This is a genomic window from Burkholderia glumae LMG 2196 = ATCC 33617 (assembly GCF_000960995.1).
GTDB classification, from domain to species: Bacteria; Pseudomonadota; Gammaproteobacteria; order Burkholderiales; family Burkholderiaceae; genus Burkholderia; species Burkholderia glumae.
Window position 1 is genome coordinate 859240 of the sequence record NZ_CP009434.1, and the last position, 55770, is coordinate 915009.

Below are 55770 nucleotides of genomic sequence, written 5' to 3' on the forward strand. Positions count from 1 at the left end.
GCGGTGGTGCATCTGCACACGCGCGATCTCAGCGATCGTCGGCGCATCGAGATTCCGGGCCTGGGCGTGGTGACGGTCGGCTCGCAGCGCAATCAGATCGTGCTCGACGACTACGACGCCATCGTGCCGATGGTGAAGAAGCGCGAGCCGGCCGCGATCCTGAACCTGTCCACCAGCGTGCGCGGCGACCGCCACGGCGCTCGCAGCAAGCTGCGGCGTGCGCATCTGAAGTTCTACGACGACGTGGGCTCGGCGCCCGAGGTCGCCTCGCTGAGCCCGGCCGCGGTGGTGTTCCAGGGCGGCGGCGGCTACGACAACGCGCCGGATTTCCTCGATGCGCAGTTCGACCATTTCGAACGGGTCGGCACGCGTCCCGAGGTGGAAGTGTTCAATCACGCGATCGTCGACAACGCCACCTCGCTCTATCGCGACCGGCTGCTGCGCACCGGCAAGCCGGTGCTGTTCATGCTGGTGGCGGGCGTCGATCAATACCGGCGCGATCCGATCACCGGCGAGGTGGAAGACGACTCGCTGATCGCCCGCGTGGTGCGCGAGGAAATCTCGAGCCTGCTGGCCGACGAGAGCGCGGACTCGCACCGGCGCGCGGTCGAGCTCGCGATCGGGCAGCTGCGCCCGGTGGTCGAGCGGCTGCGGGCCAGCTTCCCGGTGTCGAAGATCTCGATCCTGCTGCCGGGGCCGATGCAGAACCTGCTGGTCGACGTGGCGCTGGGGCTCGGGCTCGACGGCATCCGCGTGGGGCTGGAGGACGGCCTGACCGTCAACGATGCGCGCGTGCCGGGCGGCGTGCGCAAGGCACGCGGTACCTGGGAACAGGTGAGCCTGGTGCGCGAGGAGCTGCTCGGCAGGGGCGCGACGATCCTCACGGCGGCCCAGGTGCGCGACATGTTCGGGCTCGGCATCAAGCCGGCCGCGCGTCGCGAGCGCGACCCCCAGACCGCGGCGGGCTGAGCGGGCCATGGCGATTTATCGACTCGGGGATCGCGTGCCGTCGATCCACCCCGACGCGTTCGTGGCCGATTCGGCGGACGTGATCGGCGACGTGCGGCTCGACGCCGACACCAGCGTCTGGTTCGGTGCCGTGCTGCGCGGCGACACGGAGCCGATCGTGATCGGCGAGGGCACCAACGTGCAGGACGGTGCGGTGCTGCATACCGAACGCGATCGTCCGCTGCATGTGGCCGCTCACGTCACGATCGGGCACCAGGTGGTGCTGCACGGCTGCACGATCGGCGACTACAGCCTGGTCGGCATTCAGGCGGTGGTGCTCGACGGCGCGCAGATCGGCCGCCAGTGCCTGGTGGGCGCGGGCGCGGTCGTCACGGCCGGCACCGTGGTCCCGGATGGCTCGCTGGTGCTCGGCGCGCCGGCCAAGGTGGTGCGGCCCTTGTCGGAGGCTGAACTCGCGCGCCTGCGCGGCAACATCGAGTTCTATGCCGACCAGCGGCGGCCGCAATACCTGCGCGAGCTGGTACGCGTGACGCGGTGAGCCGGCGGGTGTGGCCGCCCCGCGTGGCCACGCCCGCCCGCCGCACCGGGCCGGCGCAGGCCTGCCCGATGCCCGCCGCGCGCCTAGTCCGGCTTGCCGCCGTAGGCGTGTGCCTGCGCCAGCAGCCAGCCGCGAAACGCGTCGAGCGGCCGGCTATGGCTCAGCTCGGTCGGATACACGAGGTAATAGGCCGCGTCGTCGGCGGCGGCCAGCCGTGCGGCCGCCGCCGACGGTGCCACGTAGGGCACCACGATGCCGAGCTGGCGCTCGCGGCCGTCGACGAAGAACTTCGGCACCAGGGCGATGCCGAGCCCCGCTGCCGCGGCGCTGATCAGCATGGTATGCAGCTCGTAGCGGTCGCCCTGCATGGTGCCGGGTTGGTCCACGCCGAGCGAGGCGAACCAGCGTGCCCAGCCGTCGGGACGCGTGGTGGAATGCAGCAGCGGGTAGGCCAGCAGCTCGTGCGGCTTGCGCACGGGCCGCTTCAGCAGCGCCGGCGCGCAGACCGGCACGACTTCCTCGCCGAACAGGTAGTCGGCCGACGCGCCGGGCCAGGTCGGCTTGCCGTAATGGATCGCCGCCTCGAAATGCGATTCCGCGAACGAGAAGATGCCGGTGCGCGCCCCCATGTTCACGCGCACGTCGGGGGTGCCGTCGTAGAAGTCCTTCAGGCGCGGAATCAGCCATTGCGAGGCGAAGGTGGGCAGCACCGCCAGCTCCAGATAGCCGCCGCCGCTGCCGTGCGCGATGATCGAGAGCGTGTCGCGGTCGAGATGCTCGAGCGCGCGCCGCACCTGGGTGCTATACAGGCGCCCCGCGCGCGTGAGCACCACGCGCTGCTTGGCGCGCACGAACAGGCGCACGCCGAGGCCGGCCTCCAGCGTCGCGATCTGCCGCGAGATCGCGCTTTCGGTCAGGAACAGCTCGCGCGCCGCGTAGGTGAAGCTCTCATGGCGCGACGCCGCCTCGAATGCCAGCAGCGCGCCCATGTTCGGTATCTTGAACTTGCGCATGATGATTCCAAAAACGCATCAAGTCCCGATTTTATCTCGCTTTACGCCGGCCCCGATCGTTTCGATAATGCAGCGGGCTCAAGCGAGGCGGCGCCTGCGAATCGGGCGCGTGCCGCGCGCGGCCGGCCCGCCGGCGAGCCCGCCCCTGTTCCGACGAGAGACCCGATGCGCAATCCCAACCTCGACACCCTGCTGTGCGCGCTGCTCGGCCCGGCTACTGCCGATGCGCTGTTCGCGACGCTGGACCTGCCGCCGTGCCTGGCCGATTGCGAGCCCGGCAGCGTCACGCGCGCCGAGCTCGCGCAAGCCATGAACATGGCGCTGTTCGAGGGCCTGCTCGAACGCTCGCCGAACGGCCGCGCCTACACGCGCGAGACGGTCGAGGCGGGCGGCTCGGTGTGCTTCGATCACGGCGCGCTGCGCACCGTGCGCTGGCACGACAACGGCGCGCTGCCGCCCGGCGAGGCCGCCTTCGCACGCATCCTGCGCCCGCTCGGGTTCCGCCCGAACGGCCGCTATCCGCTCGACCGGCTCGGCATGACGGGCCGCGCCTACGCGCACGAGGACGCGCCCGAGCACATCGCCCAGTTCTTCGTCAGCGAGCTGCACCCCGAGCGTTTCTCGGCCGCGTTCCAGCACGCCGTCTCTAACGTGGTGTGCAGCTCGCGCGATCCGCTCACGCCCGAGGCCGCCGCCCTGCTCTGGGAGCTCGAGCGCGACGGCACGCTGCCGCTCGCGGCCGCGCAGCGGCTGCTGCCGGTGCTGGTGGGCGCGTTCGCGCGCCAGCACGACGTGCCGGCCGTGGCGGACTACGAGGTGCTGCTCGCCGAATCGGCCGAGATGGCCTGGATCGCGACCGAGGGCAATGCGTTCAACCACGCCACCGACCGCGTGGCCGACGTGTTCGCGCTGGCCGAGGCCGAGAAGGCCAAGGGCCGGCCGATGAAGCCCGAGGTCGAGCGTTCGCGCTCGGGACGCGTGTTCCAGACCGCCTACCGCGCCGACATCGTCGAGCGCGAGTTCCGGACCGCCGACGGCCGCCTGCTCTCGCGCAGCGTGCCGGGCTCGTTCTACGAATTCATCACGCGCAAGCGCGAGTTCGATCGCGCCACGCAGCGCTGGACGCTCGACCTGCGCTTCGACGCCGGCAACGCGCAGGGCATCTTCCGCATGACCGCGAACGCGGGCGGCTGACGCGGCGCCGGCCCGAGCCTGCAGTCCGGCCGGGCGGCCTCCCGGTGCCGGACTTGATGAGCAAACCGCAAGAGGTGGTGCGCAGATCTCGTTTGATCCGCGCGTATTGGCTGCCGAGAATCACTTGCCGAGCACGAGCCGGCCGCCTGCGGCGGCGTCCCGCGCCGAATCGGCGGGACCGAACCCGCAGCCCCGAGCCCGCAATGCGCATTGCCCGACTCGCGGCGCCGCCGGCCCGTCGCCGCCGTCACGGGATTCGCGAAGCGAATGCCCACCGATAAGGAAGCGCCCGATGAAGATTCGTTCGAGATTCGCCCGCCGCATCGTTGCGCCTGCCGCGCCGGCCCGCGCGCGGTTCGCCCGCGGCGCCGGCCGGATCGTGAGCCGCGCGATGCAGCAGGCCGAGCCGGCGGCGCCCGCCGGCTATGACGCGCCGCTCACGGCGGCGCGCCACGACCGCATCAGCGGCGCCATCGCCTTCCCGGTCACGACGCGGCAGGGCGCTGCATGACGCCGGATGCGCAGGACCCGATACGGCGCATGGCGCGGCTCGGCCCGAAGCGCGCCGTGCGCGGGCGCATCGGCGCATCGCGGACCAGCCCGGCCGGCATCGCGCGCCGGCCGCCCGCGGCCTCGGTGCGGCAGCTTCTTCCTGTTTCCCTTTCCCGACTCTCCATAGGTGGCAACGTGAACGCAACCCGCATCCTTTCCGAACTCGGTATCGAGCGTCTGGCCGACTCGGGCGACCTCATCGTCCATTCGCCGATCGACGGCCAGCCGATCGGCCGCGTGGCGAGCCGCTCGGCGGCCGAAGTCGACGCGGCGCTCGATGCCGCGCAGCGTGCCTTCCTCGCCTGGCGCGAGGTGCCGGCGCCGCGCCGCGGCGAGCTGGTGCGCCTGCTCGGCAACAAGCTGCGCGAGAAGAAGCAGGCGCTCGGCGCGCTGATCACGCTCGAATGCGGCAAGATCCTGCAGGAAGGGCTCGGCGAAGTGCAGGAGATGATCGACATCTGCGATTTCGCGGTGGGCCTGTCGCGCCAGCTGTACGGCCTGACCATCGCCTCCGAGCGCCCCGGCCACCGGATGGCCGAGACCTGGCATCCGCTCGGCGTGTGCACGGTGATCTCGGCGTTCAACTTCCCGGCCGCCGTCTGGGCGTGGAACGCGGCGCTCGCGCTGGTGTGCGGCAACGCGGTGATCTGGAAGCCGTCGGAGAAGACGCCGCTCACCGCGCTGGCGGCCCAGCAGATTCTCGACGACGCGCTGCGCGAATTCGGCGACGCGCCGGCCGGCCTGTCGGCCGTGCTCAACGGCGGGCGCGAGGTGGGCGAGCAACTGGTGGCCGATCCGCGCTCGAGTCTGGTGAGCGCCACCGGCAGCACCGCGATGGGCCGTGCGGTGGGCGTGGAAGTGGCGCGCCGCTTCGGCCGCTCGCTGCTCGAGCTGGGCGGCAACAACGCGGGCATCGTCTCGTCGACGGCGAACATGGAACTCGCGCTGCGCGGCATTCTGTTCTCGGCGGTCGGCACGGCCGGCCAGCGCTGCACCTCGCTGCGGCGCCTGTTCGTGCAGGCCGACGTCTACGCGGCCACCGTCGAGCGGCTCAAGGCGCTCTACGCGAAGGTGACGATCGGCAATCCGCTCGAGGCCGGCACGCTGATGGGGCCGCTCATCGACGGCGCTTCGTTCGCGCGCATGCAGGCCGCGCTCGAGCAGGCCCGCCGCGAGGGCGGCACCGTGTTCGGCGGCGAGCGCCATGCGGTGCCGGGCCACGACGGCGGCTTCTATGTGCGGCCGGCGATCGTCGAGATGCCGGCGCAGACCGAGGTGGTGCTGACCGAGACCTTCGCGCCGATCCTCTACGTGCTGAAGTACGAGCGCTTCGACGAGGCGATCGCCGCCAACAACGCGGCCGCGCACGGCCTGTCGTCGTGCGTGTTTACGACCGATCTGCGCGAGAGCGAGCGCTTCCTGTCGGCGGCCGGCAGCGACTGCGGCATCGCCAACGTCAACATCGGCCCGAGCGGCGCCGAGATCGGCGGCGCGTTCGGCGGCGAGAAGGAGACGGGCGGCGGGCGCGAGTCGGGCTCCGACGCGTGGAAGAACTACATGCGCCGCGCCACCAACACCATCAACTACTCGTCGGCGCTGCCGCTCGCGCAGGGCATCGACTTCAACCTCGGCTGAGCGCGAGGCACGCGCGCCTGGCTGACCCCGGCAATGGAGCCTCCATGAGTTCCCGCATCGTTGTCGTCGGCGGCGGCGTGATCGGCAGCGCGACCGCGTATTTCCTGCGGGCCTCGGACCCGAGCGCGTCGGTCACCGTGATCGAGCGCGACCCGACCTACGCGCGCTCGTCGTCGGCGCTGTCGGCCGCCTCGATCCGGCAGCAGTTCTCCACGCCGCTGTCGATCCGCATGTCGCTGTTCGGCATCACGTTCCTGCGCGAACTCGGCGAACGGCTCGCGGTCGGCGGCGAGCGCCCGTCGATCGGCCTGCACGAGGGCGGCTATCTGTTCCTTGCCACGCCGGCCGGCGAGGCCACGCTGCGCGAGAACCACGCGCTGCAGCTGGCCGAGGGCGCGCAGATCCGGCTCATGGCGCCCGACGCACTGCGCGCGCGATTTCCCTGGCTCAACGTCGACGATCTCGCCGCGGGCGCCTACGGCGAGCGCGGCGAGGGCTGGTTCGACGGCTACGGGCTGGTGCAGGCGCTGCGCAGGAAGGCACAGTCGCTCGGCGCGCGCTACCTGGCCGCCGAGGTGGTGGGGCTGGTGCGCGAGGGGCGCCGCATCACGCAGGTCGTCACGGCCGACGGCGAGCGCCATCCGTGCGATACCGTGGTCAACGCGGCCGGCGCCTGGGCGAAGCGGATCGCGGCGCTGGCCGGCATCGAGCTCCCGGTTCACGCACGGCGCCGCAGCATCTTCAACGTGTCGTCGCCGGCCCGGCTCGGCGCCTGCCCGCTGCTGGTCGATCCGGGCGGCGTGTATTTCCGTCCCGAGGGGCGCACCTACCTTTGCGGCAGCTCGCCGTCGCCCGCGCACGACGCCGACGACCTGCCGCTCGACGAGGTCGATCACGCGCTGTTCGACGAGGTGATCTGGCCGGCGCTCGCGCATCGCGTGCCGGGCTTCGAGGCGCTGCGCGTGGAGCGCAGCTGGTCCGGCTACTACGAGTACAACGTGTTCGATCACAACGCGATCATCGGCTACCACCCCGAACTCGAGAACTGCGTGTTCGCCAATGGCTTCAGCGGGCACGGCCTGCAGCAGGGGCCGGCCACCGGGCGCGGCGTGAGCGAGCTGATCCTGAACGGGCGCTACACCTCGCTCGATCTGTCCGAACTCGACTGGCGGCGCGTGCTGGAGCGGCGCCCGATCGTCGAGAAGAACGTGGTGTAACGGGAGCGCGGGCGATGATGTATGACTTCACCATGCCGTTTCGCGAGCCGGCCGGCTCGCCGATTCGCGAACTGTTCAAGTACCTCGGCCAGCCGGGGATGATCTCGCTGGCGGGCGGCTACCCGGCCGCCGGCCTGTTCGATACCGAGGGCCTGGCGGCCGCGGCCGAGCGCGCCTGGCGCCACCCGGTGCGCTGCCTGCAATACGGGCCGACCGACGGCCTGCCCGAGCTGAAGGCCGCGCTGGCCGCGCGGATGGCCGCGCGCGGCGCGCCCTGCAGGCCCGACGAGCTGGTGGTGACCACCGGCTCGCAGCAGGGGCTCGACCTGCTGCTGCGCGTGCTGGTGGCGCCCGGCGACGTGGTGCTGACCGAGCAGCCGGCCTATCCGGCCACGCTCGCGGCCCTGCGGCTGCAGCAGGCCAGCATCGTCACGCTGCCCACCGACCGCGACGGGCTCGACGTGCACGCGCTCGCCGCGCTGCTCGAATCGGGCCGCTGCGCGCGGCCCAAGCTGCTCTACACGGTGCCGACCTTCGCCAACCCCACCGGCGCCACGCTCACGCGCGAACGGCGCCTCGCGCTGCTCGCGCTCGCGGTGCGCCACGGCTTCGTGATCGTCGAGGACGATCCCTATGCCGAGCTGCGCTTCGCCGGCGCGCCGCTGCCCTCGCTGCTCGCGCTCGCCGCCGAGGTGCCGGGCGCGCGCGCGCACGTCGTGCATTTCGCGAGCCTGTCGAAGATCGTCGCGCCGGGGCTGCGGATCGGCTGGTGCGTCGCGCCCGCCGAGGTCGCGCGGCGCTGCACGGTGGCCAAGCAGACCGTCGATCTGTGCAGTTCGCCGTGGACCCAGGCGATCGCGGCCGAGTATCTGGACGGCGGCGCGCTCGACTCTCATCTGCCGCGCGTGGCGGCGGCCTATCGCGACAAGTGCGATGCGCTCTGCGACGCGCTCGACGCGGCGTTCGACGGTGCCATCACGTTTCACCGTCCCGAGGGCGGGCTGTTCGTCTGGGCGCGTGCCGCCGCGGTGGAGGCGGCGGCCTGGCTCGCGCAGGCGCTCGAGCGCAACGTGATGTTCGTGCCGGGCGGCGCGTTCTTCGCCGATCACGCCGATCCCGCGGCGCTGCGGCTGTCGTTCGCCGCGCCGGCGGCCGACGAGATCCGCGAGGGCGTGCGGCGGCTCAGGCTCGCGTTCGACGCGACGCTCGCGCAGGCGGGCGGCGCCAGCGCCGCGCCGCGCTGAGCGCGGCCGCCGCCGACACGGCTTCATGCCGGCGCGGACGGTGGCCGCCCGTCGCGTTCACGCCGTATAGCGCGAGGCGGCTCCGCGCGTGGACGGCGCCGCGGGGCAGGGCCGCGTCCGCGGCGATTGCGAGGATCGTTGGCCTCATCGAGGGCCGCCCGCAGCTGGCGGCCGGAACGCGGCCACGCCCAGCAGCGCGTCGCGCGAGGCGACGTGCGCCTGGCGGCCGCCGTGCGTGAGGCCGGACGCCTTCGTCCCGGCGGCGATGCCCGCGCCGTGACGGCCGGCGCGGCCCGAGGCCCGGCGCCGATTTCCAGAAGGCCGGCGCGGCAGGCGGCCTCGGGTTCGCCGCGAGCCGATCGTGGGCGCTGGCCGGGGCCAGCCAAATCCCGTGCCGGCCGGCAGCCTCCATTCCGCCACACCGCCACACCACCACACCACCACACCACCACACCACCACACCACCACACCGCCGCGCCGTTTCCCCCGCCCCTCATGCTGGCCCGAAACTTGCCCATTGGTAGCGCCGACCCCGCCGGGAAGCTTGCCGGATGGACCCGGCAGGTGGCTGCACCCACACGGCAGCGCGCCGATTTACCAAAACACCTCACGTCGAATTGTAATTTTTATAAAAAGGATGAATCCAATGAACGAGGTTCAATTCGTCAGACTGATTGCCGCCATGTTGTTCCTGATGGTCTGCTGGTCGGTGGTGGACGCGGTGCGGATCGCCGCGCGCAGTCCGATCGAGGGCGCGGTGCGACGTGCGCAGACCGTGGTCCGGCTGATGCGCGCGGTGGTCTACGCCGCGCTGCTCTACGTGCTCTCGGCGTGGTGCGCCTACGAGGCCTGGCTTGCGCCCGAGCTCGTCTCGTACACGCTCGTCACGCTGCTGGTGACGGGCGCCATGACCGGCTGCTACATCGGCTGGGTGTACCTGACCGTGCGGCCGCCCGTATGAGCGCTTCCCGCCACGCCATGCTTTCGCGCCGGAACGAGACGCCGGCGCGCCATCCCACCTGCAGGACCTGCCGATGATCGCCGCCCAGACCGCACAAGACGTTTTCACGGCGCTCACGCGCGCCGGCTTCGAGATCAGCCTGCCGCTCTCGCTCGCCCCGATGCGCGAGGACCGCGATTACCGTGCGCTGGTGGCGGCCGGCATCATCGGCCTGAACCTGCCCGTCCACGCCTGGGCCGACACCGAGATGTGGGCGGTGGTGGCCGCCTACGTGAACGTTCACGGCCTGGTGCCGATCAGCGAGATTCAGGCCGCGAAGCTGCGCCTGACGCCGTTCGAAACCTCGGCGGCCAATTCGATCATCGCGCTGGCCGCGCAGATCGCGTCGCTGGCGGCCGTCCCCGGCCGACGGGCCGCCTGACGCTGCGCGGCCCGTCATGAAACGACGTCAATTGAACAAGGCCCAGTTGCTGCCGCTCGCGCCCGATTACCAGCGGCGCGTGCAGCTGCGCCACCACCTCGCGCTGGCGGCGCTGCGCGAGGCGCGGGCCACGCCGGAGCAGCTGGCGCTGCTGCTCAGCACGGTGCAGATCGCTTATCTGCTGCGCGCGCCGGCCGTGCGCGACCAGTTGCAAGAGGGTGCCCACGACGGCCTGGACCTCTACCGCCGCGCCGAGCAGGCGCTCGAGCGCTGCTACGCGCGCCTGGGCGGCGGCGCGCCGATCGCGCTGCGCGACGACGAGCGCCGCGATCTCGAACGGCTCGTGACCGCCTACGACGCCAGGCTCGCCGGCCTGCCGTCGCATCGCTACGTCGACGCGCAGGCCGAGTTGCACCACTACGTGTTCACGGGCCGCTCGCCGATTCCGCCCGCCGCCGCCCCTGAGGTGGCCCAGCCATGAGCCCCGGCTTTTGCCGCCGCATTGCAAAAAACGCCGGTCCCGACCCGCGTGTCCGGCCGGTGCGCGCTTCATCCTTCGAGGTTTCCGCATGAGTTTCAGCATGAACGAAAAGCCCATGTCCTGTCCGCGCCCCGACGCGCCGCGCCGTGCCGACGGCATCGTGTTCCACCTGGCGCTCGGCGACAGCTGGATCGAGACGGTCGGCGTGCCGTTCGAATGCCGCGGCCGCGTCTGGGCGGTCCACCGCTCGCCGCTGGTGGCGCCCGACAGCCACCCTCGCTACACCGTGTCCGACGTCGAGACGGGACGCAGCTTCCGCCGCGTGCTCGAGCCCACCATCGAGGCCGCGCGCGCCGCGGCGATCGGCGTGATCGCCACCATGCCGCCGCCCGTGTGGAACAAGATGGTCCGCTCGCGCGACCATGCGCAGGTGGCGGCATGAGCGCGGCCGGCACCGACTATCGCGCCGAGCCGCGCGGCGACGAGGTCTCGCCGCCGGTGCGGGCCTCGATGCGCCTGCCGGCCTCGACGCGCCGCCATGGCCGCCTGGGCGGCGGCGATGCGGCGCAGCGGGCGCGCCGCTTGCTCGCGGAGGTCGAAAGACGAAAGTACCGCAGCGGCGGACGCGCACGTTAGAATCGCGAATCCGAATCCGCCCCCGCTTTCGGGGCACGCCGTGCCTGGTACGCCGGAGCCGGCCCTCGACATCTGAACGACTGAACATGACCCAGGACGACTCCGCGCCCCATGCCCCGGCGCTCTCCGACATCGAGCCACTGGAAAACGTGGCGACGGGCGTGCCGGGCCTCGACGAGATCCTCGGCGGCGGCTTCGTGCGCGGCGGCCTTTATCTGATCGAGGGGATGGCCGGCGCGGGCAAGACCATCCTGTCCAGCCAGATCGGCTTTCATCGCGTGCGCCAGGGCGAGCGCGTGCTCTACATGACGCTGATCGCCGAGTCGCACGACAAACTGCTCGGCCACCTGCGCGAGCTCGACTTCTTCGATCCGGCCGCCGTCGCGCAGAAGATGATGTTCGTGTCGGGCTATCACGAGCTGATCGAGGACGGCCTCGACGGCTTCCTCAGGCTGATCGCCGCGAGCCTGGCGAACTACCGGCCCGGCCTGCTGATCGTGGACGGCTTTCGCAGCGCGCGCGAGTTCAGCGAAACCGAGCTGTCGCTGTCGAAATTCATCCACGAGCTGAACGCGCTGGTGGCCGCGATGGGCTGCACCACGCTGCTGCTCGCGCCGCTGTCGGGCAACGAGCCGCATCCCGAGCACACGCTGGTGGACGGGCTGATCGAGCTGAACCGCTATACCGACGGGATGCGCCGCGCGCGCGAGATCGAGGTTCACAAGATGCGCGCGCGCAACCATCTGCTCGGCCGGCACTTCTTTCGCATCACCTCCAGCGGCCATGCGATGTACCCGCGCCTGGAGGCGCGCTTCGCCAACCTCGAGGACGAGCGCGACCTGCGCCAGCGGCTCGACACCGGCCTGCCGCATCTCGACCAATTGCTCGGCGGCGGCTTCGTGCGCGGCTCGACCACCACGGTGATGGGGCCGTCCGGGGTCGGCAAGACGCTGCTCGCGCTGCAGTTCCTGCAGGCCGGCGTCGCGCGCGGCGAGAAGGCGGTCTACCTGGGCTTCTACGAATCGCCGCAGCGGCTGATCGGCAAGGCCGAGACGGTCGGCATCCGGCTGCGCGAGGCGTTCGCCGACGGCCGCCTGGCGATGCAGTGGCAGCCGGCCGTCGAGCTCGAGGTGGACGAGCTGGCCGCCAACACGCTGGCGCTGATCCAGCGGCTCGGCGCCTCGCGGCTCGTGATCGACGGCATGGAGGGCTTCCGCGATTCGGCCCTGCGCCCCGCGCGCTTCGGCCTGTTCCTGAACGCCTTCAACCACGCGCTGCGCGACGCGGGCATCACCACGCTGCTGACCGAAGAGCTGCCGCTCTATGCGGACCCGTCGCACGGCAAGGGCCTGCGGCTGTCCGCGCTGACCGAAAACCTGGTCCTGCTGCGCTACGCGGAAACCGACGGCCGCCTGCGGCGCATGCTGTCGGTGGTCAAGCAGCGCGAGAGCGCGCACGACACCTCGCTGCGCGAACTGATCATCACGCCGGAGGGGCTCGACGTCACGCCGAACGCGATCGGCGCGGCGGGCCTGCTTTCGACCCAGGGGCTGACCGTGATGCACCGCCCGATAACGGATGGCTAGCCGTAAATGAAAACCATCCTGATCGTGGACGACGAGTTCGACGTGCTGACCGTGTGGCGCCTGCTGCTGGAGCAGTGCGGCTACGCGGTGTTCACGGCGTCCAACGGCGCGCTCGCGCTCGATCGTATCAGGGAGGGCAAGCCGGACCTGATCGTCACCGATTTCATGATGCCGGTGATGTCGGGCGGCGAGCTCTGCGCGGCGCTGGCGAACGAGCCGGACTGGCGCGCGATTCCGATCATTCTGTGCAGCGCGGCGGCGGATATCCCGCCCCAGCCCAATGCGTCGATCCTCTACGCGCGCAAGCCCCTGTCGTTCGACGTGCTGCTCGGGATGGTGCGACGCCAGCTCGGCGAGACGGCCGGCTGAAGGCCCGCCGCGGGCAGCACCGCGCGCGCGGCGCCGCGCCGTGCTGCGGGCCGGCCGGATTCGATCCCGCCCGGCGTTGCGGGACGTGAAAAAGCGTGCGCCGATCCCGCCGTCATGCGATAGTCGCGGTATTGCCCGCAACGAGCGGCTTTTTGTTCGTTGGTCTGGCCCTCTATTTTGTCCGGTTCCGCGCGGCGGAGCCCAACCGAGGAACGCCCACCCGATGCCGGACGAGATCCGACAGGGCGATGCCGCCGCGGCATCGCCGTTCGACGCTGCGATCCCGGCCGTGCTGGTCGCGCTGCGCGCCGCCACCGGCGAGCGGCATGAGCGGCTGCACCAGCTGATGCCGTTGTCGGCCGAAGCGGCCTGCCTGCACGATTACCTCGCTCATCTGCGTATCCTGCGCGCCTGGCTCGCGCCGCTCGAATCCTGGCTCGACGGCGCCGCGTCGTCGCCGCCGTCGCGCGACGGCTCGCTGCAGGCATCGGCCGCCGGTCTGCCGCCGGTGCCGCGCGTGGCGCTGATCGACGCCGATCTCGCCGCCGCACCGGCCGCCGTGCTGGCCGCGCTGCCGCCCGGCCCCGCGCCTGCCGCGCCGTGGTGGCCGGCTGATGCCGATGCCGCTTATCGCTGGGGCGCGCGCTACGTGATCGAAGGCGCCCAGATGGGCGGCGCGGTGCTCTACCACCAGTTGCACGAGCGGCTCGCGCCGCATCCGCTCGGCTTCCTCGCGGCCGGCCGCCACGGGCTGTCGGCGCGCTGGAAGGCGTTCGTGTGCTGCCTGGCGGCCGAGGTCCAGGCGCCCGCCGCGATCGCGGCGGCCTGCCGTGGCGCGACCGACGCGTTCGACCACCTGGTCCGGCTGGCCAGCCTGGCCGACGCCGAGCGCGGCGTGCCTGCCTGATGCGGACTGCCCCGATGCACGACCGTCTCGACGACCCGGACGAACCCGCCGCGCAGCCGGCCCCGCAATTCGCCGCCCCGCCCGGCCCCGGCGCGGCGGCGGCGGCCTTCGACTGCCTGCCGGACGCCTACCTGATCCTCAACGCGCGCCACGAAGTGGTGCTCGCGAACCGCCGCTACCTGAAGCTGGTCGGCGCGGTGCGCGAGGCGATCCTCGGGCGCCGCGTGCAGGACATCAACCAGTTCGGCGCCGATGCACAGCGCGAGGCGCGCCGCGAATGGCTCGACGCCACGCTGGAGCAACTGCCGCGGCGCGAAGCGGTGTGGTCGCCGGTGTTTCGCTACGAGATGCCGGTCGAGCACGAGAGCGGCGAATGGGTGACGGCGCCGCGCTACTGGCGCATCAAGGCGACGCTGCTCGATTCGTCCGAGCCGGGGCTGGCCGGCGCCGTCGCGATTCTCGTCAGCGAGGTGACCGAGCACGTCGCCGAGTACGAACGCGACCAGCGCGAGCGCGCCAAGCTGCGCTCGCAGGCGCAGCTGCGCCAGCTGGTGGCCGAGGAAGCGCGCGCCCAGCTGCGCGAGCACCAGGAGCGCCTGGAGATCGCCATGGCGTTCTCGCAGGTGGGCGCCTGGGAGCTCGAACCGCTCACGGGCGGCATCCAGTGCACCGACCAGTGCCGGACCAATCTCGGGCTGGGCATCGACGACCTGCTCACGCGCGAACGCTGGTTCGACGAGATCGTCCATCCCGACGACCGGGCTCGGCTGCACGAGGCGATGACGCAGGCGCTCGACATCCACGAGCCGTTCGAGGTCGATTTCCGGATCGGCTGGGAGCATGGCCCGGTGCGCTGGATCCTGGTGCGCGGCGTGGGCCGCTATCAAACCAACGGCGCGCTGAGCTCGGTGCACGGCTTCACGCTCGACATCACCGCGCGCAAGCAGGCCGAGCTCGAGACCCAGGCCAGCGCGGCGGCCGACAAGCTCGCCCGCGAGCAGAGCGACCGGCTCGCCACCGCGATGGATCACTTCATCACCACCGTCAGCCATGAGCTGCGCTCGCCGCTCAACGCGATCCTGAGCTGGTGCGAACTGATGCGGCGCTCGCCCGAGCCGTCGCTGGTCACGCGCGCGGGGGAGGTGATCAACCGCAACGGGCGCCAACTCGCGCACATGGTGGACGACCTGCTCGACAGCGGCGCGATCGTGACGGGCAAGCTGTCGGTGATCCCGCGGCCGATCGATCTCGGCGCGCTGGCCGGGATCGTGGTCGAGGACATGCGGATGATCGCCGAGGCCAAGGGGCTCGCGCTGGTCGCCGACCGGCTGATGCCGGCGATGGTGATCGCCGACGAGAACCGCATGAAGCAGATCGTCTGGAACCTGCTGTCGAACGCGGTGAAGTTCTCGCCGCAGGGCAGCCTCATCGAGGTGGCGATCACGCCACTCGGCGAGCGCGTCGAGCTGAGCGTGCGCGATACCGGGCGCGGCATCGATCCTTCGATGCTCGAACGCGTGTTCGAGCGCTTCCAGCAGTCGGCGGCCGACGGCGAGGGGCGCGTGGCCGGCCTCGGGCTCGGCCTCTGGCTGGCGCGCAACCTGATGGAACGGCAGGGGGGGGAGATCGTCGCCGAAAGCGCCGGGCTCGGCCACGGCTCGACCTTCCGCCTGTGGCTGCCGGAGTACCGCTGAGGCCCACGGCGGGCCGGCGGGCCGGGGCCGCCCGGCAATGCGCTTCGGCAGGGGACGGGGCGGCGTCAGCCGCTCGGGATTGCCCCGCGCGGCGTGCCGCGGCTCAGCGCTGGTAAGGCGGCGGCTCGTTCAGCACCGCCCAGAACATGCCGAGATCGTTGATCGCGGCCATGAAATCGTCGAACGCCACCGGCTTCACCACGTAGGCGTTCACGCCGAGGTCGTAGCTGCGCAGCAGGTCCTTCTCCTCGCGCGAGGAGGTCAGCATCACCACCGGGATGTGGCGCAGGCGCTCGTCGCCGCGCACGATCTTCAGCACTTCGTGGCCGTCGAGCTTGGGCAGCTTCTTGTCGAGCAGGATCACCGCCGGGCTTTCGTCGGGGCGCGCGGCCCACTTGCCCTCGCGGCGCAGGAATTGCAGGGCTTCCTCGCCGTCCCTCACCGATACCACCGGATTCGCAAGCCGCGTCTTCTCCAGCGCGATCATCGTCAGTTCGATGTCGTCGGGGTTGTCTTCCACGAGAAGGATCGGTCTTAACACGCTTGCTCCATTGACTTGATTCGCTGCTTCGAGTGTGGCGCTTTTACAAGGGCACCACCGGTTATTGCAGGGTGCGCGCCCGCCTGCCGGCGCGCCGGCAGCCTTACTTCGTCTGCTTCGGCACCGCGCGCGTGCGGCGCGCCGGCGCCAGCGCTTCGAGCCGCGCCACCGCGCTGTTCGAGGTTTCCTCTAGCTCCACCGCCGCGCCGGCAAACACGCGCGGCAGCGTAAACGAGATCGTCGCGCCGCGACCGGGCTCGCCGCGGGCCCAAACCTTGCCTCCGTGCCGCTCGATGATGCGTTTCACGGAAGCAAGTCCTATGCCAGTTCCGTCGAATTCCTCGACGTGGTGCAGCCGCTGGAACACGCCGAACAGCTTGTCCACGTAGCGCATGTCGAAGCCCACCCCGTCGTCCTTCACGAAGAACACGTCGTGGCCGGCCAGTTCGCGTTCGCCCTCGTAACGGCCGATTTCGATGTGGGCCACTTCCTGCGCAGCCGAGAATTTTACCGCGTTCTCGATCAGGTTACGCAGCACCAGATGGATCAGCACCGGATCGGCCGTGACGTGGCCGAGTTCGCCCACGCGCCATTCGATCCGGCGCGGCGCGGCGGCGCTGCCGCGGGCGGCGCCCTGGAGCGCGTCGCGCGTCTCGTCGGCGATCAGCGCGTCGGCCAGCGCGCGCATGTCGATCTTCTGCGGGCGCAGCGCCGAGCGGCCCATGCGCGAGAAGGCCAGCAGGTCGTCGACGAGCTTGCCGCCCAGGCGCGCCGAATTGACGATGCGCTCGACATAGTGGCGGCCGCGTTCGGACAGGTTCGCCATCTCCATCTCGCGCAGCAGGTCGGCATAGCCCACGATGTGGCGAAGCGGCGCGCGCAGGTCATGGGAAACCGTATAGGAGAAGCCTTCCAGCTCCTGGTTGGCGCGCCCCAGTTCGAGCGCGAGGTCGGCCAGCTCCTCGGCGCGGCGCAGCACGATGCCGAGCAGCGCGGCACGGAATTCGAGCGCGATCTCGCGTTCGGCCTGGCGCCACGGCGGCGAGTAGCCGCGCACGATGTCGGTCCAGACGTCGAAGCTCTTGCGCGGCGAGAGCGAATCGGCCATCGGCGCGAGCTTCTCGCGCGGGTCGCCGGCCCACTTGATGGTCTTCACCACCTCGGGCCGGAACCAGACGATGTAGTTGCGGAACAGCCGCGAGATCGAGACCGCGAGCGCGCCCGCGTAGTCCGGGTTGGCCTCGATCACCGGCACGTCGCGTGCGAGGTTGTCGGTCCAGAACACCTCCTCGATCTGCGTGTCGAGCCACTTCACGAGCTGGCCGACCTGCGCCTCCGGCGGCGTCAGGCCGGCCAGCACCACGCGGCCCTCGAACACGATCGCCACGCCCGCCGAGTGGGTGAGCCGCAGCAGGTCGCGCGGGTCCTCGGCGAGCGCGTCGACGAAGCTCTCGGTGTCGGCCATCGAGGCGAGCAGGCGCGCGTGCAGGTGGCGCAGGTCGAGCCGCAACTCGGCCTCGGCGTGCTCCTCCTTCGCCTCGATCTGCAGCGACAGCACCTGCGCGATGTGCTCGCAGGCGGTGCGCACCTCGAACGGCGGCACGCGCGCGGCGTCGTGGTGGCACGAGATCAGGCCCCAGAGCTTGCCGTTCACCACGATCGACATCGACATCGAGGCCAGCGTGCCCATGTTCTTCATGTACTGCACGTGGACCGGCGAGACGCTGCGCAGCGAGGCATAGGTGAGGTCGGTGGGGCGCTGCGTGGCCGGATGCAGCGGCGGCACCAGCCGCGCCGGCTGATAGTCCGCGTCGGCGATCAGGCGGATGCGGTTGCGCACGTAGAGCGCGCGGGCCTGGGCGGGGATGTCGGAGGCGGGGAAGTGCTGATCCGCATACGAGGTGTAGCCGGGCTCGATGCACTCGGCGATCACGTGGCCGTTGCCCTGCTCGTCGAAGTTGTAGACTAGCGTGCGGCCGAAGCCGGTGATGCGCTGCACCTCGGTGGCCGCGAGCCGCGCCAGATCGGCGGTGGTTTCGACGTCCTCGAGCCGGTTGATGAAGGTCCGCACCAGCGGATACATCGACGCGAACACGTCGCTGGTGCCGCGCGCCGGTTCCAGCTCGACGATCGCGACGCGCTCGTGGCGGTGGACCACGATCGCGAACGGCGAGCGGCGGGCGGTGCCGTCGGCGCGCGGATCGTCCATCGAGCCGACGTAGAGCGGCAGGCCGTTCGACTCGTGGCTGCGCAGTGCCTCGCTCACGGTGGCCGCCCAGTGCGCGCCCAGGAAGCGCGCGAGCGGCAGGCCAGGCAGCGCGTCGGGCGTGCCGCCCACCAGCTCGACGGCGTTCTCGCTCGCCTGAATGACGATGCCGGCATCGTCGATCGAAAACAGGAAGCCGTGGGGCTGGATGCCGCCCGGGATATGGATGGGTTCGCGCGCGCAATCGGCGCCGATCGAATCGGAAGCGGGGGGGAGCGGGGCTGCCATGGGCACTCCTGGCTGGGGAGCGGGCATTTTCGCACAGCACCACCGGGGCGCGGGCCGGGCGTGCGGCGCCGGCCCGGCCGGCGGCGGCCGCCGTCCGGTTCGCGCCGGGGCGGAGACGATATTCGGGATGGACCGGAATTCAAGGACAGACAACGACGCGGCGGGTCGTTTTAATAGGCGCATAGAGAGCCGTAACCGATTCGTCCAATTATTCAGCCAGGAGAGCCTGATGTCGAATCCGTCCGACCAGGGCGAAGCCGTGCGTCCGGTGTCGCGCGCCCACCCGCGCCGCGGCCCGTCGCTGCCGTCGCCCGGGCGGACCACGGCCGGGCGCTTGCCCGGCACGGCGGCGCGGCGGAGGGCATGACGATGCGTGCCGATGCCGCGTATCCGGTCGACGACCGGCTCCATCATCCTGGCCCGGCGCCGCTCGAGCCCGGCGCGCTGATCGCCGCGCTCGGCTACTGGCGCGACACGCTAGCCGGCCTGCCGGCCGCGCTCGCACTGCCGGCGGACCGGTGCCGCGAACGGCCCGCCGCACGCGTGGCCGAGCGCATCGACTTCGAGATCGATCCGGCCCGGCATGCCGCGCTACGGCGCCTGGCGGCAACGCACGGTGCAACGATGTTCGAGATCGTTCACGCCGCGCTCGCGATCGTGCTCGGCGGCATCGCGGCCCAGCACGATCTGGCGATCGGCACGCCGGGGCGTGCCGGCGCCGCCGCGAACCGCGTGGTGCTGCGCACCGACCTGTCCGGCAATCCGTCCACCAGCGAACTGCTGCGGCGCGTGCGCACGGCCGATCGCGCCGCGCTCGCGTGCCGGCCGGTGCCGTTCGCGCCGCTCGCCGCGCTGCTCGCGCCCGAGTCCGGCGCCGTCCATCCCTTGTTCCAGGTGATGCTCGCGGTCGGCCATGTCGGCGACGACCTGTCGTGGGCCGCGCAGGCCATCGCCGATGGGGTCGAGCTCGCGGTCGCGCTGCGCGACAGCTACGGCGCGCTGTCCGGCGCCATCGTCTACGCGGAGCAGTGGTACGACCGCGAAACCATCGAGGCGATTCGTGCCCGCCTCTGGCAGGTGCTCGACACCATCGCCGCCGATCCGTCGCGCCGCTTCGGCGACATGCCGTTGCTGATCCGCGACGATTGCGAGCGCCTGCGCGCCTGGATGCAGGCGCCCGGCATGCCGGCCCCGGCGCCCGCCTGCGGGGGGCCCGCTGACAGTGACATGGCCGTGCGTGCGTGCCGCCGCATGGCCAGGAAGGACATACCGGGCGAGCCGATCGCGGCCTGAACGGCCGGTGCGGGCCGCGCCGGCCTCGTCCGGCCAGGCCGCCGTACCGGGTGGGTACGGCGTGCCGATCGCTGCCGGGATCGGCGCGTCGGGGCGTGTCCCGGTTCGGACGGGCCGCCGCACCTGCAGTGCGGCCGGCCGGTTCGGGCCGGTCTTGAGAATTCCAAGCCCGTCGTGCCGGCCGGTAGGCCGGACCCGGCCGCGGGCGATTCCGCTGGATGCCGTCCGCCCGGCGACCGCGTCACACGACGCGGGCCAGGCCGGCATTCGTGTCATCTGGCATTTTGTAGACGAGGTAGTCATGACTGAACCGATACTCGACGATGCGCTGTGGTCATTGATCCAGCCGCTGCTCCCGCCGCCCAAGCCGCGTCGGACCCGCTATCCGGGGCGCAAGCCGCTCGACGACCGGGCGGTGATGGCAGGCATCCTGGTCGTGCTCGAATCGGGCATTCCCTGGGGGCAACTGCCACAGGAGATGGGCTACGGCTCCGGCATGAGCTGCTGGCGCCGCTTGCGCGACTGGCAGCAGGCGGGCGTGTGGGAGCAGATCCACTCCGTGCTGATGGTGGCGCTGCCGTCGGCCGGCAAGATCGACTGGTCGCGCGTGGCGATCGAATCGCCGTCGCCGCGCACGCTCAAGGCCAATCCGGAACGCCTGCCCGTCGCACCGCGCATCCCGCACGAGCCGCAGCCGCGCATGGTGCTGCATGCGCCGATGCTGCCGCAGCCGCAACTGCACGACGTGTCCGAGGTCAGCTGAAGCCAGCCGCCCGACGACGGCGCCGGTAGTCCCGCGCGGCGTCACGACGGTTCTCGACACGTTTTTCACCCGGCCGATCCGGGCTCGCATGCTGTCGCATGCGCGCACCTCGCGCCCGCAGCACCCCGCAAGTCAAGTGCGATCGCAGTGCGATCCGTCCGCCGTGCCCCAGCCTTTGCCGCCTTTCCCCCGCTTTCTCGTCATGCCGCGCGCCAGCTCCGCAAACTCGCGATGGTCGCCGCTGAAGCAGGGCACCCGCCGCTTACGCGCCGGTCCGCCGCCGTCCTAGGGGTAAACGCAAATTCACCTATGAGATATGATTTATACAATTCGTAAAAACTGACGCGCACCCACCCGGCCCGCGCGTCACCCCGACGGAGGTTTCCCGCATGATGGTGTTCGATGACCGGCGGCGTTGCGCCGCCCGGCTGCCCAGCGCCCGGCGCCGCGCCGCGCGCCCGGGCCGCCCGACCGGAGCCGTGGCATGACGCCCGGCCCGATGCACGGCATGAAGTCCGACCTGAAGCCCGGCCTGGCATCCGCCATCGAGGCTGCCGGCCGCGCCGGCTACCAGTGCGGCTTCGCGAACCATTTCGCCACCGAGGCGCTGCCGGGCGCGCTGCCCGAGGGGCGCAACTCGCCGCAGCGCGCGCCCTACGGGCTCTATGCCGAGCAGCTGTCCGGCACCGCCTTCACGGCGCCGCGCGCCCATAACCGCCGCAGCTGGCTGTACCGGATTCGCCCGGCCGCCGTGCACGGGCCGTTCGCGCCGCTTGCGCGGCCGCAGGCCCCGGCCGCGCTGGTGGCGGACTTCGCCGATTCGGCCGAGGTGCCGCCGACGCCGCCCGACCCGTTGCGCTGGGACCCGCTGCCGATGCCGGAGGCGCCGACCGATTTCGTCGACGGCTGGGTGACGATGGCCGGCAACGGCTCGGCGGCCGCCATGAACGGCTGCGCGATTCATCTGTACGCCGCCAACCGGTCGATGCAGGGGCGCTTCTTCTACGACGCCGACGGCGAACTGCTGATCGTGCCGCAGCAGGGGCGCCTCGCGATCGCCACCGAGCTGGGCCGGCTCGAGGTCGAGCCGCAGCAGATCGCCGTGATCCCGCGCGGCGTGCGCTTCAGCGTGACGCTGCCCGACGGCGAGGCGCGCGGCTACCTCTGCGAGAACTTCGGCCAGCCCTTGCAGCTGCCCGATCTCGGGCCGATCGGCTCGAACGGCCTCGCGAACCCGCGCGATTTCGAAACGCCGCACGCGGCCTACGAGGATCGCGAGGGCGAGTTCGAGCTGGTGGCGAAACTCAACGGCCGGCTCTGGCGTGCGCCGATCGGCCATTCGCCGCTCGACGTGGTGGCCTGGCACGGCAACTACGCGCCATACCGCTACGATCTGCGCCGCTTCAACACCATCGGCTCGATCAGCTACGACCATCCCGATCCGTCGATCTTCCTCGTGCTGCAGGCGCCGAGCGACACGCCCGGCGTGGACACGCTCGACTTCGTGATCTTCCCGCCGCGCTGGCTCGCGGCCGAGGCCACGTTCCGCCCGCCCTGGTTCCACCGCAACGTGGCGAGCGAGTTCATGGGGCTCGTCCACGGCGCCTACGACGCGAAGGCGGCCGGCTTCGTGCCGGGCGGCGCGAGCCTGCACAACTGCATGGCCGGGCACGGACCGGACGCCGGCACGTTCGAGAAGGCGTCGGCGGCCGACACCTCGGTGCCGCACAAGCTCGACGACACCATGGCCTTCATGTTCGAGACGCGCGCGCTGCTGCGGCCCACCCGCTTCGCGCTGGGCGGCCCGCAGCGGCAGGCCGATTACGCGCGCTGCTGGCAGGGGCTCGCCAAACATTTCAACCCGGAGCAACGATGACGCCCGTCACCGATCTCGACGCGACGCGCTCGCCCGCGCTGCGCAGCTGGCTGGACAGCGCCAACCACGCGGCCTGCGATTTCCCGATCCAGAACCTGCCGTTCGGCATCTTCGGCACCGCGGGCCGCGCCGCGCCGCGCGCCGGCGTGGCGCTCGGCGAGAGCATCGCCGATCTGGCGGTGCTGGCCGAGGCCGGCTTGCTCGCCGTGCCCGGCGCCGACGCGCGCGAGCTGTTCGCGCAGCCCACCCTGAACGCGTTCATCGCGCTCGGGCGCGAGGCATGGCGCGCGGTGCGCGTGCAGCTGAGCGCGCTGTTCGCGCGTGACAACGCGCGGCTGCGCGACGACGCCGCGCTGCGCGAGGCGGTACTCGTGCCGCAGGCCGGCGCCACGCTGCACCTGCCGGTGGAGATCCCCGGCTACACGGACTTCTATTCGTCGAAGGAGCATGCGACCAACGTCGGCATGATGTTTCGCGATCCGAAGCATGCGCTGCTGCCGAACTGGTCGGAGATGCCGATCGGCTACAACGGGCGCGCCTCGTCGGTGGTGGTGAGCGGCACGCCGGTGCGCCGGCCGCGCGGCCAGCTCAAGCTGCCCGAGCGCGAGCGGCCGGTGTTCGGCGCGAGCCGGCGGCTCGACCTCGAACTCGAGACGGGCTTCATCGTCGGGCGCGGCAACGCGCTGGGCGAGCCGATCGCGTGCGAGGCCGCGGAGGCGCACATCTTCGGCATGGTGCTGCTCAACGACTGGAGCGCACGCGACATCCAGCAATGGGAATACGTGCCGCTCGGGCCGTTCAACGCGAAGGGCTTCGCCACCACCATCTCGCCGTGGATCGTCACGCTCGACGCGCTCGAGCCGTTTCGCGTGGCGCAGCCGAAGCAGGACCCGCTGCCGCTGCCATACCTGCGCCACGCCGGCGCGCACGGCTTCGACATCGAGCTCGAAGCGACACTGCAGCCGCACGGCGCGGCCGAGGCCACCACTCTCACGCGCACCAGCTTCCGGCACATGTACTGGACCATGGCGCAGCAACTCGCGCATCACACCGTGTCGGGCTGCAACACGCGGGTGGGCGACCTGATGGGCTCGGGCACCGTCAGCGGGCCGGGCAAGGGCGCCTGCGGCAGCCTGCTGGAACTGACCTGGGGCGGCAAGGAGCCGATCGCGCTGGCGGGCGGCGGCACGCGCACCTTCATCGAGGACGGCGATACCCTGACGCTGCGCGGCCACTGCCGCGGCGACGGCTATCGCATCGGCTTCGGCAGCTGTGTCGGCACCATCCTGCCGGCACTGGCCGATACCGCGGAAGACGGGGCGCGCGATGACTGAGGCCACGCTCTACGGCTATTTCCGCAGCTCGGCGTCGTACCGCGTGCGCATCGCGCTGAACCTGAAGGGCATCGACTACCGGCAGATTCCCGTGCATCTGCTGCGCGGCGGCGGCGAGCAGCTCGGCGAGGCGTACCGGCAGATCCAGCCCGACGGCGTGGTGCCCGCCTTCGTCGACGGCGACGGGCCGCCGCTCGCGCAGTCGCTCGCGATCGTCGAATACCTCGACGAGTGCTTTCCGCAGCCGCCGCTGCTGCCCTCGGCTCCGGCCGATCGCGCCTACGTGCGCGCGGTCGCGCTGCAGATCGCCTGCGAGATCCATCCGCTCAACAACCTGCGCGTGCTGAGCTACCTGAAGGCCACGCTCGGCGTCAGCGACGCGCAGAAAAGCGCCTGGTACGCGCACTGGATCGGGCTCGGCTTCGCCTCGCTCGAACGCCGGCTCGCCGCCGAGCCGCGCGTGGGCCGCTGCGTGTTCGGCGACACGCCGGGGCTGGCCGATCTCTGCCTGGTGCCGCAGGTGTGGAATGCGAAACGCTTCGCGGTGCCGCTCGATGCCTACCCCACGCTCATGCGCCTGTACGGGCACGCGGCGGCGCTGCCGGCCTTCGCGCGCGCCGAGCCGTCGCTGCAGCCCGACGCGGAGCCGCCGCCCGCCTAGCGCGTCTTGCCGGCAGCCTGCCGGCGCCGCGATTGGCATGATCGCGGTTCGTCCGAGTCGGCCCGGGCCGGCCAGATCCGGTTCGACTCGCCCGCCGGCGGCGCGGCGGCACCCGGCTCCCGCAGCGCGGCCCTCGTCCTCCGAGCCGCGAGGCCGCGCGCGCAGGCGGCTCGCGGCCGGTGCGCCCTGGCACGACAAAATTCGATACTGTCACGAGGTTCGGCTAGAATAGCGCCTGTCCTAGGGGAGTAGTCTGCTTCGCCCCCCACGCGAAGCGCCGTCGTCAACATATTTGGCCGAACCCGGCCATGGCGCCGGCAGCCGTTTCCACGGCCTGACGAGACTTATGACGTTACCCTTCCACCCGGGCCGGGCGGAGGGCAGCGTCATGGTTGCGTCGCCCGGCCCTGGAGATAACAACAGATGTTCCTCACATCCCCATTCCCGGTAGACATCGTCGTGGCGAGGTGCGCGCGATGGTCGTGACTTTCGCCCTGCTGCTGGCGGCGGCCGGCATCATCTATTTTTCCTGCGAAACCTTCGTGAACGGCGTGGAATGGCTCGGCCGCAAGCTGAACCTGACGCAGACGGCCACCGGCACGATCCTCGCCGCGTTCGGCACCGCGCTGCCCGAGAGCGTGGTCACGCTGGTGGCGGTCGCCTTCGGCACCACGCCGGCGCACAAGGAGATCGGCGTGGGCGCCGCGATCGGCGGCCCGCTGGCGTTGAGCACCGTGGCCTACTCGGTGGTGGGCTTCGCGCTGCTGGCCGTCGCGCGCCGCGCGGGCCGCGATGCCAAGGCCGGGGTGGACGCAAACACCGCGCAGCTGCGCCGCGACCAGCTCTGGTTTCTCGCGATCTTCGTCGCCAAGATCGGCCTCGGCCTGGTGGTGTTCCAGTTCAAGCCGCTGCTCGGCATCGCGTTCCTGGCGGCCTATGCGTTCTACTGCTGGCGCGAGCTGACGGCCGACGGCGACGGCGCCGCCCACGACGAACTCGAGCCGCTGATGCTGCGGCCGCGCTCGGACGACCCGGCGCTCGGCTGGGTGATCCTGCAGACGCTGGGCGCGCTGGTGGTGATCTTCGCCGCCTCGCACCTGTTCGTCGGCCAGATCGGCGCGGTGGGGCCGTGGCTCGGCCTGAGCCCGCAGCTGACGGCGCTGCTGTTCAGCCCGATCGCGACCGAGCTGCCCGAGATCATGAACGCGGTGATCTGGGTGCGCCAGCGCAAGGAGCGGCTCGCGCTCGCCAATATCAGCGGCGCGATGATGATCCAGGCGACGATCCCCACCGCGTTCGGCCTGTTCTTCACGCCGTGGCACCTGGCGTCGCCTTCGATCCTCGCGGCGGTGATGACGGCGATCGCGATCGTGTTCCTGCAGTTCGTGTTTCGCGCGCCGCGGGTCAGCAGCGGCCTGCTGGCCTGCGTGGGCGGTCTCTATGCGGTGTTCGCCGCGCTGCTGTTCGTGATCTGAGGTTCGTGATCCGCGGTGCGGGAGCGGGGCGGCCTGGCCCGCGCTCGCACGGCGTGAACCGTACCCGCGTCCCGCGGCCCCGGCCGGCACCTGGAGCGCATCGCGACGCATGCCGGCCGGCGCCGGCCGGGCCGGCACGAAGCGGGAGCGGGAGGCGGTCTCGCCGGCGGCGAACACGGCGTTTTGGCAGGCTGGTAGATGTCGCGCCGCCGCAGGCACGGCGGGCTGGCGAAACGGGGCGCGGTGCAGCCGGCGCCGATGGCTCGATATGCCGGAGCGGCGGGCGCGGCCCGCATGCCGCCGGTGCGCCGGCGGCCGCCGCGGCCTGGCTCAGACGCCTTGCAGGAACGCCGTCAGATGGCGGTTGAAGGCGCTCGGGCGCGCCAGATTCATGCCATGCGAGGCGCCTTCGATCGTGACGCGCGAGGCGTTCGCGATCCAGCCGGTGAGCGCGCTGACGTTCTCGCGGAACATCGCGGGGCTCTTCTCGCCTTCGATCAGCAGCGTCGGGCAGGCGATGCGGCCGGCCAGTTCCGCCGAATAGGCGGGCAGCGGGTCGCGCAGTTGCATCGACAGCGTGCGCGCATTGTCGGTGGCCATGGTGCGAAAGCCCGGCGAACTCTTCTGCCAGGTGCCCGCGCGGCTCACCGAGTCGACGAACAGCTCGAGGCCGGCAGCCACTTCGCCGTTCGCGATCAGCGTGACGGCGCGCGTGCGCAGGCGCTTGGTTTCGAGCGAGGCGGCGGGCGCGGCCGGGTTCGGCACGCCGCTCAAGCCGCCGCCCGGGTCGCAGAGCGTGAGCGAGCGCACCAGTTCCGGAAAGCGCAGCGCCATGTGGAAGGCCACCGAGCCGCCGCGCGAATGCCCGACCAGATGGACCGGGCCGGCGTCCAACTGGCGCACGAACGCGCCGAGCTGGTCCGCGTGCGTGCTCCAGCTGAAGGTGGGCAGATCGTCCGACGGCTCGGCCGGCCAGTAGTGCGTGAGGCTCGGCGCAATGCAGGCGAAATTCGGTGCGAGGCCGTTCAGTTGCGGCTGCCAGAAGCGGAAATCGCAGAGCGAGCCGTGTACGAACACGACGAGCTCGCCTTCGCCCGTCCGGACATAGGGCATCTTGATGACGGGGCCGGTACCGGGCAGGTCCAGCGAGACGGGGGCGGCGAGAGAGGCGACGGGGTTCACGATGGTTGTTTGAGCGGCTACGGGCGCCATGATAATGGATTTCCCTGATATTTCACGTCTGTGCAAAAAAACGACAACGAGCAGGCAACCTTTCTCAATCCTTTCTGTTTGGCGGAAATACTTGCTGGGAAAGGGTTTTCGGTGTTTTTGGCGGACCGCTGGAAGTCCGCGTCGTGACTCGCGATTGTTGTTTGGATTTGCGGTAATCGAAATTGACAAGGGGCGATTCGTCGCGCATAAGTGGGCGCGACCCGGTGGGGCATGGGCGGCGCGCTCGCCGACAGCGAACCGCTCGCTGCACGTCGCGGCGCGGCTGGCCGGACCTGCGCCAGTTCGGCGTGCGGGCGCACGAGACTCTGCAGGCGCCATCCTGCGGCAAGACGGGCGCGCCTTTCCTGGCCGTTGCCTCGGCGCGCGGGCCGGCGTGGCGCGCGGGTGTCCGCCCGAGCCCGAGATTACTAGGCAGCCCGAACGAATCGGCCGAGGCGCTGGGCCTCATGCCCGGCCTGCTCGACGCGCGCCGCTCTGCGGCGCTTCGCACGATCGCCGTGGCGGCGCGTGCCCACGCGAATCACGCGTCGCACGGCCGCCGCCGGCGCCGCGCATGGCGGCGCGTGCCGATTGATGCCCACGCGCCGAACGGCGATACTCGCGGTTCGCCGATGCGTGGGCCAAACGGCTTGCTTGCCGCCTCGCGCCGCGCGATGGCTGCTGTTTCATTTCGTTAGGCCTGCCGCCGCGGTGCACCGGATGCGCCGGCGCGCGCTGCCGCCGGGATCGCGTCCGGCCGGACCACGGACGCAACTGAACAAAGGAACGAAGCATGGACGTACTGGATGTGGTGATCGTCGGGGCGGGGCATGCGGGCGCGAACTGCGCGGCCGAACTGCGCAAGTCCGGCTTCGAGGGCAGCGTCGCGCTGCTGTCGGACGAGACCGAGCCGCCCTACGAGCGGCCGCCGCTGACGAAGGACTATCTGACGGGTGAGCGCGGCACCGAGCAGATCCGCTTCCGCACGCCGGAGGCCTGGCTCGAACGCGCGATCGACGTGCGCCTCGCGCATCGCGTCGAGGCCGTCGATCCGCAGGCGCACCTGCTGCGCCTGGCCGATGGCCGCAGCTTGCGTTACGGCAAGCTGGTATGGGCCGCGGGCGGCACGCCGCGCCGGCTCGCCTGCGAGGGCGCGATGCTCGACGGCGTCCACGTGATCCGCGCCAAGCGCGACATCGATGCGCTGAAGGCGGATCTCGCCGGACGTGAGCAGGTGGTGGTGGTGGGCGGCGGCTACGTGGGGCTCGAGGCGGCCGCGGCGCTGACCAAGCTGGGCGGTGTGCGCGTGACGGTGGTCGAGGCGCAGGCGCGCCTGCTCGCACGCGTGGCCGGCGAGGCGCTGTCGGCATTCGTCGAGGCCGAGCATCGCGGCCGCGGCGTGGAGATCGTGACGGGGGCGCAGGTCGCCGCGCTCGCGGGCCGCGACGGGCGCGTGGCCTCGGTCGAGCTGGCCGACGGCCGCTCGATCGCCGCTGACCTCGTGATCGTCGGCATCGGCATCGTGCCGAACGCACAGCCGCTGCTCGACGCGGGCGCGCGGGGCAGCAACGGCGTGGACGTGGACGAGGCGTGCCTGACCAGCTTGCCCGACGTCTACGCGATCGGCGATTGCGCGTGCCGCGCGCATCCGCTCGTGGCGGGCGGCGCACGGCGCATCGAGAGCGTGCCGAACGCGGTCGAGCAGGCCGGCATCGTGGCCGCGGCGATCACCGGCAAGCCGGCGCCGAAGCCGGGCGTACCGTGGTTCTGGTCGACCCAATACGACCTGCGCATCCAGATGGCCGGGATTGCCGACGGCCATGACGAGGTGGTGGTGCGCGGCGACGTGGCCGCGCGTGCGTTCGTGGTGCTCTATCTGCGCGGCGGCCGCGTGATCGCGCTCGACGCCGTGAACGCGACCAAGGAGTACGTGCAGGGGCGCGCCTTGATCGCGGCCGACGTCGTGCTGACGCGCGAGCAGCTCGAGGACGTGTCGGTGCCGCTGCAGGCGCGCATGCCGGCCGCGAGCGTCTGAGTGCCGGCGGCGGCGTGGCGGGCGCCGGCCGCGTGCGAGGCGGCCGGTGCATGGCGCCGTCTGCCCCGGCCTCGCGGCCGCGCCGTCGCGGGTCGCGCGGCCTGGCCCGCCGGCCGCCGTTGTCGTGGCGCGCGCCGCCCCCGCGACCGGGCGCGAGAGCGCCCGGCGCGTTGGCTGCGCGGTACAGGGCTGCCGCCATGGCCAGCCCGCCGCTGCCCGCCTCGGCATGACCCACCGGCGCCGCCCGCTGGTGTCCTCTCGCCCGTGCGTGCCGGTTGGCCGCCGAGCATGAAAAAAGCGGCTCGGCGTTTGTATTTGCTGCCGCTGCGGCGGCCCGTCGCGGCGTGCCGATGCGGGCGCCGCGGCGAGTCCCGCTGTCCGACGAGGCCGGCGGCCCGCGCGCGGTGACGGGCCGCGCCGTCGCCCGGCGCGGCGATGGGTATGGCGTTTGCTCGAAAGGCTTGCCGCCTGACGGCACTCTTGCTTCCACCCATGAGGAGATACGCCATGAGCACCCACGTTGTGTCGGTTCTGAACGATCTGGTCGAAACGTCGAAGGACGGGCAGCTGGGCTTCGAGAAAGCGGCCGAGGATGCCCACGATCCGCAGCTGAAGACGCTGTTCCAGACGCGTGCCGCCGATTGCGCGCGCAGTGCCGGCGAACTGCAGGCGCTGGTCCAGCAACTCGGGGGCGATCCCAAGACGAGCGGCTCGGCCACGGGCGCGCTGCATCGCGGCTGGGTCAATCTCAAGTCGGCCGTCACCGACCGCAGCGACCACGACATCCTCACCGAGTGCGAGCGCGGCGAGGATGCCGCGAAGAAGCGCTATCACGACGCGCTCGAAAAGGACGATCTGCCCATCGAGGTGCGCACCCTGATCGAGCGGCAGTACCAGGGCGTGTTGCAGAATCACGATCGCGTTCGTGACTTGCGCGACCAGTTCGCGAGCCGCTGACGGCCGGCGCCGCGGCGATGCCGGGCCGGTGGCACGGGGCCGCCGGCGTGCGCCGTGCCCCGGGGCCGCAAGCTCACGGGGCGCCGCGCGCGGCCTCGTCGCCGGCCTCGCCCGGCGCTCCGCCGGCGCCGAATTCGCGCAGCAGGCGCAGCGCCGTGGGAAGGTGAAAGTCCTGGATGGAAGGCGCCGCGAGGTGCCGCTGCCGGCACACCTGCTCGGTCAGCGCCAATGCCTGGCGGCGCGAATCGATCAGCAGCAGCAACGCCTCGCGCATCAGCGAGCGCTCCAGCGGGGACAGTGAAGCGCAGAGCGCTGCCGCGTCGGCCTGCTGTTCGCGCGCTTGGCGCGCGCCTGTCTCGAGGGGCCCGTGCTTCATTCGCTCTCCCGATCATGCGAGGGCCGGCTTGACGCGTCGCACCTCCGCGCCGCGGCGTCGCCGGTCACATTACCGCCCCGCGCAGCCAGGGCACGAACTCGCGGTCGCCGATGCCGTTGTCCTCGCCGCAGGTCCGGCGCCCCGAGGCGACCTCCAGCATCAGGCGAAACAACTGCTCGCCCGCGGCCGCCACCTCGAGCTGGCCGTCGACGATCGGGCCACTGTTGAAATCCATGTCGGCGCGCATCCGCTCGAACAGGCCGGTGGTGGTCGCGATCTTGATGGTGGGCACCGGCTTCGAGCCGAACACCGAGCCGCGGCCGGTCGTGAAGCAAATCAGGTTCGCCCCGCCCGCCACCTGCCCGGTGGCCGAGACCGGGTCGTAGCCGGGCGTGTCCATGAACACCAGGCCGCGCGCGGCCACCGGCTCGGCGTAGTCGTACACCGCGTTCAGCGGCGAGCTGCCGCCCTTCGATACCGCGCCCAGCGATTTCTCGAGGATGGTGGTGATGCCGCCGGCCTTGTTGCCGGGCGACGGATTGTTGTTCAGCTCCCCGCCGTTGTCCGCGGCGTAACGCTCCCACCATTGCAGCCTGTCGAGCAGGCGCTGCGCGACGTCGCCGGAGGCGGCCCGCGCCGTCAGCAGGTGCTCGGCGCCGTAGATTTCCGGCGTCTCCGACAGGATCGCGGTGCCGCCGTGGCGCACCAGCAGATCCACGGCCGCGCCGAGCGCGGGATTGCCGGTGATGCCGGAATAGCCGTCCGAGCCGCCGCATTGCAGGCCGACCTTCAGCTGCGAGGCGCAGACCGGCGTGCGGCGCGCGCGGCCGGCGCGGTCGAGCAGGTCCTGCACGATGGCCACCCCGCGCGCCACGGTCTGGCGCACGCCGCCTTCGTCCTGGATCACGAGGGTGCGCACCGGATCGGCGCCGGGCGCGTCGAGCAGGGCGAGCACGCCGTCGAGCTGGTTGACCTCGCAGCCCAGGCCGACGAGCAGGATGCCGCCGAAATTCGGATTGCGGGCATAGCCGGCCAGCGTGCGGCGCAGCAGGTCGATGCCGTCGCCGGTGGCGGCCAGCCCGCATCCGCCCTGGTGCGTGATCGCGACCACGCCGTCCACCTCCGGAAACGCGTCGAGCGCCGGCCCGCGGAACGCATCCGCGATGGCGTGGCAAACCGTGGCCGAGCAATTGACGCTCGCGATCACGCCGATGTAGTTGCGCGTGCCGACCTGGCCGTCGGGGCGCACGAAGCCCATGAACGTGTCGGACAGCGCGGCGCCGGCCGCCGGCGGCGCCGCGGTGCCGAGCGGCGCGCCGCCGGCCGGATGCTCGGGCATGTCCACGTTGTGCACGTGCACGTGCTCGCCCGCCTCGATCGCGGCGCTCGCCACGCCGATCGTCTGCCGGTACTTGGTCACGCGGTCGCCCCGGGCCAGCGCGCGGATCGCGATCTTGTGGCCGGCCGGCACCGGCGTGCGCACCGCCAGGGAATGCCCGTCGAGCTCGACGACGTCGCCGGCATCGAGCGCGCGCAGGGCCAGCGCGACGTTGTCGTCGCGGTGGAGTTTCAGGAGCGTGCCTGCATTCATGATGCGTGTTCCTCTCAAGTCGGTTCCGGCAGGTCGCGCCCGGCCAGCAGGCCGCGCAGGCGCGGTTGGGCGTGGCCCGGGACATGCGCGTCCGCCAGCGCGATCAAGGGGCGAATCCGGCGCCGGATCTTTTCGTCGTGGTGAGTCGCGATGTCCGCGATGCGGTGGTTCAGGTAGGGGTTGAGCAGACGGTCGCGCACCGTGTCGATATAGCGCTCGGCCGCCTCGCGCTGGCCCAGGGCCGCGAACACCGGCAGCACCTCGTCGCGCCAGACGTGCTCGATCCCGTCGCTGAGCCGCGCATCGGCGAGCGCCTCGCGCACCGTTTCGTCGGGCGGGCGGCCGTCGCGCAGCCACTGCTCGGCCAGCCAGGTGTGGCCCAGGTTGAGGAAGAACAGTTTCAGGCGTTCGTGGCTGACCAGGTCGTCCGTCACGACGATCTGCTCGTGCGTGCAGGGCAGCGTCATGCCGGCCTGCCGCTCGATGGCCCACAGTGCGTATGGCTCGGCGATCGCGCCCACCGGATCGATCGCCTCGGACACGATCCGGTCCACGAGCGAATTCACCCAGACGCAGGTGTGCCGCAGGTAGGCGAGCAAGCCGTCGGGCAGGCGCCACTGCCGGGCCAGATCCAGCACGATGTCGCGCAGCGTGTCGCCGTTGTGCGCGATCAGCTCGCAGGGCAGCAGCGTGAGGCCGTCGTCGGGGCGCTGCTGCCAGCGCGCATGAAGCAGCGTCAGCAGCTTCGCCGGGAAGCTGTGCGGCACCCGGGCCGGGTCGGCGAGCGCCTCGGCCGAGTCGCGCGCGTCGAGCCGGTAGCCGGCATCGGCCGTGTTCGACACGATGACGCGCACCTCGTCGACGACGGCCTGGCGGATCGCGGCCCAGTCGGCCGCGGCGGTCCAGGCCTGGCGCACCGCCTCGCATGGCACGACGCGGTCGATCACGGCGCCGTCGGCCAGTCCGCGGATGCGCACCGGATAGCGGCCGGCCGCGGCCAGCGCCTCGATGCGGGCGCGGCTGGCCGGGTTCGAGGTGGTCTGCACCACGCCGATGCTGCCGATCGCCTCGCCGCGCGCGAGCGCCTCGGACACGAAGAAGGCGGCATGCGCGAGCAGGAACCGGCTCGTGCCGAACTGGAGGATGGGGACGCTCATGCGGCGGGTCCTGGTTGCGTTGGCATGCCGGTCAACACTCGACGAGCGCCTTCACCACGGTCTGCCCCGGCTCGAGCAGCCGCGGCAGCGCCTCGGGCACGTCGGCCAGCCGCATGCGGTGCGTGTTCAGCGCCTGGTCGGGGATGTGCCCGTCGCGCATCGCCGCCAGCACGGTGTCGAAATCGACGGCCGTGGCGTTGCGGCTCGCCAGCAGCGTCATCTCGCGCTTGTGAAACTCCGGATCCGAGAACGTCACCTGGCCCGGCACGATCGAGATCAGCACGTACCGCCCGCCGTGCGCGACGAACGCGAAGCCGCGGTTCATGGCGTCGATGTTGCCGGTCGCGTCGAACACGACGTCGAAGAACTCGCCGTTCGTCAGCGCGGCCAGCTGCGCCGCATCGCCTTCGCCCACCGGCACCGTCGCGGCGATGCCGAGCTGCGACCGGCAGAACGCCAGGCGGTCGGCGCGCGTGTCGAGGCAGGTCACCGTGCCGCCGCGCAGCTGCGCGAAGATCATCGCCGCCATGCCGATCGGCCCCGCTCCGACCACGAGCACGCGCTGGCCCGGCTGCACCTCCGCGCGCCGCACGGCGTGCGCGCCGATGGCCAGGAACTCGAGCATCGCGGCCTGGTCGAGCGAGACGCCCTCGGCCTTGTGCACGAACTGCGCGGGAACGCTCAGATACTCGGTGAAGGCGCCGTCCCGATGCACGCCCAGCACCTTGATGTCGACGCAGCAGTTGGTTTTGCCCTGGCGGCAGGCCACGCAGTGTCCGCACGACAGATAGGGCATGACGTAGACGCCGTCGCCCGCTTCGAAGCCGGAATCGGCCTCGGCCTCGACGACGACCGCCGACAGCTCGTGGCCCATCACGCGCGGATATTCGAGGTAGGGCTGATTGCCGGTGAAGATGTGCAGGTCGGTGCCGCAAATGCCGACCCGGCTCACGCGCAACAGTATTTCGCCGCTGCCGCGCACGGGCAGGTCGCGTTGCAGTGCCCGCAGCACGCCGGGCGCTTCGCAGATCACGCTAAGCATGGGAAGCTCCTTTCATTGGGATCGGGTGGACCGGCCCGACGGGCCGATTCCGTAGAAACGGCACGCATTGCCGCCGAACAGGTCGCCAGCGGCATCGGGGCCGAAGGCGCGCCTGCCCTGTTCCTCGCAGGCGGCCAGCCAGTCGGCGTAGCCGTTGCAGCCGTCGGCCAGGCGCAGCACCGGCCAGTCGCTGCCCCACATCAGGCGGCGCGGGCCGAACAGCTCGGCAAGCGCCTGCACGTAGGGCCAGCTGCGCGTGTCCAGCGCGTCGCGATCCGCTGCCGCGCCGGCCTCGGTCCAGAGGCCCGACAGCTTGCAATGGACGTTCGGCAGGCTCGCCAGACGCGTCATGCGCGCCCGCCACGGCTCGCTTTCCCCGCGCGCGATGGCCGGCTTCGCGCCGTGGTCGATGACGATCGGCAAGTCGGGGAAGCGTTGCGCGAAGGCGAGCAGCGCATCCAGATGGCGCGGCAGCACCAGGGCGTCGAAGCACAGCCGGTGCGCCAGCATGGCGGCCACGGCCGGCTCCAGTGCGGGATCGTCTATCCAGGCGTCGTCGGCGAGATCCTGCAGCATCGGCCGCAGGCCGCGCGCCTTCGGGTGCGCGGCAAAGCTTGCGATCCGACTCGCGGCGTCGGCGCCCTTCAGATCGACCCAGCCGACCACCGCCCAGACCGAGTCGGTGCCGGCGGCCAGCTCGAGCAGATACTGCGTGTCCGCCTCGGTGGGCAGCGACTGCACGAGCACGGTGCCGTCGATGCCGGCGGCCTCGAGTTCCGGCGCCAGGTCCGGCGGGGTGAAATCGCGGAAGATCGCCCGCAGCTCGCCGGGCGGCCAATAGCCCCCGCGCGCGGCGATGCGCCAGTAATGCTGGTGAGCGTCGACTCTCGGCATCATCTCGCGCTCCCCGGCACCGGCGCCGCCTCGTCGATCAGCGCCTCGTGCCGAAGCGCGTCCCACAGCGCGCCGGGAATCTCGTGCTCGAGCCAGGCGATGTTCTGCTGCAACTGCGCCACGCTGCGCGCGCCGACCAGGCACGACACCACCGCCGGGTGGGCGAACGGGAACTGCAGCGCCGCGGCCGGCAGCGGGACCGCGAAGCGCGCGCAGACGGCCGCGAGCCGCGCGGCCTTGTCGATCACGTCGGCGGGCGCGTCGGCGTAGTTGAATTTGCCGTTGCCGGTCAGCAGGCCGGAGTTGAACACGCCGCCGACGACGAGGCCCGTGCCGGCCCGCAGGCAGCGGTCGAGCAGCGGCGCCAGCGCCGTCTGCTCGAGCAGCGTGTAGCGGCCGGCCAGCAGGATGACGTCGAGCGCCGCCTCGTCGAGCGCATCGGCGGCCACTTCCCATTCGTTGACGCCCAGGCCGAACGCGCCGATCTCGCCGGCCTCGCGCAGCGCTTCCAGCGCGCGAAAGCCGCCGCCCCTGGTCAAGCTGTCCCAATGCTGCGCATGGCGCTCGCCGTGCGTCATGCGGCCGATGTCGTGGACGTACAGCACGTCGATCTTCGCCAGGCCGAGCCGCTGCCGGCTGTCTTCGTAGGAGCGCAGGATGCCGTCGTAGCTATAGTCGAAGACGGGGCGGAACGGCAGCGGCGCGGCCCAGCCGTCGTCGCCGGGCCGCACGCTCGCGTCGGGCCGCATCAGGCGGCCCACCTTGGTGCTCAGGGTGAACGCGTCGCGCGGGCGTGCCGCGAGCGAGCGCCCGACGCGGCGCTCCGAGAGCGTGTAGCCGTAATAGGGCGCGGAATCGAAGTAGCGCAGGCCGGCGGCCCAGGCCGCGTCCATCAGCGCGTCGGCCTCGGCGTCCGCCATGGCCGTGTAGAGGCCGCCCAGCTGCGAGCAGCCGAGGCCGAGCGCCGTCAGCGGCAGCCCGTTGCGAGGCAGGGCGCGGGTATCGTGAGCGTTCATGATGCCACCAGGCAAATGAGCAAGCAGGGTTGAGAGGGGCGGCGGGCGCGGCGGCGGCGAGCCCGCCCGCCGCCGCGGCAGGGCTTCAGTACAGGACGTTCTTCGCTTCCTTCGAATCGAGGTTCTGCTTGTCGATCATGACCACCCCGGTATCGACGAACTTCGCCACCGGCTTGTGCTCGATGACGCGGATCACGGTCTTGATGCCGTGGTTGCCCATCTGCCACGAGCCCTGCACGGCGATCGCCTGGAGCGTGCCGTCGCGCACGAATCCCTGCAGGTCCTCGTTGCCGTCGAAGCCGATCGCGACGATCTTGCCCGCCTTGCCGGCCTGCTTGAGCGCGCGGCCCATGCCCACCGCGGTCGGCTCGTTCGCGCCGAAGATGCCCTTCAGGTCGGCATTGGCCGACAGCACGTCGGTGGTCTGGTTCAGCGCCGTCGCCATTTGCGATTGCGAGTAGTACGGGCCGACGATCTGCAGCTTCGAATGCGCCGCGATGTACTTGCGGAAGCCGCCCACGCGGTCCACTTCGGAGCCGGCGCCGGGCACGTAGGACATGATGGCGATCTTGCCGCTCTGGCCCACCCGGTCGATCAGCGCCTTGGCGCACAGTTCGCCGGCCTTCTCGTTGTCGGTGGACAGGAACGACTGGTAGTACGGCTTGCCCGACGCCGAGACCGGTGAATCGATCAGCACCACCGGGATATGCGCCTCCCAGGCCTTCTTCATGGCCGGCACCAGCGCGTCCGGATCGGACGCGGCCAGCACGATGCCGGCGACGTGCCGGTTCACGGCGTTCTCCACCATGTTCACTTCGTCGGCGATGTTCGATTCGGACGCCGGCCCCTGGAACGTCATCGTGTAGCCCGGTGCGTCGCTGAGCGCCGCCTTCGCGCCCTTCTGCACGTTCTGCCAGTAGTTCGAATTGACCGTCTTGACGATCACGGCGATCTCGCCGCCCGCCGCGTACGCTCCGGTACTGAATGCCGCGCACGCCATTGCCGCTACCGCCAGCAGGGAAAGTTTCCGCATGTCTCGCTCCTGTCTCGTGTTATTGCACTGCTCGTGGGAAATCAAATGCCGTGGGATTACCGCGTCGTCCGGTTGCGCAACTGGTCGATCCAGACCGTGCCCAGGATCACGATGCCGATGATGATCTGCTGGATGAAGCTGGAGACGCCGTTCATGTTCAGGCCGTTGCGCAGCACGCCGATGACGAACGAGCCGATCGCGGTGCCCGAGATGGTGCCGACGCCGCCCATCAGCGAGGTGCCCCCGATCACGGAGCTGGCGATCGCGTCGAGTTCGTACATGACGCCTTCGTTGGGCTGCCCGGTCACGAGCCGCGACATCAGGATGCAGCCCGTCACGCCGGCCATCGCGCCGGAGAGCACGTAGGTGAAGAGCGTCACGCCGCGCACGTCGACGCCGGACAGCCGCGCCGCTTCGGCGTTGGAGCCGACCGCGTAGATGTGGCGCCCGAGCGAGGTCTTCGACAGCAGCACGGACACGCCCACGAACAGCACCACCATCACGACCACCGGATAGGGAATGCCGGGGAAGGTGACGTCGGGAAATCCGTCGGCGCCGATCCGTGCGATGCGGAACAGCGCGCCGTTGCCGAGCGTGCCGAACGCGTCGCCGAGATCGGATACCGGGCGTGCGCCGGTGATCTGCAGCGCGAGGCCGCGCGCCACCAGCATCATGCCGAGCGTGGCGATGAAGGGCGGCAGGCCCATGCGCGTCACGCAGATGCCGTTGACGATGCCGCACAGCGCGCCCACCAGGACTCCGCAAAGCATCGCGACCGGCACCGGCACGCCGGACTTGGTGAGCAGCGCGGCCGAGACGCCGGCCAGCGCCAGCACGGAGCCGACCGACAGATCGATGCCGCCGGCGATGATGACGCAGGTGGCCGCGACCCCGAGGTAGGCGATCGAGGTCACCTGCAGGCAGACGGTCATCAGGTTGTCGACCGAGAAGAACGCCGGGCTGGCGGCCGAGAACGCGATCACGAGCGCGACCAGGCTGCCCAGCGCCGCGAACTTCTGGATGAGGTCGCGGCGCCGTTGATGGGCGGCCTGCCTGGCGACGTGGGTGGGATCGGATGTGATGTCAAGCATGGGTGCGCCCCGAAGCGTAGTGCATGATTTCCTCCTGGCTGGTGTGCGGGGTGTCGAGCACCGCCGTCACGCGGCCCTCGTGAAAGACGGCGATGCGGTCGGTCATCCCGAGCAACTCGGGCAGTTCCGAACTGATCAGGACGACCCCCACGCCCTGCGCGGCGAGCCGGTCCATCAGGCCGTAGATGGCGAATTTCGCGCCGACGTCGATGCCGCGCGTCGGCTCGTCGAAAAACAGGATCCGCGAGCCGCGATAGAGCCACTTGCCGATCACGACCTTCTGCTGGTTGCCGCCCGACAGGTTGCGCACGATCTGGTCGACCGACGGCGTGCGGATCGCCAGCTCCTTCACGTAGCGCTGCGCGACCTGCTGCTCCTCGCGAAAGCGCAGGAAGCCGGCGCGCGACGAGATCGCCCGCACGTTGGCCAGCGTGAGATTGGCGGCCACCGGCATCGTCAGCGCGAGCCCTTCCTTCTTGCGGTCCTCCGACAGATAGGCCAGGCCGTGCCGGATCGCTTCGCGGGGCGAGCGGATGCTCACCGGCTCGCCATGCAGCGTGATGGTGCCGCCGTCGAGCCGGTCGGCGCCGAAGATCGCGCGCGCCACCTCGGTGCGGCCCGCGCCCATCAGCCCGGCAAAGCCGAGAATCTCGCCGCGGCGCAGGTCGAACGAGACCGGGCCGAACACGCCGTTGCGATGCAGGTCCCGCACGCTCAACAGCACCTCGCCGGTGGGCACCGATTCCCGCACCGGATAGGCCTCGTCGAGCGAACGGCCGACCATGCGCGCCACGATGTCGTTGACGCTGAGCGCGGCGAAGTCGTCGGTGGAGATATGGCGCCCGTCGCGCAGCACGGTCACGCGGTCGACGATGTGCGCCATTTCGTCGAGCCGGTGCGAGATGTAGAGAATCGCCACGCCCTCGGCGCGCAGTTCCTTGATGATGCGAAACAGCTGCACCGTTTCCGATTCCGTCAGCGACGAGGTGGGCTCGTCCATGATGAGCAGCCGGGCGTCGAGCGAGAGCGCCTTGGCGATCTCGACCATCTGCTGCTGCGCGATCGACAGCGTCCCCACCAGCGTCGAGGGCGGCACCTTCAGGCCGATCCGCGCCAGGCAGCGGCTGGCGTCGGCCTTGAGCCGGCGCGTGTCGACGAACGGGCCGCGCTTGGGCTCGCGGCCCAGGTAGAGGTTTTCGGCCACGCTCAGATGCGGCACGAGGTTCAGTTCCTGGTGGATGATCGCGATGCCGGCCGCCTGCGCCGCCGAACTCGAGCCGAACTGCACCGGCTCGCCGCGGTAGCGGATCACGCCGCTGTCCGGGCGGTACTGGCCGCTGATGATCTTCATCAGCGTCGACTTGCCTGCCCCGTTCTCGCCGCAGACGGCATGCACCTCGCCGCAGCGCACGTCGAACGTGATGCCGTCGAGCGCCACCACGCCGGGAAAGCGCTTGCCGATGCCTTCCAGGGCGAGGATCTCCCCCGTCGGGGGCCGGGCGGGAGCCGCCGACGCGTCGGGCAGGCTGCTGGGAATGCTCATCGTGTCTCCTTCGAGGTGGCCGGCCTGGCTTTGCGCTGGTCAGTCCAATTGCTGCGAATTAGACCGTATTGCAATAATTTGGTCAAGCCAATATGGATATCTGTAATGGGTCTTACCAATAGTGGAAACCCTGATGCGCGGCGGCAGGTCCGTCGATCGCGGCTTGCAGGGCATGCTAGACTTGCCCGGCCCCACGCCCCGCGTGGTATTCCGCTCGCCGAACCCTCACCATGAAAGCAACCGAGCCCAAGCGGCTTTACCAATCGATTGCCGCCCAGATCCTGACGCTGATTCGCCGCGGCGATTTCCCGCCCGGCGAGCGGCTGCCGCCGGAACGCGAGCTGGCGATGAAGCTCGGCGTGTCGCGTCCGTCGCTGCGCGAGGCGCTGATCGCGCTCGAAATCGGCGGCAACGTGGAGATCCGGGTCGGTTCGGGGGTCTATGTGCGCGAGGCGGGCGTCGGCGACGAAGCCGCCGTCGCGTCACTGGGCGACAGCCCGTCGGAGCTGATGCAGGCGCGCGCGGCCATCGAGGGCAGCGTCACGGTGCTGGCCGCGGCGCGCATGACGGCGGCGATGGCCGATCGCCTGCGCCGCTCGATCGAGCGGATGCATCGGCTGGCCGCGGCCGGCAAGTCGCCGGTCGAGGCGGACCGGCAGTTCCACATGCTGATCGCGGAGGCCGCGGGCAATTCGGTGCTGAGCCGCTTCGTCGCCGAACTGTTCGACAGCCGCCATGATCCGATCGCGGCCGCGCTGCGGGGGCATGTGGAGAACCCGGTCACCTGGACCGCCGCGGCGCGCGAGCACGAGGACATCCTGCGGGCACTGCAGTCGGGCGATCCGATCGCCGCGCAAACGGCGATGCGCACCCATCTGCGGGCCTCCGAAGGACGGTGGACGGACGGCGAGATGGCCGCGCAGAGCCGCACGGCCGATTAGCAGGCCGCGGCGTAGCGGCGGCTGAGGCGGGGCGGGCGCGGCGGCGGCGGCCGAGGCGGGCGTGCCGCCGCCGCGGAACTAGGCGACGGAATCGGCCAGTTCGCGCGTGCGCCGCGCCTGCGCCGGGCGATTCGTGCCGTCGAGCGCGCCGAGAAAGCCGGCCGCCCAGTGGTGCACGTCGTGTCTGCGGATCTGGGCCAGCAGCGCCGCATGGCGCCGCACGCGTTCCTCCAGCGGCATCGTCAGCGCGGCGTGGATCGCGCGCGCGGTGCCCTGGATATCGTAGGGATTCACGAGCAGCGCGTCGGTCAGCTGCTCGGCGGCGCCGGCGAAGCGCGAGAGCACCAGCACGCCCGGGTTCTTCGCGTCCTGCGCGGCGATGAATTCCTTGGCCACCAGGTTCATGCCGTCGCGCAGCGGCGTGACGAGCGCCACGCGGCTCGCGCGATAGAGGCCCGGCAGCGAGGTGCGGTCCAGGCTGCGGTGGATGTAGCGTACCGGCATCCAGTCGAGTTCGCCGTAGTCGCCGTTGATCGAGCCGCACAACGCATCCATCTGCTGGCGCAGCCGGCTGTAGGCGCTCACGTCCTCGCGGCTGGGCGCGGCGATCTGGATCAGCGTGGCGTGCTTGCGCATCTCCGGGAACATCTCGAGCATGGCGCGGAACGCCTGCACGCGCTGCGGCAGCCCTTTCGAGTAATCGAGCCGGTCCACGCCGAGCAGCAGCTTACGGCGCGAGTATTCGTCGCGCATCTGTTCGTAGACGTTGAGGCCGTCGTCGTCGGTGGCCATTTGCGAGAAGCCGTCCACGTCGATGCCGATCGGGAACGCGCCGACGCGGATGGTGCGGCCGAAGGCGCGCAGCCGCTCGCCGTCGATCAGTTGCGCCTCGGCCTCGGCCTCGGCGTAGCGCACGAAGTGGGTGACGTCGGTATGCGCCTGGAAGCCGACCAGGTCGTAGGCGAACAGCGAGCGCATCAGCCATTCGTGTTCGGGGATGGCGGCCATGATCTGCGGCGGCGGCACGGGGATGTGCAGGAAGAAGCCGATGCGGTTGCGGCAGCCCTGGGCGCGCAGTTCGGTGGCGAGCGGGATCAGGTGATAGTCGTGGACCCAGAGCACGTCGTCGGGCTCGAGCAGCGGCAGCAGCTTTTGCGCGAACAGCCGGTTCACGCGGCGATAGCCGTCGCTGAACTGCACGTCGAAGTTGGCGAGGTCGAGCCGGTAGTGGAACACCGGCCAGAGCACGTTGTTGGAGTAGCCGAGATAGAACGCGTCGTAGTCGCGCTGCGACATGTCGATGGTGGCGAGCCGCATGTTGCCCACTTCGCGCGTCTGCACTGGCTGGGTAGCCGGGTCGGCTTCGGTGAGCTTGCCGCTCCAGCCGAACCAGATGCCGCCGCGCTGCTGCAGACTCTCGTTCAGCGCGACGGCCAGGCCGCCCGGCGTCGGGCTGTCCGGATCATAGGTGCGATTCGATACCACGACGAGACGGCTCACGATGGGCTCCTGCGGTTCGTTGGGACTCCGATGATCTTTGATGGTGGCCGCCGGTCTCCGGCAGGCCCGGCAAGCCGGCGATGACGCCGTCGAACGCCACGCCGGGCCGATGCGCGGGAGATGCGTAGCGGCGGCGGAGCCGTTTGCCGGGCCCGGTGATGCCTTGCCGCGCATAGCGCGCCGGCCGGCGGCCGTGCGCCCGGGGCGGCCATGCCCGGATTCGGCGGAATTCGAGATAGAGGCGGCGCCCACGCAGTTCAAGAGGCGGGCGAGGCGTCCTAATGTAACAAAATGTGTCGGCGCAATAGCGCGCCTCGGCGTGGGGGCCGGCGTGGCGGATCGCCGGCGGCGCGCCTGTGCCTCCCGAAAAAAAGCGCATCGCGGGCGGCTTGGCGGCTCTTGAAATCCCCGATCGCCGCACTACTTTATGCATCGCTCAGGCAGCCGCGATTCGCGCTGCGTGTTTCGATTTGTTTGTCGATGGGGCTTTCCCCATGAACGGGCGAACTGGAGCGCGTGGACCCATTCGCCGTTCATGAGGCGCCCCGATTTTCAAGGAGCCGATCATGAGCGATTTCTTTTTCAGTCACGACCTGTTGGGCGAGTTCGATCGCCTGCACCGCCAGATGACGCGACTGGCAGGCTTTCCCGCCAGCCTGCGCGCCACCCGCAGCGAGAGCTTCCCGTCCCTCAACATCGGGGACACCGATGACAGTGTCGAAATCGTCGCCTTCGTACCGGGCCTCGATCCGTCGTCGATCGACGTCACGGTGGACAAGCGCCTCGTCATCATCAGCGGCGAGCGCAAGGCGCCCGAGCGCGAGGCCGGCGCACGCGTGTATGCGAGCGAGCGCTTCATGGGGGCCTTCCGGCGCGTCGTCGAGCTGCCCCAGCACGCCGATCCCGACCGCGTCAACGCACGCTACGAGAACGGCTGCTTGCTGATCAGCGTCGGACGCTCCGAGGCGTCGCGGCCGCGGGCAGTGGCGGTGCAATGACCTTTCGACGATTTTTGGAACTGGAGCCCATCATGAGCGCAAACAAGGAAGTGATCACCCACCGCAACCCTGCCTCGCAGGCCGACCACGAGCGCGCGGAAGGCGCGGAGCAAGTCGAGCGCACCTTGCCGGCGGTCGACGTGATCGAGGACAGCCGCGGCGTCACGCTGTATGCCGACCTGCCCGGGGTGCCGCGCGACAAGCTCGACATACGGGTGGCCGACGGCAGCCTGAGCATCGAGGCCGAGGCGGTGATCCCGGTGCCTTCCGGGCTGCGGCTGCGGCACGGCGAAATCCGTCATCCGCGCTTCCTGCGCGTCTTCACGCTGAGCCAGGATCTCGATACCTCGCGCATCGATGCGCAGCTGCGCGACGGCGTCCTGACGCTGAGCATCCCACGCCGTGAGGAGGCGCAGCCGCGACGCATCGAGGTCCGCGCCGGCTGAGCAAGGCGGCAGCGGCAAGCGAGTCCGGATGCCGGGCAGCTCGCGGGTCGCGCGATGGCCGCCGGCAGGCTCGTCGCCGGCGGCCGCGCCATCGAGAGCCGGCCGTTGCCGCTGCGCGCGCGGCGCGCGATTGCAGGCTCAGCCGCCGACCATCGCCCGCGTCGCGAAGTACAGCGCCGACGGCCCGAGCAGGCAGCCCACGCCGGTGTGGAACGTCGAGATCAGCGCACCGTAGGGCACCAGGCGCCGGTCGGTGGCGGCCAGGCCCGCCGTCACGCCGCTGACGGTGCCGGCCAGGCCGCCGAAGATCATCGCCGAGCGCGGCGTGCGCAGGCCGAGGAAGCCGGCCGCGAACGGCGTGCCGACCATCACGATGATGGCCTTCACGAGCCCGGTGGCGATGCTCAGTGCGATCACGTCGGAACTCGCGCCGATCGCGGCGCCCGTTACCGGGCCCACGATGTAGGTCACCGCGCCGGCGCCGATCGTCGTCATGCTGACGGCGTCGGTATAGCCGAACGCGCGCGCCACCAGCGCGCCCACGATGAACGGCAGCAGCGTGCCGAGCAGCAGCGACACCACGCCGATCAGCCCGGCGCGGCGCGCCTCGGTGGCCTGCACCTCGAAGGCGGTCGCGACGATCGCGAAATCGCGCAGCATCGCCCCGCCCATCAGGCCGATGCCGGCGAACAGCGGCACGTCGGCGATGCCTTTCGCGCCGTGCGTGAGGGCGCCGCCGGCGTAGGCGAGTGCGAGGCCGATCAGGATCGCGATCGCGGAGCCGTGAACGCGCCCGCGCGTGAGGGTCCGCGACAGCACCACCGATATCCAGGTCACGACGCCGACCAGCGCGAACGCGGCAACGAGGCCGTTGTGCGCAACGACTTTCTCGAGCATGGCAAGCATGGCGGCCTCCGCTTATTGCTCGACCGGCACGAGCGCCGAATCGTCGTGGCCCAGGCGCGAGAGCACGGCGATGCAGCAGGCGCAGATCGCCACCGCGCCCATCGCCGCGAGCAGCGCGACCGGGCCGCCCTTGAGCGCGGCCAGCACGTTCTGGTTGGCCGCCATCGCCACCACCACCGGGATGTACATCGCGCCCCAGAACGTGACGCCGGCCTCGGTCTCCTTCGGCAGACAGCCGCGCCGGTGCAGCCAGATGCGCAGCACGATCAGCAGCAGCATCGCGATGCCGACGCCGCCGACGTTGGTCTTCACGCCGATCGCGGCGCCCAGCAGGTCGCCGAGCAGAAGGCCGGCCAGATGGCAGAACGCGAGCAGGGCGGTTCCATAGATGATCATCGTTGTCTCCAGTCTTTCTGATAGGAATCGTTGGCGGCGCGCGGGCCGCCGCCCGGCGGTTCATCGATCGGAACGCATTCTCGGGCTGGCCGTGATGCCGGGGGACGGCACGGACAGTCTAGTTCGCCGCAATTCGGGCATTTATGAAGTTGTCCGGGCTTTTGATTCCGAACATCAATGAATCCCGCCGCTTGTTGCAGTTCTCGCCGCAGACTTGCTGGCGGCTGCGGATTTGGCGTTGTCCGGCTGGCGGGGGGAGGCGGGGGGGGGCGGTTCGGTGAGTGGGCCATCCCGCTCACGCGGGTTTCTGCGGCGCCGTCACGTTAGCGGAGTCGGTTCACAATGGGCGCGAGCGCGCCCTGCCCGTTTCATGCGGCAGACGGCTTCCGGGTGAGCGCGGTCCATGCACGCCACGTCGAGCTGCGCGACCACACCCGCCAACCCGGCAGCGCCGCCCCGGCAGTTGCGCACCGTCGGACCGGATAGCTGTCGGATCGAGTCGCGGCTTTCCCGGCTTAGGCGCGAGACGGACCAGCGGGATCCGCCTCGGCGCCATGTGCCGTCAGGTGCGGGCCAGGGTGCTCGGGCCGGCTTCCAGATCGATCTCGTCGTTCGGGCCGAGTTCTTGGATCGACACGCCGCGGTTGGCCGGGCTCTTGGTCTTGCCCATTTGCACGAACGGCGCGTACATCACCATACCCAGCAATAGCGCCACTGCCAGGTTGTTGACGTTGTTCTGGGTGTTCTTGCTCAGGTGCTGGCTCTTGTCCGCGACGATTTCCGAGAGCAAGGTGCTTGCCGTGAACAAGGTCGCGCGCGCTGGAAAGGCGCCCGTCACGGTATTCTTGAAATCGTCCAGCGACGGTATCGCGAACGACACCTTCAATTCCGGAATGCCGCCCTTGGTGATCGCAGTCGAAATCATGTCGTCGGCGAGTTCGCCACCCATGTTCCACGCGGCGCGCTCGGCCGAATGAGCCGTCTGCAGCGCCTGGCCTGCTGCGCCGGCGCCCGATGGCGACGATGCATATGACATGCCGCTGCCGACCGCCATCTGGTCCACGGTGTATGCCGTTCCGGCGGCGAGCGATTGCCGGAACGACGGCTCCTTGGGATGCTTGTCGCCGAGCTTGACGAACTGTTGCATGCCGTCGCGCATCGCGCAGTACAGCACGAAGGCGCCCAGGCTGGCCGAGGCACCCGCCATGCTGCCGGTGCCGATCGCAGCCAGCCCCATCACGCTGCCTACCGCCATCAGCGCAAGACGTGAGTTGCGGCTCGTGTCGGTAGCGATTCCCTTTTCCTTGTCGCGCATCATTCCGGCGACAAGCAGCGCGATCGGCGCGGCCGTCAGCAAAAGCCCGATCATCGCTTTCACGTCTTTCGACAGATGCTTGTCGCTCATCGCCTCACCCAGGCCCTGGCCGACGAGTTGACGAAGAAAGGTCGGGCCGTACACGGTCAGCGCACGCGACACAAAGGCATGGGCGGCGGAGGTCAGCAGCTTGCCCGCCCGGTTGTCGATGTTGTTGTTGACAATGTCGCTCGCCAACTGAAGCACGCTGTTGGTCAGCGTGCGCTGCTCTGCCGTCGTGGGTTCGGGCCGGTGCTCGATCGCGAGCGCCTGCTGCAGTGCCGAGAGGTTCGCGTCCTGCTGAACGGGACCGAGCTGCTGAGCAGATTCCGGGTCATCCAGTCTATCCAAGGCGTTGGAAAAATTCGTGAAGGAGACGTCGTCCATATCCCGCAACGTTTCGTCCATATCCCCGAACGAGCTGCTGGCGTCGAAATAGATGCTGCTCGAGCTCTCCGTGTCCGCCTCGTCGGCCGCGTTGATCGTCCGGGGATCCGGTGCCTGTTCCGGCCCTTGCGCTGACGAGGCATGAGTCGTCGCACGCGGCAGTCTTCTCGGCGCTGGCGCAGACGAGTGTTGGGGCGACGGTGTGGCTGTGGGCAGCGGTGCGGCGGTTTGCGAGCGTTCGCGCGAGGACGGGCGAATGACCGGTGCCTCGCGCGGCGGCGCCTCTTCACGCGCGAGCACCGTCGAGGTCGAGGGCAGATCCGACAGCGCGTGGGAACTCGTCCGTTGAGTCGGGGCAACTGTTTGGCTGGTGCCGGTGCTTTCGTCAGCCACTGCCCCCGGATTGGGAGCGGTCGCCGCAGGGCGATGAGCGTTAACCTTGCCGTCCATATTATTCTCGTGAAAGGTTATGAGTCGGAACAAGACGTGTAAGCCGCCGCAAGCGGAGGCACGTTCAATGTATCCGGCTCGATCTTTCACCGACGTCACAATACGAACTCGCGTCGTGTGTCACGAAGCCCGGGAGCCTTTGCCCCGCATCAACGGCGGCAGGCGCCCGGCAAATCCTGCTCGGTTCGAGCGGCCGGGCAAATGCTCGGTGGCGTGTCGCAGCGCGCGGCGCGGCGGCGCGCCCGGCCGTCACCAGCGCAGCACGCGCGGCCCGATCGCGGCACCCGCGGCGCTCGGCACCAGCATGCCGAGCAGGTACCAGGCGCTCCAGAACGGCACGCCCATCTCCGGGCAATGCAGGCAGTAGACGAGCGTCGCGACGGCGCCCGACAGCAGGCCGCCCACGCCGCCAGCCAGCGCGAGGCGGGTGGGCGCGAGGCGCCTGAGCGCGGCGAGGATCGCCACCAAGCCCGGCACCGACAGCAGCGCGATCAGCCACGGACAGACCTGCCAGGTCGAGCCGAGCACGAGCGCGAGCCGGTCGCCCGCCGGCGCGGCGGCCAGCACGGCCAGCGCGGCGATCCAGGCCACTGCCACCGGCGCGGCGATCAGGAGGCTCGGGCGGCCGGCGTGCGCACCCGGGCGCGCGAGCCTGGCGAGCGTGGCGAGCGCGCCGATCGCGAGTGCGAGCGGCAGCGCCAGCTTGGCCCAGAACAGCGGCGTGAGCGCGACCTCGGCGAGGTCGCGGCGCATGCCGAGCAGGGCCGCCATCAGCAGCAGCGCGCCGGCCGCGCCGATCGCGAGCGCCGTCGCGAAGCGCCTGGCCGGCAGGCGCGGGTCCGCGGGCGTCACGCCGGTGGCCAGCATCGATATCAGATCGTCGGTCTTCATCGTGTTCCCCGAATCTTCGCGGCCAGCGCCTTCAGGCCGCGGTGTACTCCGATCTTCACGGCCGATTCGGACAGGCCGGTCATCCGCGCCGTTTCGGCCACCGACAACCCTTCCAGCTTCACATGCAAGATCGGCAGGCGCTGCCGGTCCGGCAGCGTGTCGAGCAGCTTGGCCAGATCGCGTCGCGCCTCGAACGGTTCCGACTCCGGGGCCGCGAGCCACTCCGATTCGTCGTCGAAGCTTTGGTTCAGCGCGTCCTGCCTGGACCAGGCGCGGAAGTCGTCGATCAGCTTGTAGCGCGCGATCGCGTGGACCCAGGCCGTCAGCGGCTCGCCGGCGCGATACGTGTGCCGCTTGTCGTGGATCGCCAGCAGCATCTCCTGCACCAGGTCCTCCACGTCGGCGGGCCGGTTCGCGAGCCGGCGCCGCACGAAGCCGCGCAGGTACGCGCACAGCGCGCTCAGGAAGCGCCGATAGGCGGCCTCGTCGCCATCGAGGCCGGCCAGCAGCCACTGCCGCAGCGCCTGTTCGGTCTGCTGCCGAGCGGCACCGTCTCGAATTCGCTCCATGCGTCGTCCGGGTTACAGGAAGCCGAAAAAATACTTTCGGCGAATGCCGCGGCGCGCGTTCGCGAGTCCGGGCGCGGGCGTGGGGCGTGCCGCCGTCCGCAGGCGGGCACGAGGCGGATTGTATCTTGGCCAAGCGACGCGCAGCCGTCGTGCCGGAGGCCGAGCCGGGCTGCCGCCGCATCGCGGCCGCACGTCGGCACGTCGGTACGGCCTCGCCTCGGCAGAGTCGGAGCGGGCGGGGGGAGGGACCGGGGCGCAGCGCGGCATGCCCGGGCCGGCAAGCGATTCCGGCCGACGCTGCTGCGCCGGCCGGCCACCGCCTCAAGCCAGAGAATGACGGGCGGCGCGTGTCTTCAGGACGCGTTCGCCCATCTCATTCGATGCGTTGCCAGGCAGCGCCTGCCTGCCGCCCGTGTCGGCCCGTGCGGCGGGTTCGATCGATCGGCGATGCATTGCATTCGCAACCGAATGAGCGGCCAGCTTAGCAATCCGCGAAATTGGTGCCCATACCCCGAAATGGGTAGGGCGCCGAAGCGTGCCCTCGTCATCGTGTTGACGGCGCGCGCGCCGGCCTCAGGCCGAGCCGAGCGCCGCGATCTCGATCGCGAGCGTGGTGCCGCGCGCGCCCGAGTCGATCCGCAACTGGCCGCCCAGCCGTCCGACCCGCGCGCGCAGGCTGTGCATGCCGATCCCGCCGTGCGGCGTGGGCGCCTCCGGATCGAAGCCGTGTCCGTTGTCGGCCACCGTGATGCGCAGCCCGCGCGCGCCGTCGTGCACGAGGCCGATCTCGACGCGCGTCGCGCCGCTGTGGCGCAGCGCGTTGGTGGCCGCTTCCTGCAGGATGCGCATCACATCGAGGCAGACGGCGTTGGGCAGTTGCAGCGTGCCGATGCCGTCGAGCCGCCAGCGGCAGTCGATGCCCTGCGCCTCGAACGCGCGCGCGAGCCGGTGGCGCAGCGGTGCGATGAGGCCGTCGAGCGAGCGCGTGCCGGCGTGCTCGAGCGCGGCCGAATCGATGATGATGCGCAGGTCGTCGCGCAGCTCCTTGAGGATGCCGAGGAAGCGCGCCGGCGGCATGTCGTGCGGCGCGTGCTCGAGCGCGCTGATGCTCGACACCAGCGTGCCGCCGAGCCCGTCGTGCAGGTCCTGCGCGAGGCTCAGGCGCTCGTTCAGGCGCGCGTTGGCCACCTGCAGCGCGTGCTCGCGATCGAGCGTGTTGCGCAGGTCGCGCCTGGCCTCGGCCACGGCGCCCGTCAGCTCGTCGTTGAACTGCTCGATGCGCTGCAGGCTGGTGACGAACCGCCAGGCGAGCACCAGCGCCATGCCGATCATCTCGAACTGCGCCGCGATCGAGGTGTAGTAGAGATTGTCGGTCAGCACGCCGAGGAAGGTCAGGATGTCGTGCACGCCGGCCGCGATGAAGATCAGCATGCAGGCCGACAGCGCGAGCCGGTCCGCGCGCGGGCGGCGCAGCGAGAACACGATGAAGGCGCCGCAGCAGCCGATGAAGGTCGCCGCCGGGATCAGCGCGATCACGGCGCGCACCGTCTCGATGGCGGCATGCGGCGCGGCCAGCATGGCCGCCGTCTGCGCCGCCGCGAGCACCCACAGGGCGGCCTCGAGGCGCGCGTGGCGGCGGTTCGCGAAACGCAGCGTGAACATCGCGAAGCTGCTGGCGAACAGCACCACGGCCACCGACATCGCCGCCTCCCAGCCGTCGGTGCTCGTGAACGGCCACGGCGTGGTGACCACCTGGTTCATCTGGAAGCACCACCAGGCGAGCGACTGCAGCCCGAACCAGCCATACACGCTCTCGCGCCGCCGCATCAGCCACAGCACCACGAAGAAGCAGCCGAGCATGGAGGTGATGGCCAGGCTGTAGCGCTGCAGGTCGCGGCGCAGTTCGTGCGAACGGCCGTAGTGCCGCGCCACCACCTCGGACGGCCCGACCAGCACCGGGCCGAGCCCGGGCGCGTAGGCCGCGAGGCCCGACACGCGGATCAGCAGCGTGTTGCCGGCGTGCGCGCCCGCGTGCAGCAGCGGCGCCGGCAGCAGCCAGTAGCGCGGCATGTTCCAGGCGCGGCTGAGCGGCTCGGTGAGTTGCACGTCGCGGCCCAGCATCGTGCCGTTCAGGTAGACCGCGCCGGCCATGTTCAGGTAATCGATGAAGACGGCGAGCGGCGCGTCGGCGCCGCATGCGGCGGACCAGTTCAGGCGATACCACACCACGCCGTCGAAGCCGGGCCAGCGCGAGGTCCAGACGTCGGGCAGCGTGACGCGCAGCCAGCCCGTGGCGGGCGGCGTGGCGGCGTCCCAGGTGCCGCGCGCCGCCTCGACGACAAGCGGGCAGCCGGGCCCGTCCTCCGGCCTCCCATCGGGCCGTGCATCGCGGCCGGGCCGCGTGCCGGCGGCGAGCGCAGCCGGCGCGGCGGGCGAGGCGCGCGGCGCCGCGGGGGCGGCCGCGCCGGCCGGCGTCGCCAGCAGCGCGCAGAGGGCGGCGGCGAGCCCGATCAGCATGACGGCCGCCACCGGCATCTGCCGCACGGCGCGCGATGCGGCGGCCGCGCGCCCGGCCGCGAACGGCAAACTGTGATCGCAGTTTGGTGCTGCTTGCATGCCGGAGGGCCTCGTCAGGGCAGCAGCCCGTGGGCGCGGGCCTCGAAGACGGCCTGCGTGCGCGAGCGCACCGCGAGCTTCTTGTAGATGTTCTTGATGTGGCATTCGACCGTCAGCCTCGACAGCGACAGCAGCTCGGAGATTTCGCGATTGGTCAGGCCCTTGCTGACGATGCCGAGGATTTCGATCTCGCGGCGGCTGAGCCGCACGGGCGGGGCGCCGTCACGCGACGGCAGCGTCACGGTGCTCGCCGGGGCCGCGGGCGCGGTGGCGGGCGGCGGCGCGTTGACGCTATCGAGGATGTAGCGCGCCACGAACGGATCGATCGGCGCGCCGCCGCGCAGCACGCTGCGGATCGACAGCGCGATTTCGAGGTCGTCGCGCTCCTTGAGCAGATAGCCGGTCGCGCCGGCCTGCAGCGCGCCGACGATGGTGGGCCCGGTGCTCCAGGTCGAGATCACCACGATCGGCAGCGCCGGGTCGGCCTCGTGCCATTCGCGGATCAGCTCGATGCCCGAGCCGTCGGGCAGGCCGATGTCGACCAGCGCGATCGCGCAGGGCTGGGTGGCGCGCGTCGCGCGCGCCTGGGCGAGGCTGTCGGCGAACAGCAGGGCGTCGTCGGCATAGCCGAGCGAGGTGAGGATCGTGGTCAGCCGGCGCTGCATCATCGGCTCGTCGTCGACGATGAGTAGCGGGCCCGGCACCATGGGTTCCGGCGGCAGAAGCGTCATGGGTCGCGTGTTGTGTGGCTGGATCGGATGGCAAGCAGGCGAACGGGCACCCGGGTGGGGCGTTCGCGGGCCGGCGCGAGACTCGCGCCGACGATAGCACCGAATGATACGCGAGCGATCCGGCCGCGGGCGGAGCCGCACGCATCGCCCGCGTGGCCCGTCTCGCGGCGTGCGGTGCGCGCCTAGCCGGGCGGCAGCAGCCGCGCGAGCGCGGCGTCGAGATCGGCCACGAAGCTCAGCTGGCTGCCGCGATTGCTCTCGACGATGAAATCGTGCAGCGGGCCGCTCGCCACCGCCGTGAAATCGCCGATGATCGCGAGCCGCAGATGGTAGTTGACGAACAGCTGCAGCAACTCGCCGGCCACGCCGGTGCGCAGCGCCAGGAAATCGGGGTGCAGGCAGGCGGCGTCCACCGCCAGGCCGTCGAGATCGCGGTGGCCGTGGCCGAGCATCAGCTCGAGCGCGTCCTGGCGGCTGCGCACGGGCGCGTCCACGGCGCTCACGTGGACGATGCGGATGCCGTGCTGCTCGATCAGGCGGGCTTGCATGCGCGGGGCGATCCGGTGGGGGCCGTCGCTGGCGGGCGCCGCCGCGTCAGGGCCGCGGCGCCGAGGCCGGCGCCGGCGCCGCGACGGCCCGCCCGCCGGTGCCGGCCTGCCGCGCGCGCTTCTCCCGCAGGCAGTCCTGCGTGACGAGCATGGTGGCCTGGTCGGGGTTCGGCAGGGTGGGCGCCGCGTAGATGATCGCGATCGCCTTGTCCACCGCCTGGCTGTCCGGGCCGTCGCCATAGTACTTGTGCGACTGCGCGAGCGCCTGGGCCTTGGTCTTGCCGCGCTTGCGCCAGCCGGAAATCTGCGCGGCCACGTCGCCGACCGCGAAACAGCGGTCGTCGAACGCCTGCGCGTGGGACGGGAGGGCCGGCAGCGCGGTGCAGCACGCGACGGCGAGGGACAAGACGGCTGGCTTCATCGGGAAATCCTGTGGCTCGAAAACACGGTGCCGGGCCGCAAACCGGCCGGCGCCGCGACAATCGCACAGTCTATCGAAAAGACGGGGCGCGGGCGGCCGGCGTGCGAGGCCGCGAGCCGCGCCCTGCGGCATCCGGCAAGCGCTCGCCCCTCGGCGCGCCGCGCCGTGCGCACCCGGTGCGGCGCCTGCTATCCTAGCGCTCGACGCGCCGCCACGAGCGCCGCCACGAGCCCGCCGGCCGCACCGCCAGGGCGCGAGGGCAAGGCCGCCGCCTTGGCCGCGTGGCCGGCCGCTGCCCAGGCCCGGGCCGCGCGCGCATCGGCGGTGTGCCGCATCCGCACCGCGCCCGGCGCCGTGCCGCCGATGCGCGAGCGGCACGGCGCGAAAGCCGCACTCCCATGACCCGCCGCGCAAGCCGCGGCCCAATGACGAAGGCATGCGATGACCGTCCCCTCCGATCCCCCAGCCGATCCCGCGATCGTCGCGGCCTTCGCGCCGCATGGCGTGCTGCGCGCCTCGATCAACGTCGGCAACCCGATCCTCGCCGGCCACGATCCGGCCACCGGCCAGCCGGCCGGCGTGTCGGTCGATCTGGCGCGCGCGCTGGGCGCCGCGCTCGGCGTGCCGGTCGAACTGCTGGTGTTCCCGACCGCGGGCGAATCGGTGGCCGCGGTGGCCGACGAACGCGCCGACGTCGGCTTTTTCGCGATCGATCCGCTGCGCGGCGCCTCGATCGCGTTTACCGCGCCCTACGTGCTGATCGAAGGCGCCTATCTGGTGCGCGACGCCTCGCCGATCCGCGCCAACGAGGAGGTCGATCGGCCCGGCACGCGCGTGACGTCGGCAAGGGCAGTGCCTACGACCTGTTCCTGACGCGCGAGCTGAAGGCCGCGCAGATCGTGCGCGCGCCGTCGTCGCCGGCGGTGGTCGCGACGTTTCTGGCCGACGGCCATGACGTGGCGGCCGGCGTGCGGCAGCAGCTCGAGGCCGATGCGGCGCGCACGCCGGGGCTGCGGCTGCTGGACGGCCGCTTCATGGTGATCCGCCAGGCCATGGGCCTGCCGAAAAGCCGTGGCGAGGCGGCGGCCGGCTTCCTGAACGGGTTCGTCGAGGCCCGCAAGGCGTCGGGCTTCGTGGCCGGTGCGCTCGAACGGCACGGCATCGCCGGCGCGTCGGTGGCGCCGGCCGGGGGCCGTTAGCGGCGCGGCTCGCCGAGCGTCCTGCCGCGGCCGGCAACCAGCGCCGCCCGTGCGGGGTCCGGACGCGCAGCTGGCGGGAGCGGCGGCGAAGCCGCGAGCGCGGCGCCCCGGGCCTCGGCTGCCCCCTGCAACAACGGCAGCGCCCGCCGGATGTGCTCGGCGAACGCCGCGATCAACGGCGGGGGCGGCTGGCGTTCGAGCTGCAGCGTGATGCTGACGGCCGGCAGCGGCGGCAGCGGCGGCAGCGGCGGCAGCGCGGTGAGCCCGGCCAGGCTGCTGCTCGGCATGGAGATCGTCGAGGACCGCCGTACCAAGGCGCCCGACCACGGACTCGGCGCGAGGATCACGCGCGAATGCGTGAATCTCGGGCTCAGCATGAACATCGTGCAACTGCCGGGGATGGGCGGCGTGTTCCGGATCGCACCGCCGCTGACCGTCAGCGACGAGGCCGTCGATCTCGGCATCGCGCTGCTCGGGCAGGCGATCGAGCGGTCGCGATAGGCGCGGAGGGTGGGGAGGGTGGGGAAAGTCGGGGTCGGCCGGGCCGGCGCGTGCCGCCGGGGGCTGACGGCGAAGAACGGGGCGGCAAGGTTGCCGTTGCCGCCCCGCTGCCGGGCCTCGCGCGCCGCGCGTGAGGTCTGCGCGGGGCGTCCATCGCCTCGGGCCTCAGCCGCGCGTGTTCGTCGCGACGTCGACGCTGGCCTTGATCGCGTTCGAGTACGGGCAGATGTCGTGGGTGGTCTCGACCAGTTTGGCCGCGTCCGCCTCGGGCACGCCCGGCAGGTAGACGTCGAGCGCCGCGGTGATGCCGAAGCCGCCTTCCGAGCGCGGGCCGATGCCGATCGTCGCCGTGACGGTGGTGCCTTCCGGCACCTTGATCTTGGTCTGCTGCGAGGCCACGCGCATCGCGCCGAGGAAGCAGGCCGAGTAGCCGAGTGCGAACAGCTTCTCGGGATTCGCGCCGTCGCCGCCCGGGCCGCCAAGCTCCTTCGGCACGCTGAGCTGGAACGACAGCGTGCCGTCGGCCAGCTCGGTCTTGCCGTCGCGGCCGCCGCCGGAGGCGGTGGCGGTGGTCTTGTACTTCGCATCAACTGACATGAGTGGCTCCTGTTCGAGTTGGCATGGCTGCCCATGGTAAGCGCGCGCCGCCGGTTTCGTCCATCGCGGCCCGCGCCCCTCGGGCCGCACGCCGTGCCGGGCGGCGCCGGCACCGTCTCGCCTAGCAAGGCCCGCGCCCGTCGTGCCGCGGCATCCGTCGGCACGTCCGGCCCCACCTTCGCGCGGTTCATGCAGGCCAGCGTCGTGAAGCGCCTCGCGTTGTTGTTCGAGAAGACGGGAGAGAGTATTTTTCCACTACCCGATTCCACCCTCCGCGCCGGCGCAGCGAGGGCGGCGCGCGCACGACCTGCTGGGGAGCCGTTCCATGCCGTATTCGAACCCGCGCGCCACGCGCGCGCCTTACCCCGCCGCGCTGCGCGCCATCCTCAACATCGCCGCGGCCGACCAGAGCGGCGCGTGGCTCGCGCATTGGCCGCTGCTGAGCCGCGGTGCCACGCCGCTGCTCGAGCTGCCGGGCGCGGCCGCGCGGCTCGGCCTTGCGCGGCTCGCCGTGAAGG

At 71.0% G+C, this 55770-nt stretch carries 50 protein-coding genes, 4 pseudogenes and 1 riboswitch (2 of these 55 cut by a window edge); of the genes and pseudogenes, 30 read left to right on the forward strand and 24 right to left on the reverse strand.

The features are described from left to right. Positions 1-969, forward strand: partial view of a 3-keto-5-aminohexanoate cleavage protein gene (locus tag KS03_RS04945; RefSeq protein ID WP_232252135.1) — the 3' portion only. Its footprint begins 708 nt before the window's first position; the window shows 969 of its 1677 coding nt (coding positions 709-1677); its start codon lies off the left edge, out of view; its stop codon occupies positions 967-969. Between the two features lie 7 nt (positions 970-976). Next, positions 977-1507, forward strand: coding sequence for a gamma carbonic anhydrase family protein (locus KS03_RS04950; RefSeq protein ID WP_015877887.1), 531 nt, complete (start codon positions 977-979; stop codon positions 1505-1507). Positions 1508-1590: 83 nt separating this feature from the next. Here KS03_RS04950 and KS03_RS04955 read toward each other — a convergent pair whose 3' ends face one another. Further along, a complete protein-coding gene (locus KS03_RS04955) occupies positions 1591-2520 on the reverse strand; it encodes a LysR substrate-binding domain-containing protein (protein ID WP_017432804.1) in 930 nt (309 codons plus the stop codon). Between the two features lie 165 nt (positions 2521-2685). On the opposite strand from KS03_RS04955, the gene KS03_RS04960 reads away from it, so the two are divergent. The 14 genes from KS03_RS04960 to KS03_RS05025 all read left to right on the forward strand — a co-directional run bounded on the left by KS03_RS04960 (position 2686) and on the right by KS03_RS05025 (position 15417). Then, the gene (locus KS03_RS04960; RefSeq protein ID WP_015877885.1) at positions 2686-3714 is read left to right on the forward strand and encodes a DUF1338 domain-containing protein; all 1029 of its coding nucleotides are present in this window, start codon (positions 2686-2688) and stop codon (positions 3712-3714) included. A 292-nt stretch (positions 3715-4006) separates the two neighbouring features. Further along, complete coding sequence (locus tag KS03_RS04965; protein ID WP_035979896.1) at positions 4007-4225, forward strand: hypothetical protein; 219 nt, start codon at positions 4007-4009, stop codon at positions 4223-4225. A gap of 176 nt (positions 4226-4401) precedes the next feature. Further along, entirely contained in the window at positions 4402-5901 is a 1500-nt protein-coding gene (gene amaB, locus KS03_RS04970; RefSeq protein WP_015877884.1) for an L-piperidine-6-carboxylate dehydrogenase, read from the forward strand. 44 nt (positions 5902-5945) lie between these two features. Then, entirely contained in the window at positions 5946-7118 is a 1173-nt protein-coding gene (locus tag KS03_RS04975) for an NAD(P)/FAD-dependent oxidoreductase (protein WP_015877883.1), read from the forward strand. A gap of 17 nt (positions 7119-7135) precedes the next feature. Then, positions 7136-8362: an aminotransferase-like domain-containing protein gene (locus KS03_RS04980; protein ID WP_015877882.1), complete on the forward strand. Its 1227-nt coding sequence runs from the start codon at positions 7136-7138 to the stop codon at positions 8360-8362. A 646-nt stretch (positions 8363-9008) separates the two neighbouring features. Further along, on the forward strand, positions 9009-9323 hold the full coding sequence (locus KS03_RS04985) for a hypothetical protein (RefSeq protein WP_017425388.1): 315 nt from the start codon (positions 9009-9011) through the stop codon (positions 9321-9323). 73 nt (positions 9324-9396) lie between these two features. Further along, positions 9397-9744 (forward strand): hypothetical protein, encoded by a 348-nt coding sequence (locus KS03_RS04990; RefSeq protein WP_017425387.1) that lies wholly within the window; start codon positions 9397-9399, stop codon positions 9742-9744. Between the two features lie 16 nt (positions 9745-9760). Beyond that, positions 9761-10225: a hypothetical protein gene (locus tag KS03_RS04995; protein ID WP_230674596.1), complete on the forward strand. Its 465-nt coding sequence runs from the start codon at positions 9761-9763 to the stop codon at positions 10223-10225. Between the two features lie 100 nt (positions 10226-10325). Next, entirely contained in the window at positions 10326-10667 is a 342-nt protein-coding gene (locus KS03_RS05000) for a hypothetical protein (protein ID WP_230674595.1), read from the forward strand. Beyond that, positions 10664-10861, forward strand: a complete 198-nt coding sequence (locus tag KS03_RS05005; protein WP_017425386.1) for a hypothetical protein — start codon at positions 10664-10666, stop codon at positions 10859-10861. Before KS03_RS05000 ends, KS03_RS05005 begins: the two co-directional genes overlap by 4 nt. A gap of 86 nt (positions 10862-10947) precedes the next feature. After that, a complete protein-coding gene (locus KS03_RS05010) occupies positions 10948-12447 on the forward strand; it encodes an ATPase domain-containing protein (protein ID WP_015877879.1) in 1500 nt (499 codons plus the stop codon). Between the two features lie 6 nt (positions 12448-12453). Then, on the forward strand, positions 12454-12816 hold the full coding sequence (locus KS03_RS05015) for a response regulator (protein ID WP_015877878.1): 363 nt from the start codon (positions 12454-12456) through the stop codon (positions 12814-12816). A gap of 223 nt (positions 12817-13039) precedes the next feature. Beyond that, a complete protein-coding gene (locus tag KS03_RS05020; protein WP_045678729.1) occupies positions 13040-13723 on the forward strand; it encodes a biliverdin-producing heme oxygenase in 684 nt (227 codons plus the stop codon). Positions 13724-13737: 14 nt separating this feature from the next. After that, complete coding sequence (locus KS03_RS05025) at positions 13738-15417, forward strand: sensor histidine kinase (protein ID WP_015877876.1); 1680 nt, start codon at positions 13738-13740, stop codon at positions 15415-15417. A gap of 103 nt (positions 15418-15520) precedes the next feature. On the opposite strand, the gene KS03_RS05030 is transcribed toward KS03_RS05025, so the two are convergent. Together KS03_RS05030 and KS03_RS05035 are read right to left on the reverse strand one after the other, a co-directional pair. Further along, complete coding sequence (locus KS03_RS05030; protein WP_015877875.1) at positions 15521-15958, reverse strand: response regulator; 438 nt, start codon at positions 15956-15958, stop codon at positions 15521-15523. A 103-nt stretch (positions 15959-16061) separates the two neighbouring features. After that, positions 16062-18452 carry an ATP-binding protein gene (locus tag KS03_RS05035; protein ID WP_015877874.1) on the reverse strand — a complete coding sequence of 797 codons (2391 nt, stop codon included), beginning with the start codon at positions 18450-18452 and terminating at the stop codon, positions 16062-16064. A 363-nt stretch (positions 18453-18815) separates the two neighbouring features. Here KS03_RS05035 and KS03_RS05040 point away from each other — a divergent pair, with 363 nt between their 5' ends. The 6 genes and pseudogenes from KS03_RS05040 (at position 18816) to KS03_RS05065 (ending at position 25854) form a co-directional block, all read left to right on the forward strand. After that, a complete protein-coding gene (locus KS03_RS05040; RefSeq protein WP_015877873.1) occupies positions 18816-19745 on the forward strand; it encodes a condensation domain-containing protein in 930 nt (309 codons plus the stop codon). Positions 19746-20046: 301 nt separating this feature from the next. Then, positions 20047-20409, forward strand: a pseudogene (locus KS03_RS05045) (transposase); the annotation flags it as partial. Between the two features lie 607 nt (positions 20410-21016). Then, positions 21017-22384, forward strand: coding sequence for a homogentisate 1,2-dioxygenase (hmgA, locus tag KS03_RS05050; RefSeq protein ID WP_045678791.1), 1368 nt, complete (start codon positions 21017-21019; stop codon positions 22382-22384). Next, positions 22381-23718, forward strand: coding sequence for a fumarylacetoacetase (fahA, locus tag KS03_RS05055; protein ID WP_015877870.1), 1338 nt, complete (start codon positions 22381-22383; stop codon positions 23716-23718). The genes hmgA and fahA overlap by 4 nt, the downstream gene beginning before the upstream one ends. Beyond that, complete coding sequence (gene maiA, locus KS03_RS05060; protein WP_015877869.1) at positions 23711-24379, forward strand: maleylacetoacetate isomerase; 669 nt, start codon at positions 23711-23713, stop codon at positions 24377-24379. Before fahA ends, maiA begins: the two co-directional genes overlap by 8 nt. A gap of 223 nt (positions 24380-24602) precedes the next feature. Continuing rightward, a riboswitch (yybP-ykoY riboswitch) is annotated at positions 24603-24788 on the forward strand. Positions 24789-24855: 67 nt separating this feature from the next. After that, positions 24856-25854 (forward strand): sodium:calcium antiporter, encoded by a 999-nt coding sequence (locus KS03_RS05065; protein ID WP_035978443.1) that lies wholly within the window; start codon positions 24856-24858, stop codon positions 25852-25854. Between the two features lie 330 nt (positions 25855-26184). Here KS03_RS05065 and KS03_RS05070 read toward each other — a convergent pair whose 3' ends face one another. Continuing rightward, a complete protein-coding gene (locus KS03_RS05070) occupies positions 26185-27036 on the reverse strand; it encodes an alpha/beta fold hydrolase (protein ID WP_015877867.1) in 852 nt (283 codons plus the stop codon). Between the two features lie 823 nt (positions 27037-27859). On the opposite strand from KS03_RS05070, the gene KS03_RS05080 reads away from it, so the two are divergent. Then, positions 27860-29101, forward strand: a complete 1242-nt coding sequence (locus KS03_RS05080; RefSeq protein ID WP_015877866.1) for an NAD(P)/FAD-dependent oxidoreductase — start codon at positions 27860-27862, stop codon at positions 29099-29101. Positions 29102-29608: 507 nt separating this feature from the next. Continuing rightward, positions 29609-30058: a PA2169 family four-helix-bundle protein gene (locus KS03_RS05085; protein WP_015877865.1), complete on the forward strand. Its 450-nt coding sequence runs from the start codon at positions 29609-29611 to the stop codon at positions 30056-30058. A 73-nt stretch (positions 30059-30131) separates the two neighbouring features. Here KS03_RS05085 and KS03_RS05090 read toward each other — a convergent pair whose 3' ends face one another. The 9 genes from KS03_RS05090 to KS03_RS05130 all read right to left on the reverse strand — a co-directional run bounded on the left by KS03_RS05090 (position 30132) and on the right by KS03_RS05130 (position 39801). Next, positions 30132-30434 (reverse strand): hypothetical protein, encoded by a 303-nt coding sequence (locus KS03_RS05090; protein ID WP_015877864.1) that lies wholly within the window; start codon positions 30432-30434, stop codon positions 30132-30134. A 64-nt stretch (positions 30435-30498) separates the two neighbouring features. After that, complete coding sequence (locus KS03_RS05095) at positions 30499-32025, reverse strand: UxaA family hydrolase (protein ID WP_015877863.1); 1527 nt, start codon at positions 32023-32025, stop codon at positions 30499-30501. Positions 32026-32039: 14 nt separating this feature from the next. Beyond that, on the reverse strand, positions 32040-33182 hold the full coding sequence (locus KS03_RS05100) for a mannitol dehydrogenase family protein (protein ID WP_015877862.1): 1143 nt from the start codon (positions 33180-33182) through the stop codon (positions 32040-32042). Between the two features lie 31 nt (positions 33183-33213). After that, on the reverse strand, positions 33214-34224 hold the full coding sequence (locus tag KS03_RS05105; RefSeq protein ID WP_015877861.1) for a zinc-binding alcohol dehydrogenase family protein: 1011 nt from the start codon (positions 34222-34224) through the stop codon (positions 33214-33216). A gap of 12 nt (positions 34225-34236) precedes the next feature. Then, entirely contained in the window at positions 34237-35121 is an 885-nt protein-coding gene (locus KS03_RS05110; RefSeq protein WP_015877860.1) for an amidohydrolase family protein, read from the reverse strand. Continuing rightward, a complete protein-coding gene (locus tag KS03_RS05115; protein WP_015877859.1) occupies positions 35118-36134 on the reverse strand; it encodes an aldo/keto reductase in 1017 nt (338 codons plus the stop codon). The genes KS03_RS05110 and KS03_RS05115 overlap by 4 nt, the downstream gene beginning before the upstream one ends. Before the next feature lie 85 nt (positions 36135-36219). Continuing rightward, on the reverse strand, positions 36220-37167 hold the full coding sequence (locus KS03_RS05120; protein ID WP_017432313.1) for an ABC transporter substrate-binding protein: 948 nt from the start codon (positions 37165-37167) through the stop codon (positions 36220-36222). 56 nt (positions 37168-37223) lie between these two features. Further along, the gene (locus KS03_RS05125; protein WP_015877857.1) at positions 37224-38258 is read right to left on the reverse strand and encodes an ABC transporter permease; all 1035 of its coding nucleotides are present in this window, start codon (positions 38256-38258) and stop codon (positions 37224-37226) included. Next, positions 38251-39801 (reverse strand): sugar ABC transporter ATP-binding protein, encoded by a 1551-nt coding sequence (locus KS03_RS05130; RefSeq protein WP_015877856.1) that lies wholly within the window; start codon positions 39799-39801, stop codon positions 38251-38253. Before KS03_RS05130 ends, KS03_RS05125 begins: the two co-directional genes overlap by 8 nt. A gap of 230 nt (positions 39802-40031) precedes the next feature. Between KS03_RS05130 and KS03_RS05135 the strand changes: the two genes are divergently transcribed. After that, on the forward strand, positions 40032-40742 hold the full coding sequence (locus tag KS03_RS05135) for a FadR/GntR family transcriptional regulator (protein WP_015877855.1): 711 nt from the start codon (positions 40032-40034) through the stop codon (positions 40740-40742). A gap of 78 nt (positions 40743-40820) precedes the next feature. Here KS03_RS05135 and otsA read toward each other — a convergent pair whose 3' ends face one another. Beyond that, positions 40821-42242: an alpha,alpha-trehalose-phosphate synthase (UDP-forming) gene (otsA, locus tag KS03_RS05140; protein ID WP_015877854.1), complete on the reverse strand. Its 1422-nt coding sequence runs from the start codon at positions 42240-42242 to the stop codon at positions 40821-40823. Between the two features lie 566 nt (positions 42243-42808). On the opposite strand from otsA, the gene KS03_RS05145 reads away from it, so the two are divergent. Continuing rightward, the gene (locus KS03_RS05145) at positions 42809-43240 is read left to right on the forward strand and encodes an Hsp20/alpha crystallin family protein (RefSeq protein WP_015877853.1); all 432 of its coding nucleotides are present in this window, start codon (positions 42809-42811) and stop codon (positions 43238-43240) included. A gap of 32 nt (positions 43241-43272) precedes the next feature. Then, complete coding sequence (locus KS03_RS05150) at positions 43273-43686, forward strand: Hsp20/alpha crystallin family protein (protein WP_015877852.1); 414 nt, start codon at positions 43273-43275, stop codon at positions 43684-43686. A gap of 138 nt (positions 43687-43824) precedes the next feature. On the opposite strand, the gene madM is transcribed toward KS03_RS05150, so the two are convergent. From madM to KS03_RS05195, 9 genes are all read right to left on the reverse strand, one after another. Continuing rightward, a complete protein-coding gene (gene madM / locus KS03_RS05155; RefSeq protein ID WP_015877851.1) occupies positions 43825-44592 on the reverse strand; it encodes a malonate transporter subunit MadM in 768 nt (255 codons plus the stop codon). A gap of 12 nt (positions 44593-44604) precedes the next feature. Then, on the reverse strand, positions 44605-44988 hold the full coding sequence (gene madL / locus KS03_RS05160) for a malonate transporter subunit MadL (RefSeq protein ID WP_015877850.1): 384 nt from the start codon (positions 44986-44988) through the stop codon (positions 44605-44607). 562 nt (positions 44989-45550) lie between these two features. Continuing rightward, a complete protein-coding gene (locus KS03_RS05165) occupies positions 45551-47179 on the reverse strand; it encodes a hypothetical protein (protein ID WP_127913892.1) in 1629 nt (542 codons plus the stop codon). A gap of 249 nt (positions 47180-47428) precedes the next feature. Further along, positions 47429-48070 (reverse strand): DUF1109 domain-containing protein, encoded by a 642-nt coding sequence (locus KS03_RS05170; RefSeq protein WP_015877848.1) that lies wholly within the window; start codon positions 48068-48070, stop codon positions 47429-47431. Beyond that, on the reverse strand, positions 48067-48639 hold the full coding sequence (locus tag KS03_RS05175) for a sigma-70 family RNA polymerase sigma factor (protein WP_015877847.1): 573 nt from the start codon (positions 48637-48639) through the stop codon (positions 48067-48069). The genes KS03_RS05170 and KS03_RS05175 overlap by 4 nt, the downstream gene beginning before the upstream one ends. A gap of 573 nt (positions 48640-49212) precedes the next feature. Continuing rightward, positions 49213-51255 (reverse strand): sensor histidine kinase, encoded by a 2043-nt coding sequence (locus KS03_RS05180; protein WP_043308229.1) that lies wholly within the window; start codon positions 51253-51255, stop codon positions 49213-49215. Between the two features lie 14 nt (positions 51256-51269). After that, positions 51270-51986, reverse strand: a complete 717-nt coding sequence (locus KS03_RS05185; protein ID WP_015877845.1) for a response regulator transcription factor — start codon at positions 51984-51986, stop codon at positions 51270-51272. Positions 51987-52168: 182 nt separating this feature from the next. After that, complete coding sequence (locus tag KS03_RS05190) at positions 52169-52534, reverse strand: DUF4180 domain-containing protein (protein WP_015877844.1); 366 nt, start codon at positions 52532-52534, stop codon at positions 52169-52171. 46 nt (positions 52535-52580) lie between these two features. Beyond that, positions 52581-52955 (reverse strand): hypothetical protein, encoded by a 375-nt coding sequence (locus KS03_RS05195; RefSeq protein WP_015877843.1) that lies wholly within the window; start codon positions 52953-52955, stop codon positions 52581-52583. Between the two features lie 441 nt (positions 52956-53396). Here KS03_RS05195 and KS03_RS05200 point away from each other — a divergent pair. Next, positions 53397-54154, forward strand: a pseudogene (locus tag KS03_RS05200) (ABC transporter substrate-binding protein). A 273-nt stretch (positions 54155-54427) separates the two neighbouring features. Beyond that, positions 54428-54655 (forward strand): annotated as a pseudogene (locus tag KS03_RS05210) (aspartate aminotransferase family protein); the annotation flags it as partial. A gap of 165 nt (positions 54656-54820) precedes the next feature. On the opposite strand, the gene KS03_RS05215 reads toward KS03_RS05210, so the two are convergent. Then, on the reverse strand, positions 54821-55252 hold the full coding sequence (locus KS03_RS05215; protein WP_015877842.1) for an organic hydroperoxide resistance protein: 432 nt from the start codon (positions 55250-55252) through the stop codon (positions 54821-54823). Between the two features lie 325 nt (positions 55253-55577). On the opposite strand from KS03_RS05215, the pseudogene KS03_RS05220 reads away from it, so the two are divergent. Then, positions 55578-55770, forward strand: a pseudogene (locus KS03_RS05220) (pyridoxal-phosphate dependent enzyme); its annotated part runs 424 nt beyond the window's last position; the annotation flags it as partial.

What these genes read in the sequence shown, in the direction of transcription:
- KS03_RS04950 (WP_015877887.1), top strand. Translation starts at nt 977, where the DNA reads ATGGCGATTTATCGACTCGGGGATCGCGTGCCGTCGATCCACCCCGAC.
- KS03_RS04955 (WP_017432804.1), bottom strand. Translation starts at nt 2,520, where the DNA reads ATGCGCAAGTTCAAGATACCGAACATGGGCGCGCTGCTGGCATTCGAG.
- KS03_RS04960 (WP_015877885.1), top strand. Translation starts at nt 2,686, where the DNA reads ATGCGCAATCCCAACCTCGACACCCTGCTGTGCGCGCTGCTCGGCCCG.
- KS03_RS04965 (WP_035979896.1), top strand. Translation starts at nt 4,007, where the DNA reads ATGAAGATTCGTTCGAGATTCGCCCGCCGCATCGTTGCGCCTGCCGCG.
- KS03_RS04975 (WP_015877883.1), top strand. Translation starts at nt 5,946, where the DNA reads ATGAGTTCCCGCATCGTTGTCGTCGGCGGCGGCGTGATCGGCAGCGCG.
- KS03_RS04980 (WP_015877882.1), top strand. Translation starts at nt 7,136, where the DNA reads ATGTATGACTTCACCATGCCGTTTCGCGAGCCGGCCGGCTCGCCGATT.
- KS03_RS04985 (WP_017425388.1), top strand. Translation starts at nt 9,009, where the DNA reads ATGAACGAGGTTCAATTCGTCAGACTGATTGCCGCCATGTTGTTCCTG.
- KS03_RS04990 (WP_017425387.1), top strand. Translation starts at nt 9,397, where the DNA reads ATGATCGCCGCCCAGACCGCACAAGACGTTTTCACGGCGCTCACGCGC.
- KS03_RS04995 (WP_230674596.1), top strand. Translation starts at nt 9,761, where the DNA reads ATGAAACGACGTCAATTGAACAAGGCCCAGTTGCTGCCGCTCGCGCCC.
- KS03_RS05000 (WP_230674595.1), top strand. Translation starts at nt 10,326, where the DNA reads ATGAACGAAAAGCCCATGTCCTGTCCGCGCCCCGACGCGCCGCGCCGT.
- KS03_RS05005 (WP_017425386.1), top strand. Translation starts at nt 10,664, where the DNA reads ATGAGCGCGGCCGGCACCGACTATCGCGCCGAGCCGCGCGGCGACGAG.
- KS03_RS05010 (WP_015877879.1), top strand. Translation starts at nt 10,948, where the DNA reads ATGACCCAGGACGACTCCGCGCCCCATGCCCCGGCGCTCTCCGACATC.
- KS03_RS05015 (WP_015877878.1), top strand. Translation starts at nt 12,454, where the DNA reads ATGAAAACCATCCTGATCGTGGACGACGAGTTCGACGTGCTGACCGTG.
- KS03_RS05020 (WP_045678729.1), top strand. Translation starts at nt 13,040, where the DNA reads ATGCCGGACGAGATCCGACAGGGCGATGCCGCCGCGGCATCGCCGTTC.
- KS03_RS05025 (WP_015877876.1), top strand. Translation starts at nt 13,738, where the DNA reads ATGCACGACCGTCTCGACGACCCGGACGAACCCGCCGCGCAGCCGGCC.
- KS03_RS05035 (WP_015877874.1), bottom strand. Translation starts at nt 18,452, where the DNA reads ATGGCAGCCCCGCTCCCCCCCGCTTCCGATTCGATCGGCGCCGATTGC.
- KS03_RS05040 (WP_015877873.1), top strand. Translation starts at nt 18,816, where the DNA reads ATGACGATGCGTGCCGATGCCGCGTATCCGGTCGACGACCGGCTCCAT.
- hmgA (WP_045678791.1), top strand. Translation starts at nt 21,017, where the DNA reads ATGAAGTCCGACCTGAAGCCCGGCCTGGCATCCGCCATCGAGGCTGCC.
- fahA (WP_015877870.1), top strand. Translation starts at nt 22,381, where the DNA reads ATGACGCCCGTCACCGATCTCGACGCGACGCGCTCGCCCGCGCTGCGC.
- maiA (WP_015877869.1), top strand. Translation starts at nt 23,711, where the DNA reads ATGACTGAGGCCACGCTCTACGGCTATTTCCGCAGCTCGGCGTCGTAC.
- KS03_RS05065 (WP_035978443.1), top strand. Translation starts at nt 24,856, where the DNA reads ATGGTCGTGACTTTCGCCCTGCTGCTGGCGGCGGCCGGCATCATCTAT.
- KS03_RS05080 (WP_015877866.1), top strand. Translation starts at nt 27,860, where the DNA reads ATGGACGTACTGGATGTGGTGATCGTCGGGGCGGGGCATGCGGGCGCG.
- KS03_RS05085 (WP_015877865.1), top strand. Translation starts at nt 29,609, where the DNA reads ATGAGCACCCACGTTGTGTCGGTTCTGAACGATCTGGTCGAAACGTCG.
- KS03_RS05090 (WP_015877864.1), bottom strand. Translation starts at nt 30,434, where the DNA reads ATGAAGCACGGGCCCCTCGAGACAGGCGCGCGCCAAGCGCGCGAACAG.
- KS03_RS05095 (WP_015877863.1), bottom strand. Translation starts at nt 32,025, where the DNA reads ATGAATGCAGGCACGCTCCTGAAACTCCACCGCGACGACAACGTCGCG.
- KS03_RS05100 (WP_015877862.1), bottom strand. Translation starts at nt 33,182, where the DNA reads ATGAGCGTCCCCATCCTCCAGTTCGGCACGAGCCGGTTCCTGCTCGCG.
- KS03_RS05105 (WP_015877861.1), bottom strand. Translation starts at nt 34,224, where the DNA reads ATGCTTAGCGTGATCTGCGAAGCGCCCGGCGTGCTGCGGGCACTGCAA.
- KS03_RS05110 (WP_015877860.1), bottom strand. Translation starts at nt 35,121, where the DNA reads ATGATGCCGAGAGTCGACGCTCACCAGCATTACTGGCGCATCGCCGCG.
- KS03_RS05115 (WP_015877859.1), bottom strand. Translation starts at nt 36,134, where the DNA reads ATGAACGCTCACGATACCCGCGCCCTGCCTCGCAACGGGCTGCCGCTG.
- KS03_RS05120 (WP_017432313.1), bottom strand. Translation starts at nt 37,167, where the DNA reads ATGCGGAAACTTTCCCTGCTGGCGGTAGCGGCAATGGCGTGCGCGGCA.
- KS03_RS05125 (WP_015877857.1), bottom strand. Translation starts at nt 38,258, where the DNA reads ATGCTTGACATCACATCCGATCCCACCCACGTCGCCAGGCAGGCCGCC.
- KS03_RS05130 (WP_015877856.1), bottom strand. Translation starts at nt 39,801, where the DNA reads ATGAGCATTCCCAGCAGCCTGCCCGACGCGTCGGCGGCTCCCGCCCGG.
- KS03_RS05135 (WP_015877855.1), top strand. Translation starts at nt 40,032, where the DNA reads ATGAAAGCAACCGAGCCCAAGCGGCTTTACCAATCGATTGCCGCCCAG.
- KS03_RS05145 (WP_015877853.1), top strand. Translation starts at nt 42,809, where the DNA reads ATGAGCGATTTCTTTTTCAGTCACGACCTGTTGGGCGAGTTCGATCGC.
- KS03_RS05150 (WP_015877852.1), top strand. Translation starts at nt 43,273, where the DNA reads ATGAGCGCAAACAAGGAAGTGATCACCCACCGCAACCCTGCCTCGCAG.
- madM (WP_015877851.1), bottom strand. Translation starts at nt 44,592, where the DNA reads ATGCTTGCCATGCTCGAGAAAGTCGTTGCGCACAACGGCCTCGTTGCC.
- madL (WP_015877850.1), bottom strand. Translation starts at nt 44,988, where the DNA reads ATGATCATCTATGGAACCGCCCTGCTCGCGTTCTGCCATCTGGCCGGC.
- KS03_RS05165 (WP_127913892.1), bottom strand. Translation starts at nt 47,179, where the DNA reads ATGGACGGCAAGGTTAACGCTCATCGCCCTGCGGCGACCGCTCCCAAT.
- KS03_RS05170 (WP_015877848.1), bottom strand. Translation starts at nt 48,070, where the DNA reads ATGAAGACCGACGATCTGATATCGATGCTGGCCACCGGCGTGACGCCC.
- KS03_RS05175 (WP_015877847.1), bottom strand. Translation starts at nt 48,639, where the DNA reads ATGGAGCGAATTCGAGACGGTGCCGCTCGGCAGCAGACCGAACAGGCG.
- KS03_RS05180 (WP_043308229.1), bottom strand. Translation starts at nt 51,255, where the DNA reads ATGCAAGCAGCACCAAACTGCGATCACAGTTTGCCGTTCGCGGCCGGG.
- KS03_RS05185 (WP_015877845.1), bottom strand. Translation starts at nt 51,986, where the DNA reads ATGACGCTTCTGCCGCCGGAACCCATGGTGCCGGGCCCGCTACTCATC.
- KS03_RS05190 (WP_015877844.1), bottom strand. Translation starts at nt 52,534, where the DNA reads ATGCAAGCCCGCCTGATCGAGCAGCACGGCATCCGCATCGTCCACGTG.
- KS03_RS05195 (WP_015877843.1), bottom strand. Translation starts at nt 52,955, where the DNA reads ATGAAGCCAGCCGTCTTGTCCCTCGCCGTCGCGTGCTGCACCGCGCTG.
- KS03_RS05215 (WP_015877842.1), bottom strand. Translation starts at nt 55,252, where the DNA reads ATGTCAGTTGATGCGAAGTACAAGACCACCGCCACCGCCTCCGGCGGC.